Annotated in this window: 48 protein-coding genes (1 of these 48 running past the window's edge); 33 read left to right on the top strand and 15 right to left on the bottom strand. The window is 67.8% G+C overall.

Going from position 1 to position 57,344, the window contains the following annotated elements; genetic code table 11:
- Positions 1-70: 70 nt before the first annotated feature.
- The 8 genes from GVY41_RS10160 to GVY41_RS10125 all read right to left on the bottom strand — a co-directional run bounded on the left by GVY41_RS10160 (position 71) and on the right by GVY41_RS10125 (position 8,360).
- The gene (locus GVY41_RS10160) at positions 71-1,480 is read right to left on the bottom strand and encodes an amidase (RefSeq protein ID WP_161346003.1); all 1,410 of its coding nucleotides are present in this window, start codon (positions 1,478-1,480) and stop codon (positions 71-73) included.
- 50 nt (positions 1,481-1,530) lie between these two features.
- Positions 1,531-2,550, bottom strand: a complete 1,020-nt coding sequence (locus tag GVY41_RS10155; protein ID WP_161346001.1) for an extracellular solute-binding protein — start codon at positions 2,548-2,550, stop codon at positions 1,531-1,533.
- Positions 2,551-2,582: 32 nt separating this feature from the next.
- Positions 2,583-3,395, bottom strand: coding sequence for an ABC transporter permease (locus GVY41_RS10150; protein ID WP_161345999.1), 813 nt, complete (start codon positions 3,393-3,395; stop codon positions 2,583-2,585).
- Positions 3,395-4,312 (bottom strand): ABC transporter permease, encoded by a 918-nt coding sequence (locus GVY41_RS10145; RefSeq protein ID WP_161345997.1) that lies wholly within the window; start codon positions 4,310-4,312, stop codon positions 3,395-3,397. Before GVY41_RS10145 ends, GVY41_RS10150 begins: the two co-directional genes overlap by 1 nt.
- On the bottom strand, positions 4,309-5,388 hold the full coding sequence (locus GVY41_RS10140; RefSeq protein ID WP_161345995.1) for an ABC transporter ATP-binding protein: 1,080 nt from the start codon (positions 5,386-5,388) through the stop codon (positions 4,309-4,311). Before GVY41_RS10140 ends, GVY41_RS10145 begins: the two co-directional genes overlap by 4 nt.
- Before the next feature lie 84 nt (positions 5,389-5,472).
- A complete protein-coding gene (locus GVY41_RS10135) occupies positions 5,473-6,318 on the bottom strand; it encodes an NAD-dependent epimerase/dehydratase family protein (protein ID WP_161345993.1) in 846 nt (281 codons plus the stop codon).
- Positions 6,315-7,145, bottom strand: a complete 831-nt coding sequence (locus GVY41_RS10130; RefSeq protein WP_161345991.1) for a glycosyltransferase — start codon at positions 7,143-7,145, stop codon at positions 6,315-6,317. The genes GVY41_RS10135 and GVY41_RS10130 overlap by 4 nt, the downstream gene beginning before the upstream one ends.
- On the bottom strand, positions 7,146-8,360 hold the full coding sequence (locus tag GVY41_RS10125) for an NAD-dependent epimerase/dehydratase family protein (RefSeq protein ID WP_161345989.1): 1,215 nt from the start codon (positions 8,358-8,360) through the stop codon (positions 7,146-7,148).
- Between the two features lie 191 nt (positions 8,361-8,551).
- Here GVY41_RS10125 and GVY41_RS10120 point away from each other — a divergent pair, with 191 nt between their 5' ends.
- From GVY41_RS10120 to GVY41_RS10080, 9 genes are all read left to right on the top strand, one after another.
- Positions 8,552-9,229, top strand: coding sequence for an HAD family hydrolase (locus GVY41_RS10120; RefSeq protein WP_161345987.1), 678 nt, complete (start codon positions 8,552-8,554; stop codon positions 9,227-9,229).
- Positions 9,226-10,176 carry a sugar-binding transcriptional regulator gene (locus tag GVY41_RS10115; protein ID WP_161345985.1) on the top strand — a complete coding sequence of 317 codons (951 nt, stop codon included), beginning with the start codon at positions 9,226-9,228 and terminating at the stop codon, positions 10,174-10,176. The genes GVY41_RS10120 and GVY41_RS10115 overlap by 4 nt, the downstream gene beginning before the upstream one ends.
- A gap of 132 nt (positions 10,177-10,308) precedes the next feature.
- A complete protein-coding gene (locus GVY41_RS10110; RefSeq protein WP_161345983.1) occupies positions 10,309-11,619 on the top strand; it encodes an ABC transporter substrate-binding protein in 1,311 nt (436 codons plus the stop codon).
- A gap of 63 nt (positions 11,620-11,682) precedes the next feature.
- On the top strand, positions 11,683-12,555 hold the full coding sequence (locus GVY41_RS10105; RefSeq protein ID WP_161345981.1) for a carbohydrate ABC transporter permease: 873 nt from the start codon (positions 11,683-11,685) through the stop codon (positions 12,553-12,555).
- 3 nt (positions 12,556-12,558) lie between these two features.
- On the top strand, positions 12,559-13,389 hold the full coding sequence (locus GVY41_RS10100; protein WP_161345979.1) for a carbohydrate ABC transporter permease: 831 nt from the start codon (positions 12,559-12,561) through the stop codon (positions 13,387-13,389).
- Between the two features lie 10 nt (positions 13,390-13,399).
- On the top strand, positions 13,400-14,395 hold the full coding sequence (locus GVY41_RS10095) for an ABC transporter ATP-binding protein (protein WP_161345977.1): 996 nt from the start codon (positions 13,400-13,402) through the stop codon (positions 14,393-14,395).
- On the top strand, positions 14,395-15,165 hold the full coding sequence (locus tag GVY41_RS10090; protein WP_161345975.1) for an L-iditol 2-dehydrogenase: 771 nt from the start codon (positions 14,395-14,397) through the stop codon (positions 15,163-15,165). Before GVY41_RS10095 ends, GVY41_RS10090 begins: the two co-directional genes overlap by 1 nt.
- A gap of 1 nt (position 15,166) precedes the next feature.
- Complete coding sequence (locus tag GVY41_RS10085; protein WP_161345973.1) at positions 15,167-16,639, top strand: mannitol dehydrogenase family protein; 1,473 nt, start codon at positions 15,167-15,169, stop codon at positions 16,637-16,639.
- Between the two features lie 407 nt (positions 16,640-17,046).
- Complete coding sequence (locus GVY41_RS10080) at positions 17,047-20,262, top strand: hypothetical protein (RefSeq protein WP_161345971.1); 3,216 nt, start codon at positions 17,047-17,049, stop codon at positions 20,260-20,262.
- 9 nt (positions 20,263-20,271) lie between these two features.
- Here the strand turns inward: GVY41_RS10080 and GVY41_RS10075 are convergent, their stop codons facing one another.
- The gene (locus tag GVY41_RS10075) at positions 20,272-21,063 is read right to left on the bottom strand and encodes an ABC transporter permease (RefSeq protein WP_161345970.1); all 792 of its coding nucleotides are present in this window, start codon (positions 21,061-21,063) and stop codon (positions 20,272-20,274) included.
- 105 nt (positions 21,064-21,168) lie between these two features.
- Here GVY41_RS10075 and GVY41_RS10070 point away from each other — a divergent pair, with 105 nt between their 5' ends.
- From GVY41_RS10070 to GVY41_RS10025, 10 genes are all read left to right on the top strand, one after another.
- A complete protein-coding gene (locus GVY41_RS10070; protein WP_229726021.1) occupies positions 21,169-22,599 on the top strand; it encodes a KpsE/RkpR family capsule polysaccharide export protein in 1,431 nt (476 codons plus the stop codon).
- A gap of 2 nt (positions 22,600-22,601) precedes the next feature.
- Positions 22,602-23,282, top strand: a complete 681-nt coding sequence (locus tag GVY41_RS10065; protein WP_161345969.1) for an ABC transporter ATP-binding protein — start codon at positions 22,602-22,604, stop codon at positions 23,280-23,282.
- On the top strand, positions 23,279-24,214 hold the full coding sequence (locus GVY41_RS10060) for an NAD-dependent epimerase/dehydratase family protein (RefSeq protein ID WP_161345968.1): 936 nt from the start codon (positions 23,279-23,281) through the stop codon (positions 24,212-24,214). The genes GVY41_RS10065 and GVY41_RS10060 overlap by 4 nt, the downstream gene beginning before the upstream one ends.
- Positions 24,211-24,858, top strand: a complete 648-nt coding sequence (locus GVY41_RS10055) for a sugar transferase (RefSeq protein WP_161345967.1) — start codon at positions 24,211-24,213, stop codon at positions 24,856-24,858. The genes GVY41_RS10060 and GVY41_RS10055 overlap by 4 nt, the downstream gene beginning before the upstream one ends.
- A 295-nt stretch (positions 24,859-25,153) precedes the next feature.
- Positions 25,154-27,079 carry a polysaccharide biosynthesis protein gene (locus GVY41_RS10050; protein WP_161656889.1) on the top strand — a complete coding sequence of 642 codons (1,926 nt, stop codon included), beginning with the start codon at positions 25,154-25,156 and terminating at the stop codon, positions 27,077-27,079.
- 151 nt (positions 27,080-27,230) lie between these two features.
- Positions 27,231-28,385 (top strand): UDP-galactopyranose/dTDP-fucopyranose mutase family protein, encoded by a 1,155-nt coding sequence (locus tag GVY41_RS10045; RefSeq protein ID WP_161345966.1) that lies wholly within the window; start codon positions 27,231-27,233, stop codon positions 28,383-28,385.
- Positions 28,386-28,476: 91 nt separating this feature from the next.
- Complete coding sequence (locus tag GVY41_RS10040) at positions 28,477-29,502, top strand: glycosyltransferase (RefSeq protein ID WP_229726020.1); 1,026 nt, start codon at positions 28,477-28,479, stop codon at positions 29,500-29,502.
- Complete coding sequence (locus GVY41_RS10035; RefSeq protein ID WP_161345964.1) at positions 29,499-30,644, top strand: hypothetical protein; 1,146 nt, start codon at positions 29,499-29,501, stop codon at positions 30,642-30,644. The genes GVY41_RS10040 and GVY41_RS10035 overlap by 4 nt, the downstream gene beginning before the upstream one ends.
- Positions 30,644-32,698 carry a glycosyltransferase family protein gene (locus GVY41_RS10030; protein WP_161345963.1) on the top strand — a complete coding sequence of 685 codons (2,055 nt, stop codon included), beginning with the start codon at positions 30,644-30,646 and terminating at the stop codon, positions 32,696-32,698. The genes GVY41_RS10035 and GVY41_RS10030 overlap by 1 nt, the downstream gene beginning before the upstream one ends.
- Positions 32,699-32,873: 175 nt before the next feature.
- On the top strand, positions 32,874-33,410 hold the full coding sequence (locus tag GVY41_RS10025) for a PhnA domain-containing protein (protein WP_161345962.1): 537 nt from the start codon (positions 32,874-32,876) through the stop codon (positions 33,408-33,410).
- 156 nt (positions 33,411-33,566) lie between these two features.
- Here GVY41_RS10025 and GVY41_RS10020 read toward each other — a convergent pair whose 3' ends face one another.
- Both GVY41_RS10020 and ettA read right to left on the bottom strand, forming a co-directional pair.
- Positions 33,567-33,725, bottom strand: coding sequence for a DUF3309 family protein (locus tag GVY41_RS10020; protein WP_161345961.1), 159 nt, complete (start codon positions 33,723-33,725; stop codon positions 33,567-33,569).
- A gap of 150 nt (positions 33,726-33,875) precedes the next feature.
- Positions 33,876-35,531, bottom strand: a complete 1,656-nt coding sequence (ettA, locus tag GVY41_RS10015; protein ID WP_161345960.1) for an energy-dependent translational throttle protein EttA — start codon at positions 35,529-35,531, stop codon at positions 33,876-33,878.
- 128 nt (positions 35,532-35,659) lie between these two features.
- Between ettA and GVY41_RS10010 the strand changes: the two genes are divergently transcribed.
- Positions 35,660-36,289: a nicotinate-nucleotide adenylyltransferase gene (locus GVY41_RS10010; protein WP_268234504.1), complete on the top strand. Its 630-nt coding sequence runs from the start codon at positions 35,660-35,662 to the stop codon at positions 36,287-36,289.
- A gap of 58 nt (positions 36,290-36,347) precedes the next feature.
- A complete protein-coding gene (dacB, locus tag GVY41_RS10005; RefSeq protein ID WP_161345958.1) occupies positions 36,348-37,856 on the top strand; it encodes a D-alanyl-D-alanine carboxypeptidase/D-alanyl-D-alanine endopeptidase in 1,509 nt (502 codons plus the stop codon).
- Here the strand turns inward: dacB and GVY41_RS20605 are convergent.
- A complete protein-coding gene (locus GVY41_RS20605; protein ID WP_161345957.1) occupies positions 37,844-39,469 on the bottom strand; it encodes a glycosyl transferase family 90 in 1,626 nt (541 codons plus the stop codon). The genes dacB and GVY41_RS20605 overlap by 13 nt on opposite strands.
- 90 nt (positions 39,470-39,559) lie before the next feature.
- Complete coding sequence (locus GVY41_RS09995) at positions 39,560-39,931, bottom strand: tellurite resistance TerB family protein (RefSeq protein ID WP_170301172.1); 372 nt, start codon at positions 39,929-39,931, stop codon at positions 39,560-39,562.
- Between the two features lie 195 nt (positions 39,932-40,126).
- Here GVY41_RS09995 and GVY41_RS09990 point away from each other — a divergent pair, with 195 nt between their 5' ends.
- The gene (locus GVY41_RS09990) at positions 40,127-41,704 is read left to right on the top strand and encodes a lysine--tRNA ligase (RefSeq protein ID WP_161345955.1); all 1,578 of its coding nucleotides are present in this window, start codon (positions 40,127-40,129) and stop codon (positions 41,702-41,704) included.
- Here GVY41_RS09990 and GVY41_RS09985 read toward each other — a convergent pair.
- Positions 41,701-42,588 (bottom strand): CHAD domain-containing protein, encoded by an 888-nt coding sequence (locus GVY41_RS09985; RefSeq protein ID WP_161345954.1) that lies wholly within the window; start codon positions 42,586-42,588, stop codon positions 41,701-41,703. The two genes, GVY41_RS09990 and GVY41_RS09985, sit on opposite strands and share 4 nt — an antisense overlap.
- 152 nt (positions 42,589-42,740) lie before the next feature.
- Here GVY41_RS09985 and GVY41_RS09980 point away from each other — a divergent pair, with 152 nt between their 5' ends.
- Together GVY41_RS09980 and GVY41_RS09975 are read left to right on the top strand one after the other, a co-directional pair.
- Entirely contained in the window at positions 42,741-43,157 is a 417-nt protein-coding gene (locus GVY41_RS09980) for a DUF4864 domain-containing protein (RefSeq protein WP_161345953.1), read from the top strand.
- Between the two features lie 185 nt (positions 43,158-43,342).
- On the top strand, positions 43,343-45,637 hold the full coding sequence (locus GVY41_RS09975) for a glycosyl hydrolase family 28-related protein (RefSeq protein WP_161345951.1): 2,295 nt from the start codon (positions 43,343-43,345) through the stop codon (positions 45,635-45,637).
- 53 nt (positions 45,638-45,690) lie between these two features.
- Here GVY41_RS09975 and GVY41_RS09970 read toward each other — a convergent pair whose 3' ends face one another.
- The gene (locus GVY41_RS09970) at positions 45,691-46,176 is read right to left on the bottom strand and encodes a HugZ family pyridoxamine 5'-phosphate oxidase (RefSeq protein ID WP_161345949.1); all 486 of its coding nucleotides are present in this window, start codon (positions 46,174-46,176) and stop codon (positions 45,691-45,693) included.
- 102 nt (positions 46,177-46,278) lie between these two features.
- Here GVY41_RS09970 and GVY41_RS09965 point away from each other — a divergent pair, with 102 nt between their 5' ends.
- The 9 genes from GVY41_RS09965 to GVY41_RS09925 form a co-directional block, all read left to right on the top strand.
- Entirely contained in the window at positions 46,279-47,931 is a 1,653-nt protein-coding gene (locus tag GVY41_RS09965) for a SulP family inorganic anion transporter (RefSeq protein ID WP_161345947.1), read from the top strand.
- 373 nt (positions 47,932-48,304) lie between these two features.
- Positions 48,305-50,242, top strand: coding sequence for an acetate--CoA ligase (gene acs / locus GVY41_RS09960; RefSeq protein ID WP_229726024.1), 1,938 nt, complete (start codon positions 48,305-48,307; stop codon positions 50,240-50,242).
- A 15-nt stretch (positions 50,243-50,257) separates the two neighbouring features.
- The gene (locus GVY41_RS09955) at positions 50,258-50,950 is read left to right on the top strand and encodes an adenylate kinase (RefSeq protein ID WP_229726019.1); all 693 of its coding nucleotides are present in this window, start codon (positions 50,258-50,260) and stop codon (positions 50,948-50,950) included.
- A 66-nt stretch (positions 50,951-51,016) separates the two neighbouring features.
- A complete protein-coding gene (locus GVY41_RS09950) occupies positions 51,017-51,274 on the top strand; it encodes a DUF4212 domain-containing protein (protein WP_161345945.1) in 258 nt (85 codons plus the stop codon).
- A 13-nt stretch (positions 51,275-51,287) separates the two neighbouring features.
- Positions 51,288-53,228, top strand: a complete 1,941-nt coding sequence (locus GVY41_RS09945; RefSeq protein ID WP_161345943.1) for a sodium:solute symporter family protein — start codon at positions 51,288-51,290, stop codon at positions 53,226-53,228.
- Between the two features lie 78 nt (positions 53,229-53,306).
- The gene (locus GVY41_RS09940) at positions 53,307-55,145 is read left to right on the top strand and encodes a DUF294 nucleotidyltransferase-like domain-containing protein (RefSeq protein ID WP_161345941.1); all 1,839 of its coding nucleotides are present in this window, start codon (positions 53,307-53,309) and stop codon (positions 55,143-55,145) included.
- 10 nt (positions 55,146-55,155) lie between these two features.
- Complete coding sequence (locus GVY41_RS09935; protein WP_161345939.1) at positions 55,156-55,677, top strand: hypothetical protein; 522 nt, start codon at positions 55,156-55,158, stop codon at positions 55,675-55,677.
- Between the two features lie 2 nt (positions 55,678-55,679).
- Positions 55,680-56,072 carry a response regulator transcription factor gene (locus GVY41_RS09930; RefSeq protein WP_161345937.1) on the top strand — a complete coding sequence of 131 codons (393 nt, stop codon included), beginning with the start codon at positions 55,680-55,682 and terminating at the stop codon, positions 56,070-56,072.
- Positions 56,072-57,344, top strand: partial view of a 3'-5' exonuclease gene (locus GVY41_RS09925; RefSeq protein WP_170301162.1) — the 5' portion only. It continues 809 nt past the right edge of the window; 1,273 of the gene's 2,082 nt are visible here — the first part of the coding sequence; it begins with the start codon at positions 56,072-56,074; the stop codon falls past the right edge of the window. The genes GVY41_RS09930 and GVY41_RS09925 overlap by 1 nt, the downstream gene beginning before the upstream one ends.

The following is a 57,344-nucleotide window of genomic DNA, read 5'->3' as shown; positions in this document are numbered from 1 at the left end:
GGCTTGCCACTGGCAAGCCGCCTGATCGCGCCGGGGCGCCTCTCCGGCAAGTGCCGGGACTTGGACGCCCCTAAATCACCGGCGGCCTTGCCCCCGGCCAGTCCGTCGCCCGGTGCCAGGCCTGCCCCAGTTGCAGCACCCGCAGGTCGGCGCCCACCGGCCCGGCCAGCTGCATCCCCATCGGCAGCCCCTCGGCGCCAAAGCCCACCGGCACCGACAGGCAGGGCAGGCCGGCAAGGCTGACCGGCACCACCACCTCCATCCAGCGGTGATAGGTGTCCATCGCTCGGCCCGCGATTTCCGTCGGGTGCCGCCATTCGGCGGGGAAGGGCCAGACCTGCGCCGAGGGCAGGGCGATGATATCCACGCTGGCAAACATCCGTGCCGCCTGCACATACCAGCGCGACCGCAGCAGGCTGGCGGCATGGACGGCCTCGGCACTCAGGTCCAGCCCCTGCTCGATCTCCCACACCGCCTCGGGCTTCAGCAGCGCGCGTTTCTCGCGGTCCTCGTACAGCGCGCGGCGCTTGCCGGCGTTCAGGAAGGCGCGCAGCGTCATCCACGAATGCCACAGCTTCTCGGCCGGGTAGGGCGGGGCCAGCGGCACCACGGTGCAGCCCATCGCCTCGAACTGCGCCAGCGCCGCCTCGCACAGCTCCAGAATCCCCGGCTCCATCGCATAGGCGCCGCCCCAATCGCCCAGCCAGCCGATGCGCAGGCCCTTCACGTCGGCATCCAGCCGTTCCGCGAACGGCTCCGCTGCGCGGCAGAAGGGCACGGCAGGGTCGGGGCCGGCGATCACCTCCAGAAGCCGCGCCAGATCCTCGACGCTGCGCGCCATCGGCCCCTCGGTCGCCAGCGTCGCCATGAACTGCTCGCCCTCGGGGCTGCCGGGCACGAGGCCATAGCTGGGGCGGAAACCGTAGACGTTGCAGAAGGCGGCGGGGTTGCGCAGGCTCCCCATCATGTCGGACCCGTCGGCGACCGACACCAGCCGCGCCGCCAGCGCCGCCGCCGCCCCGCCAGATGACCCGCCCGCGGTGCGGCTGGGGTCATAAGGGTTGCGGGTGGTGCCGTAGACCTCGTTGAAACTGTGGCTGCCAAGGCCCCATTCGGGGGTGTTGGTCTTGCCGATGAAGATCGCGCCCGCGGCGCGCAACCGGGCGGCCAGCAGGTCATCGGTCGCGGGGACATGGCCCGCGTAGAGCGGTGAGCCCCAGGTCGTCGTCAGACCCGCGGTTGCCACCAGATCCTTCACCGCAAAGGGAATGCCATGCAGCCAGCCCTTGCGCGGCGCGGTGTCCGCCGCCGCCGCCTCGGCCATCAGCAATGCGCGCGGCGGCATGGCGACGATTGCGTTGAAGCCGGGGTCGATGCCCTCGATCCGGTCCAGTGTTGCCGCCATCACCTCCACCGCCGACACTTCGCGCGCGGCCAGCTTGGCGGAGAGGTCGGTGGCGGAAAGGTCGGTCAGGGTCATGGCGCGGTCCGGGTCAAGGGGCGGAGCCTGAAAGCCCCGCCCTGTCTCGCCTACTTCTGCAGCTCGGTCCAGATCGCGGTCAGGTATTCGCGCGCCTTGGGCCCGCAGGTCGGCAGGAACCGGCCCGCCGCCATATGCTCCTCGGGGATCACCACCTCGGGCGCGGTCTTCATGTCTTCGGGCATGAACTCTTCCGACCCGGCGATGCCGTTCGCATAGCGCGCGAAGCTGGAGATCATCGCGGCATTCTCGGGCACCATGATGAAGTCGAGGAACAGGTAGGCGTTGTCCACGTTCTGCGCATCCGTCACGATGCCGACCGAGTCCATGAACAGCGGATAGCCTTCCTTCGGGTAGCCATAGGCCACATCCGGGTTCGCCAGCCGCGCCCGCATCGACGAGCCGTTCCAGTTGACCGAGGCCGCCCAGTCGTTGTTCGTCAGCTTCTCGGTCGCGCCATAGTCCATCGACAGCCAGCTCGGCTTGGCCGCCATCAGCATGTCGCGGGCCTTCTTCAGCACCTCGGTATCCTCGGTGCAGGCCTCGCCGCCGGCCGCAAAGATCGCCAGGTTGACGATGTCGTTCATCTCGGGGACGACATTGACCTTGCCCACCAGCTCGGGTGGCGGATCGAGGAAGATCATCGAGGTGTTGATGTCGCCCGAATAGACCGAGGTGTTCACCGCGACCCCGGTCGAGCCCCATTGCCAGGGGATCGTATGGGCGCGGCCCATGTCCCAGGGCACATCCACCCATTCGGGGGCGATATTGCCGATATTGGCCAGCCGCGAGTGATCGAGCTCTGCCAGCAGGCCCTTTTCCACGAAGATCGGCACATAGTTGGCCGAGGGCACCACCAGGTCGAAGCCGTGGCCGCCAGCCTCGATCTTGGCCAGCGCGGTGTCGTTGCTGTCATAGTCGGTGACGGTGACCGTCACGCCGTGTTCTTCCTCGAATTTCTCCAGCAGCTCAGGGCTGGTATAGTTGCCCCAGTTGAACAGGTTCAGCTCGCCTTCCGCCAGCGCGGGGCCGGCGGCGACAAGCAATGTCGTGATCAGCAGCTTTTTCATGGTGGTCCTCTCCGGTTGGGGCTTGCGCGGGTTCAGTCCCGCTTTCGTGTCAAAAGGAAGAATGCGGTCAGCAGCAGCACCGTCAGCGCCAGCAGCGCGGTCGAGATCGCGTTGGTCTCGGGCGTGATCGCGCGGCGCATCTGGCCCAGCATGTAGGTCGGCAGCGTGTCCTGCCCCGCCGATTTCACGAATTCGGTGATGACCACATCGTCGAGCGAGATCACGAAGGCCAGCATCGCCCCCGCCGCGATCCCCGGCGCCAGCAGCGGCAGCGTCACATAGCGGAAGGTGCGCCAGCGGCTGGCATAGAGATCGGCGGCCGCGGTCTCGAGGCTGAGGTCCATCCCCTCCAGCCGCGCCCGGATCGGCAGATAGGCGAAGGGGATGCAGAAGGCGGTATGCGCCATCACCAGATAGGCAAGGCCGGTATAGCCCGTCGCCACCTTGATCGCGGCAAAGAAGATCAGCAGCGCCACGGCGGTCACGATTTCCGGCACCATCAGCGGCTGGTTGATCGCCACATAGATCGCCGTCTGCCCGCGGAAGGGGGCGGTGCGGGTGGTGCCAAGCGCGGCCATCGTCGCCACCGTCGTCGCCAGCACCGAGGCGCAGGCGGCAATGCCGAGCGAGCGCATCGCGGCGGCCTGCACGACCGTGTTGTCCCAGGCCGCGACATACCATTGCAGCGAGAAGCCGCCCCAGACCGCCACCGACGTCGCCCCGTTGAAACTGTAGGCGACCAGCGTCAGGATCGGCACATAGAGCGCAACAAACGCCATTATGGCGATGGTGGCAAAGCCCGGCAGGTCGGTCACGGAAAACGGGCGCGCGGATCTTTTTGCCATCAATGCCCGCCCTGCGGCGCCCCCTTGGTCGCGGCGCGCACATAGACCAGCAGCGCCACCATCACGATCAGCAGCAGCAGCATCGCCAGCGCCGATCCCAGCGGCCAGTTGCGGCCCTGCCCGAATTGCAGCTCGATGAAATTGCCGATCATCATGTTCTTGCCGCCGCCCAGAACCCGCGGCGTGACATAGGCCCCGAGCGAGGGCACGAACACCAGGATCGACCCCGCCACGATGCCCGGCTTGACGATCGGCAGCACCACCCGGCGCAGCACCTGCCAGCGGCTGGCGTAAAGGTCATAGCCCGCCTCCAGCAGCTTCATGTCGAAACGGTCGATGGCGGCAAAGAGCGGCAGCACCATCAGCGGCAGGTAGACATAGGTCATCCCGATCAGCACGGCGGTATCGGTGTAGATCACCCGGATCGGCTCTGCGATGACCCCCAGCTTGATCAGCACGGTGTTCATCAGCCCCTCATTCCGGATCACCTCGTTGATGGCGAAGGTGCGGATCAGCAGGTTGGTCCAGAACGGAATGGTGATCAGGAACAGCCAGAAGGCCCGCGCCCGCGCCGGACGGGTGGCGATGAACCAGGCGGTGGGAAAGCCGAAGGCGAAGGTCAGGATGGTGGTGGTCAGCGACAGTTTCACCGACCGCCAGAAGATGCTCAGGTGGGCATCGGCCCAGCCAAGCGTGCCGTCGAAGATGTCGCGCGTCAGGAAGATGCCCTGCCAGGCCTCGGTGCTGAACTCCCATTCTACACCAGAGTATGAGCCGGGGCGCAGGAAGGAATAGACCAGCACGATCAGCAGCGGGCCAGAGGCAAACAGCGCCAGAACCAGCAGCGCGGGGGCCGACAGCGCCCAGTTGCGGCGGGTGGTGGCGGCCCTTTGCTGCTGTTCGGCGGTCTTGGTCATTCCTGCAGCACCTGCACCGCGCCCTCGGCGATCAGCACGCCCACCTCTGTGCCGGGCTCCGGCCCCGCGGCACCATCGGCGGAGGTCTGTTGCCGGGCCACCAGCTCGGCACCGTCCGCTAGCCGCAAATGCAGGTGGCTGTCGGTGCCGAAATAGACCGAATGCGCCACGGTCGCCGGAAGGGCTCCGGGGGTGCCGGGCGGGGCAAGGCGCAGGTGTTCGGGGCGGATGGCCAGTGTGGCGCTCGCGGTGTCGGCGGTGCCCGCAGGCAGGGCGATCACGCCGCCCGCCAGATGCGCTGCGCCGCCTGAAATCCGGGCGGTCAGGAAATTCGTCTCGCCGATGAAGCTGGCGACGAAGCGGTTCGCCGGGCGGGTGTAGATCTGCCGCGGGCTGCCGGTCTGCAGGATCTGCCCCGCCGACATCACCGCCACGCGGTCCGACATCGTCAGCGCCTCTTCCTGGTCATGGGTGACGAAGACGAAAGTGATCCCGGTCTCTGTCTGCAACCGCTTCAGCTCTGTCTGCATTTCCTTGCGCAGCTTCAGGTCCAGTGCGCTGAGGGGCTCATCCAGCAACAGCACCTGCGGCGCGGGGGCCAGCGCCCGGGCCAGCGCCACCCGCTGCTGCTGCCCGCCCGACAGCTGGCTGGTGCGGCGCGCGGCAAAGGCCTCCAGCTTCACCAGCGCCAGCATCCGGTCCACGGTCGCGGCAACCTCCGCTTTGGGTTTGCCCAACATCTGCAGGCCAAAGGCGACGTTCTGGGCAACGGTCAGATGCGGGAACAGCGCATAGCTTTGGAACACCGTGTTCACCGGGCGGCGATTCGGCGGCAGGGCGGTGATGTCGCGCCCGTCCAGCAGGATCGCGCCGCTGGTTGGGCTTTCGAACCCCGCGATCAGCCGCAGCAGCGTGGTCTTGCCGCAGCCCGAGGGGCCAAGCAGGGTGAAGAACTCGCCCTTGGCAATGGTGACCGACACATCATCGAGCGCGCGGACGGCGGCGTTGCCTTGGCCGAAGGCCTTGACCAGGTTCCGGCCCTCGACGGCAACAGCGGCGGTTGCGGCTTCGCTCACCCTTGGTCCCCCATGCGCTTTGTTCGTATGCACATGCTGCGCCGGATTCGGCTCGCTTGGCAAGCGTGGCGGACGTTGTGGCGGTCAGTCCAGCATGGCGGGCAGACTGGCCCGCAGCAGCGGCCAACCGCCCGGCCGCCAGCCAAGCGCGCGCAGCCGCGTGCAGTCCATGGCACTGACCTGTGCCGCATCGGCGCGCGGCGGCAGCGGCGCGGCGCAGCCGGTCAGCTGCGCGACTTCGGCCAGCAGATCGTGCAGGTCGAGCGTGAGGTCGGAGACGTTGAAGGCATGGGGGGCGAGGGCTTGTGCTGGGGCGTTCAGCAGCAGCAGCGCGGCCGCGGCAAGGTCATCGCCATGCACTTCGGTCGCCACGCGCGGGGCGATCGGGCGGCCGGCGCGGAAGTCGTTGAACAGGGTGATCCACTTGTGATCGGCGCCGGGGCCGTAGACTCCGGTGGCGCGGAGGCTGGCAGTTGAGAAATCAGGTGAGGAAAGGGCGGCAAGGCCTTGTTCCACATCGGCTTTCATCTGGCCGTAGAGCGTGTCTGGCCGCAACGGGGTGTCTTCGATCAGGACCGTCCCCGCAGGATGCCTGCCATAGACCGCGCGGGTCGACAGGAACAGCGCGCGCCCCACGCCGGCCTTGCGCGCGGCGGCGAACAGGCGCAGCGAGCCGTCGCGGTTGGCGGCAAGAAACCCTGCCGGATCAGTGCCTTCGCCGCCGCGATAGCGGCCGGGTGCATGCTGGAACGCGGCATGGATCAGCGCGTCATAGCCCGCGAGGTCGGGCACCTCACCCGCAAGGTCATAGCGCAGCCCCCCCGGTGCAGGGTTGCGCGACAGCAGCGTCACCTCATGCCCCGCCGCCCGCGCGGCATCGGCCAGGAACCGGCCGACCAATCCGGTGCCGCCGGTCAGAGCGATTTTCACAGGGGCCCCGGAAGGCTGGCGATGTCGGGCACGGGGCCGTCGCCGGCATAGGCGCGCCAGAGGTCGATCAGGGGGCGCAATTGTTCAGCCTTGTCATGGTCTTGCCAGGGCTTTTCATACTGGAAATGCAGGATGCGGATCGCCTTCCAGTCCCAGAGCTGCGGCATCGCAAACCACACATATTGCAGCATGTTGCAAAACACCGGCAGGCCGTGCCAATCCGGGAAATAGCTTTCCAGAAAGGTCTGGTCCGTCCGCCGCCAGAACGCGCCCGGCACATCGAGCCGCGCCATCATCGCCTGATACGTCGCCGCAGACGGGCGGGCGGTGAAGACGCCGGAGTTCATGCGGTGAAAATCGGCCACGCTTTCATAGACATTGGGCGCGGCGCAGAATTCGGGGTAGTCGAACAGCACATCCGAATTGCGCAGCACCAGCGCGTCGGCATCGACGAAGACCACCGCCTCGTAGTCCAGCTGCCACAGCCGCAGCTTGGCGAAGTTGTCGAGCGGCGTGTGGAAGGGCGGCTTGGTGCCCTTGGTAAAGGCAGCGCGGGCGTGGAGCACGTCGCGGGCATGGGCGGCGTTGAACTCGGGGCTGGTGGGCAGCAGGTCCACCTGCACCAGCCGCGCGCCAAGCGCCTTCAGCAGGGCGAGGTCAGCCGCCGCCACATCGGTGTGCAGCACCACGAGGTCGGCCGACGTGCCGGTCAGCGCCAGCGAGCGCAACAGCGCCCGCGCCCCAAGCGCGTAGTCGGCATTGGTCACCAGCGTGACCCAGGCCCGGCGGCTCTGCGCCGGGCCATCGGGCAACAGTCCCTCAGTCATTCACGAAACCGACCGCAGCCGCTTTCCCTCGGGGTCATGCTCCACCCGCTTGGCGATGTCCTTGGTCCAGGCGGACACGGCCGGAACGCGCGAACGGTCGATGCGGTGGGCGTATTTCTTGGCCACATCCACCACCTCGGACAGCAGCCCCTCGGCCAGCGTGATCGGGTTCAGGCCAAGCGCCAGGAACTGGTCGTTCTTCACGATCAGCTCGTTCTCATCGGCTTCCTTACGCGGGTTCGGCAGGTAGGCGACCTTGGCGCCGGACATCCTGGCGATCATCTCGGCCAGATCGCGGACGCGGTGGGTTTCGGTCATCTGGTTGAAGATCCGCACCCGCTCACCGGATTTCGGCGAATCCGACAGCGCCAGCTCGACGCAGCGCACGGAGTCCTGGATGTGGATGAAGGCGCGGGTCTGCCCGCCGGTGCCATGCACCGTCAGCGGATAGCCGATGGCGGCCTGAATGAGGAAGCGGTTCAGCACGGTGCCATAGTCGCCGTCATAGTCGAAGCGGTTGATCAGCTGGTCATGGCGGCGGGTCTGGTCGGTATGCGTGCCCCAGACGATGCCCTGATGCAGGTCGGTGATCCGCAGCCCGTCATTCTGGGCGTAGAACTGGAACAGGATCTGATCGAGGCTTTTCGTCATGTGATAGACCGAGCCGGGACGGGTGGGATACAGGATCTCCAGCCCCTTCTTGCCGTTCGGGGTGTCGATCTCGACGTCCAGATAGCCTTCCGGGATCGGCGCGCCGACGCTGGAATAGCCATAGACGCCCATGGTGCCGAGATGGACCAGATGCGCATCGACACCGGTTTCCACCATTGCCGCCAGCAGGTTATGCGTGGCCGAGACGTTGTTGTTGACGGTGTAGACCTTGTGGCGGTCGGTCTTCATCGAATAGGGCGCGGCGCGCTGTTCGGCGAAGTGGATGATCGCCTCGGGGCGGACCTCTTCCAGCCAGGATTTGATCCGGTCGTATTCGCGCAGGTCGAGGAAGTGGAAATGCAGCTTCTCGCCGGTTTCCTGTTGCCAGATCCGGCAGCGTTCCTGGATGCTGTCCATCGGGGTCAGCGACTGGACGCCAAGCTCTGTGTCGATCCAGCGGCGCGACAGGTTGTCAACGATGTGAACCTCGTGCCCGAGATTCGACAGGTGCAAGGATGTGGGCCAACCCACGAAGCCGTCGCCGCCAAGAACCGCAATCCGCATTTGCCTTCTCCTTACCAAACCCGGTAACCCGAACGTTCCAGTCTCGGGCGGTTTTGTGCCTGTTTGCCCTTTGCTCGTGTGACAGTGCAATGAACTATTTAAGACAGACGCCCGCCATCGGTTCCGCATCGGCAGGGTTCCGCCCGCGCGGCGGCCGGTCCATAAGGGCCTTGGGCGGACGGGGGAACAGCATGACCGGCGGGATTGATCTGGTGATCTTCGATTGCGACGGCGTGCTGATCGACAGCGAGATCATCAGCGCGCAGATGCTGGTGGCCGAGCTGGCGGGGCTGGGGGTGGCGATAGATCTGCCCTATGTGGCGCGGCATTTTCTGGGCCGCAGCTATCCCACGGTGATGAAGGTGATCCGGGCCGAGTTCGGGGTGGAGCTTTCGGCGGCCTTCGAGGACCAGTATCGCCAGCGGCTGCTGGCCGCGTTCGAGGCACGGCTGGCGGTGATGCCGGGGGCCGCCGCGGTGCTGGCGGGGATGGCGCGGCCGTGGTGCGTGGCGACCTCCTCCAGCCAGGCGCGGGCCGAGCGGTCGCTGGCGATTGCCGGGCTGGCAGGGCTGGTGGGGGAGCGGCTGTTCACCGCAGGCATGGTCGCCAACGGCAAGCCGGCGCCGGACCTGTTCCTGCTGGCGGCGACGCGGATGGGGGCCGATCCTGCGCGCTGTCTGGTGATCGAGGACAGCCTGAACGGCATCCGCGCCGCCCATGCCGCCGGGATGCGGGTCTGGCGCTTTACCGGCGGCAGCCATATGGGGCCTGATCTGGAAGACGAGCCCGAGGATGCGCGCCCCGAACGGCGGTTTGCGTCCTTTGCGGATTTCTTCCAGATTGATCCGCGACTGGGGGGCGAGACATGAGCCGGGCAGAGACCGAGATCACCACGCTGGATGAGGCCGCGCGCGCGGGCTGGCTGTCCTATGTCGGCGGGCTGACGCAGGACCAGATCGCGGCAGAGCTTGGCGTGTCGCGGCAGCGGGTGCAGCGGCTGGTCAGCCGGGCGCTGGCCGAGGGGCTGATCCGGGTGCGGCTCGATCATCGGATGGGATCGTGCCTGCGGCTGGAGGCGGAACTGGCGCGGCGGTTCCGGCTGCTGGAATGCCGGGTGGCGCCGTCGCTGGGCGCCTCGGGCGATCCGGCGCGGGCGATTGCGGGGGTTGCGGCCGACCTCTTCGAGCGGATGCTGACCCGGCCAGAGCCGCTGGTGATTGCGGTCGGCACCGGCCGGGCGCTGCGCGGGATGGCGGATGAGTTGCAGCCGCAGCTGTGCGACCGGCACCGGATCGTCTCGCTGATCGGGAATATCGCGCCGGACGGGTCTGCCAGCTTCTTCGACGTGCTGATGCGGATCGCCGACAAGCTGCAGGCACCGCATTACCCGATGGCGGTGCCGGTGATTTCCGACTCTGCCGAGGAGCGGGCGGCCTTTCACCAGCTGCGCCCGGTGCAGGCGGTGGTGGCGTTGGCGCGGCAGGCGGATGCGACCTTCGTCGGCGTTGGCCAGATGGGCAACGATGCGCCCTTGCACAAGGACGGGTTCATCACCGCCGCCGAACTGGCCGAGGTTCAGGCGCAGGGCGCAGTGGGCGAGGTGGCGGGGAACATCTTCGACGCCTCGGGCCGCTATATCGACAGCGGTATCTCTGCCCGGATGGGTGGGGTGCGGATTGCCCCGGCGCGGGAAGAGCCGATCATCGGCATCGCCGCCGGCCCGACCAAGGTGCAGGCGATCCGCGCGGCGCTGGCGGGGCGGATCATCAACGGGCTCGTCACCGATGAGGCCACGGCACAGGCACTTCTGGACTGACACTGCTGCCATCATGGGCGCCCGCAGAATCTGCGTTGACTTTGGCGTGACTGTGAATGAATATTTACTCAGCAGCCGGGCAAATGCTCACGCAACGCATTGCCCATAAAACCTGCCAAGGGAGGACTACCAATGACATTGACGCTTCGCGCCCTGCTGGGCGCGTGTGCCGTTGGCGCGCTTGCCACTGCCGCCACAGCCGAAACGATCACCGTCGCCACCGTGAACAACGGCGACATGATCCGCATGCAGGCCCTGATGGCCGACTTCAACGAAAAGCACCCGGATATCGAGGTGGAATGGGTGACGCTGGAGGAGAACGTCCTGCGCCAGCGCGTCACCACCGACATCGCCACCCAGGGCGGCCAGTTCGACGTGATGACCATCGGCACCTACGAGGCGCCGATCTGGGGCAAGCAGGGCTGGCTGGTCAGCCTGAACGACCTGCCCGCCGAATACGACGTCGATGACCTGCTGCCCGCCATCCGGAACGGCCTGACCGTCGAGGGTGAGCTGATCGCGGCACCGTTCTATGGCGAATCGTCGATGGTGATGTACCGCACAGACCTGATGGAAGCCGCCGGGCTGGACATGCCCGAGGCCCCGACCTGGGAGTTCATCAAGGAAGCCGCGGCGGCGATGACCGACAAGGATGCCGAGATCTATGGCATCTGCCTGCGCGGCAAGGCCGGCTGGGGCGAGAACATGGCCTTCCTGTCGGCGATGGCCAACAGCTATGGCGCCAAGTGGTTCGACATGGACTGGCAGCCGCAGTTCGACAGCCCGGAATGGAAAGCCACGCTGACCGACTATCTGATGCTGATGACCGAGTACGGCCCGCCCGGCGGCCCGAACAACGGCTTCAACGAGAACCTCGCGCTGTTCCAGCAGGGCAAGTGCGGCATGTGGATCGATGCCACCGTGGCCGCGTCCTTCGTGACCAACCCGGCGGAATCGACCGTGGCCGACAAGGTGGGCTTCGCGCTTGCGCCCGATAACGGCCTTGGCAAGCGCGGCAACTGGCTGTGGGCGTGGAACCTGGCGATCCCCGCCGGCTCTCAGAAGGTCGATGCGGCCAAGACCTTCATCGCCTGGGCGACCTCGAAGGACTATCTGGAAGTTGTCGCGGCCGAGGAAGGCTGGGCGAACGTGCCCCCGGGCACCCGCACCTCGCTGTATGAGAACCCCGAATACCAGAAGGTGCCCTTCGCAGCGATGACGCTGGAGAGCATCAACGCCGCCGATCCGACCAAGCCGACCGTGGACGAGGTCCCCTATGTGGGCGTGCAGTTCGTGGCGATCCCTGAATTCCAGGGCATCGGCACCGCGGTGGGCCAGCAGTTCTCGGCGGCGCTTGCCGGCACTTCCTCGGCGGATGACGCGCTGGCCGCGGCGCAGGCCCTGACCACGCGCGAGATGACGCGGGCCGGCTACATCAAGTAATGCGCCACGGGGCAGAGGCGGCGCAATCCGCCTCTGCCCTTTGCTTTTCCAAAGGACATTCCGATGGCTACTCAGGCTTCGCGCCTTGCCGGCCGGCTGATGATCTCGCCCGCAGTGATCTTGCTGCTGCTGTGGATGATCGTGCCGCTGGGAATGACGCTGTATTTCTCATTCCTGCGCTACAACCTTCTGATGCCGGGCATGGAGTCCTTCGCGGGCTTTGACAACTATCGCTACTTCCTGACCGACCCGGCCTTCTTCACCGCGCTGACCAATACGCTGCTGCTGGTGGGGGGCGTGCTGCTGATCACCACCGTCGGCGGGGTGCTGCTGGCGCTGCTGCTCGACCAGCCGTTCTGGGGGCAGGGCATCGTGCGGGTGCTGGTGATCGCGCCGTTCTTCGTGATGCCCACCGTGTCGGCGCTGGTCTGGAAGAACATGTTCATGAACCCGGTCAACGGGCTGTTTGCACATTTGGCGAAGGCACTGGGGCTGCAGCCCTTCGATTTCCTGTCGGTCGCGCCGCTGTTTTCCATCACGCTGATCGTGGCATGGCAATGGCTGCCCTTCGCCACGCTGATCCTGCTGACCGCGCTGCAAAGCCTCGACAGCGAGCAGCTGGAGGCGGCCGAGATGGACGGCGCCCCGCCGCTGAGCCGGTTCCGCCACATCATGCTGCCGCATCTGGCGCGCGCGGCGACGGTGGTGATCCTGATCCAGACCATCTTCCTGCTGTCCACCTTTGCCGAAATTCTGGTGACCACCAATGGCGGGCCCGGCACGGCCTCCACCACGCTCACCTACCTCGTCTACGTGCAGTCCTTGCTGCAGTTCGACGTGGGCAGCGGGGCTGCGGGCGGCATCGTCGCGGTCATCCTGGCCAATATCGTTGCGATCTTCCTGATGCGGATGATCGGCAAGAACCTGGAGACCTGAGCAATGGCCCGAGCAACCTCCACCCGCCGCAAGGCCATTGTCACGGTGATCGCCTGGACCATCGGGATCGCCATCTTCTTCCCGATCCTGTGGACGATCCTGACCAGCTTCAAATCCGAGGGCGATGCGATTGCCAGCCCGCCGAAGTTCCTGGTCTTCGACTGGACGCTGGAGAACTATTTCGCGGTGCAGGAACGGTCGGACTACTTCCGCCACTTCTGGAACTCGGTGGTGATCTCTGTCGGATCGACGGTATGTGCGCTCATCATCGGCATTCCGGCGGCGTGGTCGATGGCCTTCGTGCCGGGCCGGCGCACCAAGGACGTGCTGATGTGGATGCTGTCCACCAAGATGATGCCGGCGGTGGGGGTGCTGGTGCCGATCTACCTGATCTTCCGGGATTTCGGGCTGCTGGATACCCGCACCGGTCTGGTGATCGTGCTGACGCTGATGAACCTGCCGATCGTGGTGTGGATGCTTTACACCTACTTCAAGGAAATCCCGTCCGAGATCCTTGAGGCGGCGCGGATGGACGGCGCCGGCCTGCGGTCCGAGATCCTCTATGTGCTGACGCCGATGGCGGTGCCGGGCATCGCCTCGACCATGCTGCTGAACATCATCTTGGCGTGGAACGAGGCGTTCTGGTCGCTGCAGCTTGCCACCTCCAAGGCGGCGCCGCTGACCACGTTCATTGCCGGGTATTCCAGCCCCGAAGGGCTGTTCTACGCCAAACTCTCTGCCGCCTCGACGCTGGCCATCGCACCGATCCTGATCCTGGGCTGGTTCAGCCAGAAGCAGCTGGTGCGCGGGCTGACCTTCGGCGCCGTGAAATAAGGGGACCAGAATGGGCCATATCGAACTGAAGGGCGTGACCAAGCGCTTTGGCGACGCCGAAGTGATCCCGCCGCTGGACCTGACCATCGGCAAGGGCGAATTCGTGGTGTTCGTCGGGCCCTCGGGCTGCGGCAAGTCCACGCTGCTGCGGCTGATCGCCGGGCTGGAGGATACCAGCGGCGGGCGGATCGAGATCGACGGCAAGGATGCGACCGGGCTGCCCCCCGCCAAGCGCGGGCTGGCGATGGTGTTTCAAAGCTATGCGCTCTACCCGCATATGTCGGTGCGCAAGAACATCGGCTTCCCGCTGAAGATGGCGGGGCTGGACAGGGCGGCCATCGACGCCAAGGTCGAGGCGGCGGCGAAGGTGCTGAACCTTGGCGCCTATCTGGACCGGCGCCCGGGCCAGCTGTCGGGCGGGCAGCGCCAGCGGGTGGCCATCGGGCGGGCCATCGTGCGCAGCCCCTCGGCCTTCCTGTTCGACGAGCCGCTGTCGAACCTCGACGCCGCGCTGCGGGTGAACATGCGGCTGGAGATTTCCGAGCTGCACCAGACGCTGAAGACCACGATGATCTACGTGACCCATGACCAGGTCGAGGCGATGACCATGGCCGACAAGATCGTGGTGCTTCAGGCCGGGAAGATCGAGCAGGTGGGCAGCCCGCTGGAGCTTTACCGCGCGCCCGCGAACCGCTTCGTGGCGGGGTTCATCGGCAGCCCGCGGATGAACTTCATCGGCGCCGCCGAGGCGGCCAAGCATGGCGCGCATGAGATCGGCATCCGCCCCGAGCATATCGCCGTCAGCCGCGAGGCGGGGGACTGGGCCGGGACGGTCGGGGTTTCCGAGCACCTCGGCTCCGACACCTTCCTGCATGTGCATACCGAGCATGGCACCCTCAACCTGCGGGCGGGGGGCGACGTGGGCCTCTACCACGGCGACAAGGTGTTCCTGACGCCGGATGCCACGCAGATCCACCGCTTCGATGCCGCGGGGCTGGCGATCTGATGCGGCTGAAGGGGAAATCCGCGCTGATCACCGGATCGGCGCGCGGGATCGGGAAAGCGTTTGCGGCGGCCTATGTGGCCGAGGGCGCGGTGGTGGCGATTGCCGACATCAACCTGCAAGCGGCAGAGGCGGCGGCGGCGGAGATCGGCCCCGGCGCCTATGCGCTGCATCTCGATGTGACGCAGCAGGCCAGCATCGACGCCGCGGTGACGGCGGTGGAGGAGCGGACGGGCGGGCTGGACATCCTGATCAACAACGCGGCGCTGTTCGATCTGGCGCCCATCGTGGACATTACCCGCGAAAGCTATGACCGGCTGTTCCAGATCAACGTCGCGGGGACGCTGTTCATGATGCAGGCCGCGGCGCGGTCGATGATCGCGCGCGGCAAGGGCGGCAAGATCATCAACATGGCCAGCCAGGCTGGGCGCCGCGGCGAGGCGCTGGTGGGCGTCTATTGCGCGACCAAGGCCGCCGTCATCAGCCTGACCCAATCGGCAGGCCTGAACCTGATCGCGCATGGCATCAACGTCAACGCCATCGCGCCCGGGGTGGTGGATGGCGAGCATTGGGACGGCGTCGACGCGCTGTTCGCCAAATACGAGAACCGCCCGCTGGGGGAAAAGAAGCGCCTTGTCGGCGCCGAGGTTCCCCTTGGCCGGATGGCCACCGCTGCCGATCTGACCGGCATGGCCATCTTCCTTGCCTCGCCCGAGGCCGACTACATCGTCGCCCAGACATACAATGTCGATGGCGGCAACTGGATGAGCTGACATGACCCTTTCCAACGCCACCCTTTCCGCGCTTCCCGCAGCCACCCTGCGCCCCGGCTATGACCGCGCAGGCTTGACCCCCGGCATCGTGCATGTCGGCTGCGGCAACTTCCACCGCGCGCATATGGCGGTGTATCTCGACGACCTGTTCGCGTTGGGCGAGGGCCATGACTGGGCGATCCTTGGCGCCGGTGTGCGCGAGGGCGATGCGCGGATGCGCGAGGTGCTGGCGGCGCAGGACTACCTGTCGAGCGTGATCGAGCTGGCGCCGGGTGCCCATTCGGCGCGGGTGATCGGCGCGATGACCGGCTTTGTTCCGGTGGAGCCGGGCAACCCCAGCCTGATCGCGGCAATGGCGGACCCCGCCATCCGCATCGTCAGCCTGACGGTGACGGAGGGCGGCTATTACATTGATCCCAAGACCAATACCTTCAGCCCGGACCATCCCGACATTTTGCACGACGCGGCGAACCCGGACCGTCCGGGCACCGTTTTCGGCGCCATCGTGGCGGCGCTGCGGGCGCGGCGCGCGGCGGGGGTGCAGCCCTTCACCGTGATGTGCTGCGACAATGTCCCCCATAACGGCCATGTCACCCGCGACGCGGTGGTGGGGCTGGCAACCCTGCAGGACGGGGAGCTTGCCGGCTGGATCGCCGAGGCGGTGGCCTTTCCCAACTCGATGGTGGATCGCATCACCCCGGCCACCGGCCCGCGCGAGCGCGAGATGGCGGCGGAATTGGGCCTCGACGATGCCGCCCCCGTCACCTGCGAGCCGTTCCGGCAATGGGTGATGGAGGACAACTTCCCCGCCGGCCGCCCGGCGCTGGAAAAGGTCGGCGTGACCTTCACCCCGCATGTGGACCGCTTCGAGACGATGAAGATCCGCATCCTGAACGGCGGGCACGCGATCATCGCTTATCCCGCCGGGCTGATGGACATCCATTTCGTGCATGAGGCGATGGAAGAGCCGCTGGTCAGTGCCTTCCTCAGCCGGATCCTGTCGTCCGAGGTGATCCCGGTGGTGCCGCCGGTGCCGGGGCAGGACCTGGCAGATTACAAGGCACTGATCGTGGAACGCTTTGCCAACCCCGAGGTGGCGGACACGGTGCGGCGGCTGTGCCTCGACGGCTCGAACCGGCAGCCGAAGTTCATCATCCCGACCATCCGCGACGTGCTGGCGGCGGGGGGAGAGCCGACCGGGCTGATCCTGCTCTCGGCGCTGTGGTGCCGCTATTGCTTTGGCACGACGGAAAGCGGGGCCGAGATCGCGCCGAACGATCCGAACTGGGAGATGCTGACGGCCCGGGCGGCGCGGGCCAAGGATGATCCCGCCGAATGGCTGGCGATGCGCGAGGTTTATGGCGATCTGGGCGAGAACCCGGAGGTGGCCGAAACCTTCGCCACCCTGCTGCGCGCGGTCTGGGCCGAGGGCTGCCGGCCGGTGATGCTGCGGTATCTGGCGGGAGCTCTCTGACACCAGTTACTTCTTTTGCCTTCTCTTCCTTGCCCGGAACAAGGCGCTTCAGCGCCGCCGGGCAGCGCCCGTCCGCCCCCTCGGGCGGGCGCTTCTCAACCGTTGCGCCTAGAACGCCGGTGGAGGTGCGCCGCACCATAAAGCGCCTAGAACCACCGTTGCAGCGCCCACCCGGCGGACGGGCGCTGCCCTCTGACGGTGACGTCTGCAGCCTCTTCTGCGCCTGCGCACCCTGACCTGTTCCCCTCCCCCCTGCCGACAATTGCCCCCAAAGGCCACATTTCCGCCCCGGTTCCGAAAGGCCCTGTCAACCACGCCGCGGCAAGGTCGGCCGTGGTGGATTGGCCTGCGTTCAGGGGTGGACAGTGGCACAAATGGTGTATGGGGGCTCCGCCGGTGGCGGGGCGATGAGCTATCTTTCGGGGGTGCAGGATCTTGAGGTCGTCACGACGGCCCAGGGCACCTTCCTTGTGGCGACCAGCGGCGCGGGGGGCGGGGTTACCACTTTCGCGTTGTCGCCGGGCAAGGCGCCCAAGCTGGTGGACCAGCAGGGGCTGCCCGGGTCTGGCGCGACCGTGCCCGTGGCCGAGATCGGGGTGGTGCAGGTCGGCAATCAGGTGCTGCTGCTGTCGCCCAATGGCGGCGGGCTGAGCGGGGTCAGCCTGTCGGGGACCGGGATGCTGGATCCCGGCACCGGCGTGGCGGGGCCGGGCAGTGCGAGTGCCTTCGTCTCGGTCAGCATCGGCGGCGCGACCTATGTCTATGCGGCCGAGGGCGCGGGGGGCGGCATCGCCGGCTATGCGGTTGCACCCGATCTTGCGCTGACGGCGGCGGGTGGAGCGCAGGCGACAGGCGGCTATGGCGGCGACGTGTCGGCGATGGCAACGGCGACGGTGGGTGGCACAGCCTATGTGCTGGCCGCCTCGGCCAGCGGCGACGGCGTTGCCAGCTACAGCGTCGATCCGGCGACCGGGGCGCTGACGCTGGTGGGCGGCATCGGCGCGCAGGAGGGGCTGGGGGTCAACACGCCCACGGGAATCCAGACGGTGACCATCGGTGGCGCGACCTATGCGATCATGGCCTCGGCCGGCTCCTCCTCGATCAGCGTGGTGGCGGTCGGCGCGGATGGCAGCCTGACCGCCACCGACCACGTGATCGACACGCTGGACACCCGCTTTGACGGCGTGACCGCGCTGGAGGCGATCACCGTCGGCGACCGCGCCTTCATCATTGTGGGCGGCGCCGATGACGGGCTGACGCTGTTCACGCTGCTGCCCGATGGCACGCTGGTCTATCTGCAGACGATCAGCGACAGCGCCGCCACCACCCTCGACAATGTCGCTGCGATCACCGCGGTGCAGGTCGGCTCTGACATCCAGGTCTTCGTGTCCTCGCAATCCGAGCCGGGGATCAGCCAGTTCGTGCTGCCGGTCGCCGCGCTTGGGGTCACGCTGACCGCGCCCGGTTCGGGCGGGACGCTTGCAGGGGGCGCGGGCGAGGATCTGCTGATGGGCGGCGCCGGCAATGATACGCTGACCGGCGGAGCGGGGGCGGATATCCTGGTGGACGGCGCCGGCAGCGACCGGATGACCGGGGGCAGCGGCGCCGACATTTTCGTGCTGAGCTTTGATGGCGTGCTGGACACGATCACCGATTTCGAGGCGGGGGTGGACCGGCTGGACCTGTCGGCCTGGCCGATGCTCTATGACCCTTCGCAGCTGACCTTCCAGTCCACCAGCTACGGCGCGATCATCAGCTATCGCGGCGAGGTGCTGGAGATCTATTCCGCCGACGGCCGCTCGCTGACGCTGGCACAGGTGTTCCCCGGGGGCTTCATCGGCCCCGACAGGCCGCCGTTGGTGCTGACGACGCCGGACATCGTCGCCACGCCGGGGCCGGACCATCTGGTGGGCACCGAGTGGGACGACGAGATCTTCGGGCTGGCCGGCAACGACACCATACTGGGCGGCGCCGGCAATGACCTGCTGGATGGCGGCGAGGGCGACGACTACATCGAAGGCGGCGACGGCAATGACCGGATCCATGGCGGTCCGGGCAATGACACGATCCGCGCCGGCAATGGCGACGATCAGGTCTGGGGCGGACCGGGCAGCGATACGGTGATGCTGGGCGAGGGCGATGATGTCTTCGACGACAGCGCCCAGACCGCGCCGGGGCCGGGCGATACTGTCTGGGGCTGGACGGGGAATGACATCATCAGGGGCGGCGCCGGGGATGACGTCTTCTACGGCGAGGATGGCGAGGACATCCTGGAAGGCGGCGGGGGCGACGACAAGCTTTATGGCGGCAACGGCTATGACACGATCCGCGGCGGCGATGGCGATGACCAGATCTGGGGCGGCAACGGCCGCGACCTGATCTACATGGGCAATGGCGACGATATTTTCTACGACAATGACCAGACCGGCGAGAAGGGCGGCGACACCGTCTATGCCGGGCCCGGCAATGACACGATCTATGGCCGGGGCGGCGATGACGTGCTGCATGGCGAGGAGGGGGACGACTACATCGAGGGCGGCGAAGGCAATGACATGATCCATGGCGGTCCGGGCAATGACACGATCCGGGCCGGGACCGGCAACGATCAGGTCTGGGGCGGGGCGGGCAGCGATACGGTGATGCTGGGCGAGGGCGATGATGTCTTCGACGACAGCGCCCAGACCGCGCCGGGGCCGGGCGATACCGTCTGGGGCTGGACGGGGAATGACATCATCAAGGGCGGCGCCGGGGATGACGTCTTCTACGGCGAGGACGGCAATGACACGCTGATCGGCAATGGCGGGGACGATCAGCTCTATGGCGGCAACGGCGATGACCTGATCCGCGGCGGCGATGGCGACGATCAGGTCTGGGGCGGCAACGGCCGCGACCTGGTCTATCTGGGCAATGGCGACGACATTTTCTACGACAATGACCAGACCGGGCCGCAAGGGGCCGACACCGTCTATGCCGGGCCGGGCAATGACACGATCTACGGGCGGGGCGGCGACGATCTGCTCTATGGCGAGGAAGGGGACGACTACATCGAGGGCGGCGACGGCAATGACCGGATCCATGGCGGTCCGGGCAATGACACGATCCGCGCCGGCAATGGCGACGATCAGGTCTGGGGCGGGCCGGGCAGCGATACGGTGATGCTGGGCGCGGGCAATGACCTCTTCGATGACAGCGCCCAGACCGCGCCGGGGAAGGGCGATACCGTCTGGGGCTGGACCGGCGATGACATCATCAAGGGCGGCGCGGGCGATGACGTCTTCTATGGCGAGGACGGGAATGACCGGCTGGAGGGCGGCGGTGGCAATGATCAGCTCTATGGCGGGGCGGGGGAGGACTGGATCATCGGGGGCACCGGCAATGACTTTCTGGTCGGCGGCACCGGGTCCGATACCTTCGTGTTCCGTCCCGGCGACGGCGCCGACCGGATCGCCGATTTCGAGGACGGCCTCGACGTGATCCGGCTGGAGGGCACAGGGCAGAGCTATTCCAGTCTGACCATCACCTACAGCGCGGGCAATGCGCTGATCGACTACGGCAGCGGCACCATCACGCTGGAGGGCGTGGCCGCGGGCAGCCTCGGGGCCGATGACTTCGTCTTTGCCTGAGGTCCCGGCTCACCCCTCGCCCAGAATGGCGCGGTGGTGCCGCCCCAGCAGCACAAGGCCAAGCGCGAGGCAGCCAAGGCCGAGACCATAGACATAGACATACGACACCCCCGGCGTCTCATACCCCGCATAGAGGCCCCGGCGCATCTCGCCCACCACATGCACCACCGGGTTCAGCGCCAGCCAGAAGTCGTAGGGCACCGGAATATCCTCGGGCAGGAAGAACACGCCCGACACGATGAACAGTGGCCGGGTGACGATCTGCCAGATCCGCTCCCACAGCGGCCAGGTGTTGAACAACAGGCAGTTCAGCGCGCCGATCCCCAGCCCCAAGACCGACGCCATGGCCATCGCCGACAGGATCCGCGGCAGATCTGGGGTGATGTCCGCCCCAAGCACCACAACAATCCCGGCGATGACCAGGCAGAAGACCAGCGCATGGGTCAGCAGGTTCAACGCGAACCGCGCCAGCAGCGCATCGAGGAAGGTCACCGCCGGATAGGTCAGCAGCGGGCGCGAGAAGCGGATGGCGTTCGCCACCTTGTTCGCGGTGTCGAGCACCATGGTGAAGGGCAAATAGCCGGTCGCGTAGAACAGCGCGAAGCTGGAGCCGAGCGCGGGCGCCCTGAGCGCGATCGAAAATGCCACAGACAGCAGCGCGATTGCCGCCACGGGTTCGGCCACCGCCCAGAGATAGCCGCCGGGCGAGCGGCCGAAGGTGGTTTCCATCTCGCGCAGGATCAGCGCCGCCACGGCGCGCACCGTTTTGCCCCGCCGGATTTTCCGGGCCGCCTTAAGCATCGGTTGACCATCCCTGCTGTATGCCGGGCCTTGCCGACCCGCGCTGCCATCTGGCGCGAGATTGGTTTCCGAAACGCAAACGGGCGCCGGGCGCCGGGGGGCGATGTGACAGAAGGCACGCTGAACAGGCCCGCGGTCGCGGGAGAGAGCGCCGCGCAGGGGGCCACTCCGCACCCCGCCGCGCAGAATGTGGTGCAGATCGGCGGGCCAAAGCCCGCGCCGCACTGGCCTGACACTGGACGGCCCGAGGCAGTTCAGCCGCAGCGCCCGGCCCCGCCCCGCGGCGGGCCGGCGGTGGGCCATCGCGGCAATGCGCTGGTGGCGCAGGCGCTGCACAAGCCGCAAAACGCCCTGCAGACCGCACAGCACATGCTGCCCGCGCCGCGCCCCGCTGCCCCGCTGCCGCGCGCCCCTCAGCCTGCCGCCACGCCCGGCTCTGCCCGGCTGAGGCCGCGGCACCGCGGCGCCATGTGGGCCTTTGCGCTGCTGGTGCTGCTACCCTTCGCAGCGCTGGTCTGGTATCTGTGGGCCGTGGCAGAGGATCAATATGCCTCGGTCACCTCCTTCTCGGTCCGGCGCGAGGATCAGGCCTCGCCGATGGAGATGCTGGGCGGCTTTGCCGGGCTCTCGACCGGCAGTTCCTCGGATACCGACATCCTTTATGAATTCATCCGCAGCCAGGACATGGTGGCGCGCATCGACGCGAAGCTGGACCTGCGCGCCATGTATGGCCGCCCGGGGCCCGACCCGGTCTTCACCCTGCCCGCCGATGCCACGGTCGAGGATCTGCGCGACCATTGGCAGCGGATGGTGCGAATCTCCTACGATCAGGGCGACGGCATCCTCGAGCTGACGGCGCTGGCCTTCACGCCGCAGGGCGCGCAGCAGCTGGCAACGGCGATCCTTGAGGAAAGCACGGCGATGATCAACGATCTCTCTGCCGCCGCCCGCGCCGATGCCACCCGCCACGCGCAGGACGAGCTGGACCGGGCGATGGCGCGGCTGCAATCGGCGCGCGCGGCGCTGACCGGCTTTCGCAGCACCCATCAGATCGTCGATCCCGAGGCGGATCTGCAAAGCCAGATGGGGGTGATCGACACGCTCAACACCCAGCTGGCCGAGGCGCTGATCGAACTCGACATGCTGCTGCAGGCGACGACTGCCGCGGACCCCCGGGCGCGACTGCGACAGGACAAGATCGCGGTGATCGAGGCGCGGATCGCGGCAGAGCGTGGCAAGTTCGGTGCCGGCAGCGGCGGCGAGGCCTATGCCACGGTGGTGGGCGAGTTCGAGCGGCTGACGGTGGAGCGGGAGTTTGCCGAGCAGAGCTACCTCTCGGCCCTTGCCGCGCATGACCTCGCCCGGGCCGAGGCGCAGCGCCAGAACCGCTATCTGGCCGCGCATGTGCGCCCGACGCTGGCGCAGACGGCGGAATACCCGCAGCGGCTGCGGATCGCGGCGCTCGCGGGGCTGTTCCTGCTGCTGGGCTGGTCGGTGCTGACCCTGATCGCCTGGTCGATCCGCGACCGGAGGTAGGGATGATCCGGCTGCAGGACCTGTCCAAGACCTACCGGCTGAACGGCGCCCGCAAGCTGGTCGCGGACCGGCTGACGGCGGAGTTTCCCACGGGGCGCTCCGTCGCGCTGCTGGGGCGCAACGGCGCCGGGAAGTCGAGCCTGCTGCGCATGATCGCCGGCACGATGGACCCCGATGCCGGCGAGGTGCTGACCGATGGCACCATTTCCTGGCCGGTTGGCTTTGCCGGCTCGCTCCACCCGGACCTGACCGGCGCGCAGAATGTCCGCTTCATCGCCCGGATCTACGGGGTCGATACCGGCGAGCTGTGCGATTTCGTCGAGGATTTCGCCGGGCTCGGCGACCATTTCCGCCTGCCGTTCCGCACCTATTCCTCGGGCATGCGCTCGCGCCTCGCCTTCGGGGCCTCGATGGGCATCCGGTTCGACACCTATCTGGTGGATGAGGTCACCTCGGTCGGCGATGCCGCCTTCAAGGCCCGCAGCGAGGCGTTGCTGATCGAGCGGCTGGGGCAATCCTCGGCCATCGTGGTGTCGCATTTCATGGGGATGATCCGGCGGATCTGCGATGCGGGGGCGGTGCTGGAGAACGGCCGGCTGACCTTTTACGACGATGTCGAGGAGGCGATCCGCCACCACGAGCGCAACATGCGCGAGACGGTGGCGATGGAGCGGCTGGCATGACCGGCGCCGCGCCACGGATCGCCGTTCTGGGCGCAGGGGGGCGGGTCGGCAGCTTGCTGCAGCGGTCCGGCGCGATGCCGGGCGCGCTGTGGCTCTCGCGCCGGGGCGGCGAGGGAGTGGAGCCCTGGGATCCGCTGGCGGAGCCTGCCCCCAAGACGCTGCAGGGCGTCGAGGTGATGATCTGCCTTGCTGGAGCCACCGTGGGGCCCGATCTTTCGGCCAACACCCGGCTGGCGCTGGTTGCGGTTGACGCCGCCGCGGCGGCCGGGATCGGTCATGTGTTCATCGCCTCCAGCATCGCCGTCTATGGCTCCGAGGGCACGCCCTGGCGCGAGGATGCGCCACTGCGCCCGCAGTCGGGCTATGGTCGCGCCAAGGTGGACATGGAGGCGGCGCTGCGGGCCGCACCGGCCAAGGGCGCAGAGTGGAAGGGGGCCGGGGCTGCGGCTTCGCTGGCATTGGGGGGCGCGCAGGGCGCTGCCAAGGGCCGCGTTGCGTTGCAGGTCCGGCCTGGCAGCGGCGTGCCGCAGGTCAGCGTGCTGCGGATGGGCAATGTGGTCGGCGCGGATGCGCTCTCGGCGGCCATCGCGGGGGGGCAGCCGGTCATGCTCGACCTCTGCCCGGGCGGCGGCAGCCCGATGCGCTCGGTGATCGGGCCGGTGACGCTTGGCCGGGCGCTGATGTCGCTGGCGGCCCGGGCAGGGTCCGGCGCGGGGCTGGCATCGGTGCTCAATCTGGCGCAGCCCGGTCCGGTGGCGATGGCGGCACTCTGCGTGGCGGCGGGACGCGAGTTTGGCTGGCGGGCCGCGACTCCGCAGACCCTCGCGCTGGCCGCGCTCGATACCGGGGCGGTGGAGGCAATCGTGCCGCTGCCCGCCGCGGACCCCGCCGCGCTGATCGCCGAGTGGCGCGCCGCAGGGGGCCTGCCATGACCGCTGGCCGCCGCGCCTTCGACCTCGGCCTTGCCGCGCTGCTGGCGCTGCTGCTGTCGCCGCTGATCCTGGGGGTGGCGCTGCTTGCATTGGCCCTGCAGGGCCGGCCGGTCTTCTACCTGTCAGAGCGGATGCGGGCCCCGGACCGGGCTTTCCGGCTGGTCAAGTTCCGCACGATGGCCCCCGATCCGGCGGATTGCGGTGTATCGGGCGGCGACAAGGAAGCGCGGATCACCCGGCTCGGCGCAGTGCTGCGCCGCAGCCGGCTTGATGAGTTGCCGCAGCTGTGGAACATCCTGCGCGGCGACATGAGCTTGGTCGGCCCCCGCCCGCCGTTGCGCCGCTATGTCGAGGCCTTTCCAGACCTTTATGCGCAAGTGCTGCAAACCCGCCCCGGGGTGACCGGCCTCGCCACGCTGGTCTTTCACCGGCATGAGGAGCGGATCCTGGCCGCCTGTCGCACGCGGGCCGAGACGGAGGCCGCCTATACGCGCCGCTGCGTGCCGCGCAAGGCGCGGATCGACCTGATCCACCAGGCCCGGCGCACCCCCTGCGCCGATCTGGCAATTCTGGCGCGCACCTTGGCCAGTGCTGCCGGCCGGCTGCGCGATCGGCCGCGGGCGCGGCGGCGCGGGCGGGCCTAGCCGGGGCGCATCCGGACCGCGGCGCTGGCCACCTGCCACGCCCCGATCTGTCGCGGCGGCAGTCGGGCTTGTCATTCTGTCGCGGATCGCCGGCGACATTGCGGCGCATCCTTGCCCGTGCCTCGCGCCCCAAAGCGGCGCCCGATCGAGGTGCTGCGGCGCCGCCTTGCGCGAGGCGACCCCGCCTGCACGCCGGATTCCATCCCCCAAGAACGCGCCGGCCCGCGGAAGTGCCATCCCGCCTTGCCGCGATCATCACAACGCGCCGTTAACCCCCTTCGTGCAAGGCTTGGCCATGGTCTTCGCTTCGGTCCTTCCCCCGCTGCTGCATCTGGCCCGGTCGCTTGGCCGGGCGGAAAAGATGGCGGTTCTGGTCTTCATGGACGGGGCGCTGGCACCGCTCGCCCTGTGGCTGGCGCTGATCGCGCAGGATAGCAGCCTGCGCGGGCCCGCCGCGCTGCAGGGTCTGTGGCTGTTCGCGCCGGCGCTGTCGCTGGCTGCGGCGGCGCTGGCGCTGGCGCTTGGCATTCCGCGCGCCCGGCTGAAATCCTATGACGGGGCCGGCCTCGCGCGCACCGCCCTGCACGGCACGGCACTGGCCGGCCTTGGCGCGGCGCTGGCGCTGCTCGCGGGGCTGGCGCTGCCGCCCGGGCTCTGGGCGGTGTTCGCGCTGCTGTTCGTGCTGCTGGCGGCAGGGATGCGGCTGGGGATGCTGCAGGCGCTTGAGGCGCTCTATCGCTCCGAGGCGCCGGTGACGCGGGTGCTGATCTACGGCGCAGGGATGACCGGGATCCAGTTGGTCTCGGCGCTCAAGCGCCATGCCGCGATACGGCCCGTGGCCTTCGTCGATGACAATCCCGGCCTGCAGGGGCTGACGGTGGCGGGCCTGCCGGTGCATCGCCCCGCCCGGCTGGCCGAGATTGTCGCCCGCCAGCGCATCGGCCGCGTGGTGCTGGCGATGCCGGCGCTGCCGCGGGCGCGGCAGGCGGTGATCGCGCGCGCCCTGCAGCCATTGGGGGTGGAGGTGCAATCGGTGCCCTCCTTCGCGCAGATGATCGGCACCGAGGCCGCGCCGGACAGGCTGCAGCCCGTGCTGCCGGGCGCCTTTCTGGGCCGTGCTGCCGTCGCGGATGCGCTGGAGGGGCTGGCGGCGGTTTACGCCGGGCGCACGGTGCTGGTCACCGGCGCTGGCGGCACCATCGGGGCAGAGCTGTGCCGGCAGATCCTGTCGCTGCGGCCTCGGCGGCTGGTGCTGCTCGACCATGCCGAATACGCGCTCTACGCCATCGAGCGCGAGCTGCGGCCGCTGGCCGAGGAGGCGGGCGTCGCGCTGGTGGCGGTGCTTGGCTCTGTGGGCCAGGCCGGCCTGCTGCGCCGCCTGTTCGCGGCGCAGCGCGTCGACATCGTGCTGCACGCTGCCGCCTACAAGCATGTGCCGCTGGTCGAGGCCAATCCGCTGGCGGGGCTGGCGAACAATGTGCTGGGGACCGAGGTTCTGGCCCGCGCCGCGCGGGCGGCAGGCGTCCGGCGCTTCGTGATGATCTCGTCGGACAAGGCGGTGCGCCCGACCAATATCATGGGCGCCTCGAAGCGGCTGGCCGAGATCGTGATTCAGGACATGGCGGCGCGAAGTGGGGGGCGAACGCTGTTCTCGATGGTGCGTTTTGGCAATGTGCTCGGCAGTTCCGGCTCGGTGATCCCGCTGTTTCAGGAACAGGTGGCCCGCGGCGGCCCGGTCACCGTGACCGGGCATGACGTGACCCGCTTCTTCATGACGGTGGAAGAGGCGGTGGCGCTGGTACTGCGTGCCGGTTCGCTGGCCAGGGGCGGCGAGGTCTTCCTGCTGGACATGGGCGCGCCGGTGCGGATCGGCGATCTGGCGCGGCAGGTGATCGAGGCGATGGGCGGCACCCCCCGGGATGCCGCGAACCCGGACGGGGAAATCGAGATCCTCGAAATCGGCCTGCGCCCCGGCGAGAAGCGCCATGAGGAGTTGCTGATCGGCGGCAATGCGCGCCCGGCGGGACATCCCAAGATCTATGCCGCGCAAGAGGCCTTCCCCTCCGAGGTGGAGGTGGCGGCCCTGCTGCGCGACCTGCGCGAGGCGGTGGAGGAGGAGGCACTGCCGCGGGCGCTGCAGGCGATCAGCCGCTGGGTCGAGGGCTATGAAGACACCGCCGCGCCGCCGCCGGACCTGCGCCTCAGCGGGACGAGGCTGTGAGGTCGTGGTGGTGCCGTCGGTCCGTACGCGGCCTTCGGTGCGGAAAAGAACAAAACGGGTAAGTCGCCATTAACCCTGCCATGGGAAGGATTCGATCCATGGGACGCGCCGGCAGACTCGCCGGTGCCGGGTCGGCCAGAAAGGGACCGGGATGAGATCTGAAAAACTTCTGCTGGTGGGGGCCGGGCTGTCGGGCGCGGTGATCGGGCGGACGCTGGCCGAGGCCGGGCACCGCGTCACCGTGATCGACCAGCGCAGCCATGTCGGCGGCAACTGCCATACCGAGCGGGACCCGGAAACCGGGGTCATGCTGCATGTCTATGGCCCGCATATCTTCCACACCGATGATGCCGGCGTCTGGGACTATGTGAACCATTTCGCCCGGTTCCTGCCCTACAAGAACCAGGTCAAGACCACGACCGGCGGTTCGGTCTATTCGCTGCCGATCAACCTGCACACGATCAACCAGTTCTTCGGCCGCACCCTGCGCCCCGAGGAGGCCGCCGCCTTCATCGAGGATCAGGCCGATACCAGTATCGAGGACCCGGCGAGCTTTGAGGAACAGGCGCTGCGCTTTGTCGGGCGCGATCTCTACGAGGCGTTCCTGAAGGGCTACACGATGAAGCAATGGGGCTGCGCGCCCTCGGAACTGCCCGCCTCGATCCTCAAGCGGCTGCCGGTGCGCTTTACCTATGACGACAACTATTTCTTCCATCGGTTCCAGGGGATGCCCGAGGACGGCTATACCGCGATGATCACCCGGATCCTCGACCATCCGGGGATCTGCGTGCTGCTCGACACGCCCTTCGAACCGGGCATGGCGCAGGATTTCGACCATGTCTTCTATGCGGGCCCGCTGGATGGCTGGTTCGGCTACGACGCCGGCCGCCTCGGCTATCGCACGCTGGATTTCGAGCGATTCTGTGAGCGGGGTGACTGGCAGGGCTGCGCGGTGATGAACTATGGCGATGTCACCGTGCCCTGGACCCGCATCACCGAGCACAAGTATTTCGCCCCCTGGGAGCGGCATGATGCGACCATCTGCTACCGCGAATACAGCCGTGCCGCGGACCCGGGCGACGTGCCCTATTACCCCGTGCGGCTGGTCGCGGAAAAGGCGCTGCTGGGGGACTACGCTGCCCGCGCGGCCGGGGCCGAGCGGGTGACCTTCGTCGGCCGGCTGGGCACCTACCGCTATCTCGACATGGATGTGACGATCCGCGAGGCGATGGATACCGCCGCGGCGTTTCTGGCGAGCCGCACGGCGCGCAAGCCGGTGCCTGCCTTCGTCCACGCCCCGCTGTGAGGGTGCAATGACCTCCGATGCAGTCCGCTGCCGCACCCCCGATCCTGCCCTCTGTCCAGAGTCGGATTGGGCGACCGATCGGCCTCCGTCCATGGCGGCGGTCGTCGTCACCTGCAACCGCCCGGCGCAGCTGCGCGCCACGGTCGAGGCTCTGCTGGCCGCGCCGCTGGACCGGATCTGCATCGTCGACAACGGCGCCTGCGGCGATGCCCCGGATGGCACCGCGGCCTGGCTCGCCGGCCTCCACGATCCGCGGCTGGTCCTGCTGTCGCCGCCGCGCAACCTCGGCGGAGCCGGCGGCTTCGCGCTGGGGCTGGCAGAGCTGGAGGCGCGGGCAGACCCCGACTGGATCGTGGTGATGGATGATGACGCCCGCCCGGCGCCCGGCGCCATCGCCCGGTTCCGCGCCGCGCCCCCGGCCGGATGGGATGCGGTGGCGGCCGCAGTGCGCGACCCCGCCGGCCGGATCGCCGAGATGAACCGGCCGGCGCGCAATCCCTTTGCCAGCCTCCGGCGCTTTGCGGCGACGCTGGTCCGCGGGCGGCCTGCCTTCCACCTGACCGATGCCGACTATCTGGCCGAGACCCCGACCGAGATCGACATCGCCTCTTTCGTCGGCCTGTTCCTGTCGCGGCGGGCGCGGCAAATGGGTGGTCTCCCTGATGCGCGGCTGTTCATCTATGGCGATGATGTGCTGCATTCGCTGCATATGCGGGCGCTGGGGCTGCGGATCGGCTTCGATCCCCGGATCCGGTTCGAGCATGATTGCCGTACCCTCCAAGGCAGCGCCTGGATCTACCGGCCGCTGTGGAAGGCCTATTATCACCACCGCAATCTGCTGCAGGTGTTCCGTGCCGCGGCAGGGCGCTGGCTGTTCGGGCCGGTGGCGCTGGTGCGTCTTGCGCGATGGGCCCTGCGGGCGCGCCATTACCGCGGCCCCGAGCGAAAGGTCTATCTGCGGCTGTTGAGCCTCGCGGTGCTGGACGGGGTTCGGGGGCACCTTGGCCGCCCGCATGAGGAGGTGCTGGCGCTGGCCGCAAGTGCCCGCCGCCCTGTGCCGCCGCAAGCCTCGGCCCGCGGCGCTCCGAAGACCGCGGCGCAGGAGGATGCCGCATGAAGCTGCTGCTGTTCATCGGTCATCACAAGGTCGGTTCGACCTCGTTGCAGGATTTCCTGTGGCGCAACGCGGCGGCCCTGCTGCGCGCCGGCATCCTCTACCCGCCGGTGGAAAGCGACGGCCATGCCCGGCTGCTGCGTCAGGCGCTGGTCGGCCCTGACCCCGAGCCGCAGCCGTGGAATGCGCGCGAATCGCACAATGCCCTCGCCTTCCGGATGCTGTTCGAGGCGGTTCAGTATCCGGTGCCGCCCTGGCACCCGGATCTGCCCTCGGTGCATCAGATGGAAACCGCGATCCGCAACCAGATCCGGGTGCATCAGCCGCGTGCGGTGATCCTGTGCTCCGAGGTGTTCGCCAATTTCGGGGCCTGGGCGCCGGGGCTGATCGGCCAGCTGGGCCGGCTGTTCGAGGGGGCGGAGGTGTCGCTGCATTGCACGCTGCGCCGGCCGGACCAGTATCTTGCCGCCTGGCATGCGCAGCGCATCCGCTTTGGCGACCGGGTGGATCCGCTGCGCGCGCAGGGGCTGGAGGAGTATCGCGGCACCATCCATCTCGATTACGCGCTGCTGCTGGCACCCTGGCTGACCGCCTTCCCCGAGGCGCGGCTTTCGCTGCGCAACTATGCCGATGTGGTGGCGGCCGGCGGCTCGGTCGCGGATTTCGTCGCGCAATCGGGGCTGGCCTTCCCGCCGGGGCTGGCGCCGGAGCGGCGGGTCAACCTCTCGATCCATCCGGCGCTACTCGAATATGCCCGCTGCGCTGCCACGCAGTTCCCTCAGCCCGAGGTCGAACGCTTCTGCGATTTCCTGATCGCGGTCTCGGACCGGGTCGGCGCGCCGCCCCGCGAGGATGTCGAGATGTTCGGCGCCGCCAACCGCGCCGCCCTGCTCGATGCCTTCGCGCCGTCGGAGGCCTTCCTGACCACGCTGTCCGGCAAGCCCTTCTTCGCGCAGATGAACCGCGCCGCCCTGCCGCGTCCGGTGCCCGAGGTCGAGGCGGCGCGCGCCGTGCGCACGCCGCTGCTGGCGCGGCTGCGGGGGGCTGGCCGCAGCCTGCCGCGCCTCTGCGGCGGCTCACCCACGCTCGAGCCCGGCCTTGCCGAAACCTTCCTCCCCTTTGTCCGAAGCCTGGAGTTTTCCTGATGCCGACCACCCCGACCCCCCCGCTGACACTCCAGCACATGATCCTGCCAGAGCAGGGGATCTGCACGGAAATGGAGCTTTACGTGCATCTGCACGGGGCCTCTGGCGTCAATCTCGGCGACGGCACGATCTGGCTGGGCGGTGGCGGCGTCGCCTGTTTCGACACCTATTTCAACCTGCTCTCGATCGGGAAATGGCACGGCGCCGCCCCGTTTTCCTCGCTCTCGCTCGAGGTGCAGGCGCAGGGCCGGTTCGAGCTGCGCGTCTATCACGCCATCCCCGGCCGCTCGTGGGAACTGCTGGCCTGCGCCCTGCATGAACTGCCCGAGCAGGGCCGGCTCTCTCTCGACCTGTCGCATTTCGCCGTCAACGCCACCGCTGGGGTGATCTTCTTCGAGCTGCGGGCGATCTGGGATACCGTGCTGCGGGGCGCGCGCTTCGTCACCGATGACCCGCCCCTGCGCCAGCCGCGTCTTGGCATCTGCATCACCACCTTCCGGCGCGAGGCCGAGGTGGCGCGCACGGCCGGCCGGCTCGATACCTTCATCGCCGGGTCCGAGTTTGCGGGGCAGATGCATGCCTTTGTCGTGGACAATGGCGGCACCGCCGAGCTTGGCGACCTGGCGCATGTCGACCGGGTGGCGAACCGCAATCTGGGCGGCGCCGGCGGCTTTGCCCGCGGCATGGCCGAGGCCGAGGCCTGGGGGTTTGATCACTGCCTGTTCATGGATGACGACGCCGCCTTCCACATGGAAAGCATCCACCGCACGCTCGCCTTCCTGTCGCGGGCGCAGGATCCGCGCACGGCGGTGGCGGGGGCGATGATCTCCAACACCCATAAATGGGCGATGTGGGAAGCGGGCGCGACCTTCGACCAGCATTGCCGCCCGCAGCAGGGCGGGCGCGACCTGCGCCGCCGAGACGAGGTTCTGGAGATGGAATTCCAGACCTCTGCCCCGGCAGATCCCAACTTCTATGGGGGGTTCTGGTTTTTCGCCTTCCCGGTCGCGGCTGTCCGCGCCCGGCCCTTCCCCTTCTTCGTGCGCGGCGACGATGTCAGCTTCTCGCTGGCGAATAGCTTCCGGTCCGTCACGCTCAACGGCGTTGTGTCCTTCCAGGACGATTTCACCGAGAAGGAGTCGGTGACAACCCATTACCTCGACCTGCGCAGCCACATGGTCCATCACCTGGCGGTGGAGCGGCTGGGGCAGGGGGCTTGGGCTACCGCGATGATTCCGCTACGATTTTTGGCGCGCAGCCTCGCCCGCTTTCACTATGAGACGGCCGCCGCAGAGCTGCTGGCCTGGCGCGACGTGATGCAGGGGCCGGAGTTCTTTGCCGCGAATGCCGATATGTCGGTGCGGCGGCTGACGCTTGGCGCCATTGCCAGCGCCGAAGTCTGGGGTCCGCGGTCGGGCGCACAGCTGGAGCCGCGCCGGCCGAGGCTGCGGGGCCGGGTCGCAGCGGCCCTGCTGTGGATCACGATGAACGGCCACCTGCTGCCGCTGCCCCGGCTCTGGGCCGGCAAGGCGGTGCTGCCGGGCGGCGCGCGGGCAGATCTGGCGGCAGTGCGCGGCTGCCGGCGGATCAGCTATCACCGGCCCGGCGAGGACAAGGCCTATACCGTGCGCCGGTCCGACGCGCGGTTCCTGGCCCTGATCTGGCAGATCGGCTTGACATTGCTGGCCTTTTTGCATGGTCATGCCGCGCTGCGCCGGCGCTACCTTGTGGCCTACCCGGCGATGACCTCGGCAGAGTTCTGGCAGCAGAGCTTCCCTCCGCTGGCAGAGGCGGGTCAGGCGGCCCCGGCCCCCCGCGCCACGCGCGCAACTGGCCAAGGCACTCTCGCGCCCGCCTCGGGTCGGACGGAGGGGCGCGGGTCAGAAAATATCAGCCAGATACAGCAAGATGATGATCGGGATCGGGATGCCGATAGCCCAGGCCAGAATACCCTTCATGCCATGTCTCCAGTGGCCCCGCGGTCCGGTCCGCGCCGCGGGGCAAACGCCGGGGACGCGGCCGAGGTTCCCCGCCGTTCCCGCGCCGCACATTGAGCGATCCGGCGCGGAACTTGCCTGTGGAGGCTGCCCGTGCCGATGCGGCGCCGGAGGATCCAAGGTGCGGCAACGAAACGTGGCCACCCCCGGGGCAGGCGTAGCCAAAGCGCCCATGTTCATTCCGACGGCGGGCGCCTAGGGTCATGCGGCGGGGATGCGCGGAAGGTGGAGCATGGCACAGATCGACGAGTTGAGGGCCCGCGCTGGCGGGGTTTGCGAAATCTGCGGGGCGGCAGGAGACCTGGCCGCGGTGGAGGTTCCGCCCTCCGGGGAGGAGGCGCTGCTCTGCGCCATCTGCCGCGGCGAGGCCGAGGCGCCGTCCGGGCATTGGCGCTGCCTTGAGGGCGCGATGTGGTCGGGCGTTCCGGCGGTTCAGGTGCTGGTCCACCGCCGCCTCTCGGGCATGGACGAGCCTTGGGCCCGCGAGGCGCTGGAGGGGATGATGCTGGACGCCGCGACCCTTGCCTGGGCCGAGACGGGGAAACCTCTGGCCGGGATCGAGCACCGCGACGCCAACGGCGCGTTGCTGGCGCAGGGCGATACCGTGGTGCTGATCAAGGACCTGCAGGTCAAGGGCGCCGGCTTCACGGCCAAGCGTGGCACGGCGGTGCGCGGCATCAGCCTTGTGACCGAGAACGCCGCCCAGATCGAGGGCCGCGTTGAAGGCCAGCGGATCGTGATCCTGACCGAGTTCGTGAAGAAGAAGTAGCAGCGCCCGAGTCTGGTCCGGGTCCCGCGGCTAGTCCGGCGGCCGGGACAGCGGCACTGCGGGGCGGCAGGTGGTCTGGCCGGGGGATGCCTTGCGGGGAGGATTGCGCGGAAGGCCGGATGGCCTTCCGCGCGTGATCCGGTCAGATGCGTCCGGTCAGATCCGGCCCATCAGGACCAGGATCAGCAGGACCACCACGATCAGGCCGAGGCCGCCGGAGGGGCCATAGCCCCAGGCGCGCGAATGGCCCCAGGTGGGCAGCGCGCCGACAAGCGCCAGGATCAGGATGATGAGGAGAATGGTGCCGATTGTCATCGAAGAGCCCTTTCAAGGATGGGCCAGAAGTGGCCGTCCTGTCACAAGCCCGTGTGCGGGCGAAAGGTTCCATCGCACGGCCCCGTGAGGCCGCCACAGATGCACCGCCGTTGCCAACGGGGCGCCGCTTTCCGGCAGCGCCCCCTGCGCTCAGCGCGTGAACTTCTTGTACTTCACCCGCTTCGGCTCTACCGAATCCGGCCCAAGCCGGCGGATCTTGTCCTGCTCGTAATCCTCGAAGTTGCCCTCGAAGAACTCCACATGCGCATCGCCCTCGAAGGCGAGGATGTGCGTGCAAAGCCGGTCAAGGAAGAAGCGGTCGTGCGAGATGATCACCGCGCAGCCCGCGAAATCCTCGATCGCCGCTTCCAGCGCCTGCAGGGTTTCGACGTCGAGGTCGTTGGTCGGCTCGTCAAGCAGCAGAAGGTTCCCGCCCTCTTTCAGCAGCTTGGCCATGTGGACGCGGTTACGCTCGCCGCCCGACAGCAGGCCGACCTTCTTTTGCTGGTCCGAGCCCTTGAAGTTGAAGGCGCCGACATAGCTGCGGCTGGCAATCGCGGCATCGCCCAGCTGGATCATCTCTGCCCCGCCAGACACCTCTTCCCACACGGTCGCATTCGGATCGAGCGCATCGCGCGACTGGTCCACGAAGGACATCTTCACGGTATCGCCGATCACCACGCTGCCCTCGTCGGGCTGCTCGTCGCCGGTCAGCATCCGGAACAGCGTCGACTTGCCGGCGCCGTTCGGGCCGATCACGCCGATGATCCCGCCCGGCGGCAGGGTGAAGCTGAGGTTCTCGATCAGAAGCTTGTCGCCCATCGCCTTCTTCAGGCCCTCGACCTCGATCACCTTGTTGCCAAGACGCGGGCCGTTCGGGATGACGATCTGGGCCTTGCCGACACGGTCCTTGACCGACTCGTCCGCCATCTTGTTATAGGCGGCGATCCGGGCCTTGGACTTGGTCTGCCGGGCCTTGGCGCCGGAACGGATCCACTCCAGCTCCTTCTCCAGCACCTTTTGCTTGGCCTTGTCCTCGCGCGCGTCCTGCGACATGCGCTTGGCCTTCTGCTCCAGCCAGCTGGAATAGTTGCCCTCCCACGGGATGCCGCGCCCGCGCTCCAGCTCGAGGATCCACGAGGTGATGTCGTCGAGGAAGTAGCGGTCGTGGGTAACGCACAGGATGGTGCCGCGATATTCGATCAGGTGCTTTTGCAGCCAGGCGATGGTCTCGGCATCGAGGTGGTTGGTCGGTTCGTCCAGGAGCAGCATGTCGGGCGCTTCCAGCAGCAGCTTGCACAGCGCCACCCGGCGCCGCTCGCCGCCCGAAAGCGTGCTGACCGCGGCCTCGTCCGGCGGGCAACGCAGGGCTTCCAGCGCCACGTCGACCTGGCTGTCGAGGTCCCACAGGTTCTGCGCGTCGATGATGTCCTGAAGCGAGGCCATCTCGTCCGCCGTTTCGTCGGAATAGTTCATGGCGAGTTCGTTGTAGCGGTCGAGGATCGCCTGCTTGGCGGCCACGCCCAGCATCACGTTGCCGCGCACGTCCAGCGTTTCGTCCAGCTGCGGCTCTTGCGGCAGGTAGCCGACCTTGGCGCCCTTGGCATGCCAGGCCTCGCCCTGGAAATCCTTGTCCATGCCGGCCATGATCCGCAGCAGCGTGGATTTGCCCGAGCCGTTGACGCCGACCACACCGATCTTCACGCCGGGCAGGAAGTTCAGGTGGATGTTCTCGAAACACTTCTTGCCGCCCGGATAGGTCTTGGACACGCCTTCCATGTGATAGACATACTGATAGGACGCCATAAGACATCTCCTTGCGAGGGAATTGGTTGCCCTTCATCTAGTGAATGAAGGCCGAAAGGGCAATCCGTGCTTGGAGCCGGCGAAGTGCAACGTATATGACGGCCGGGTGACGGCGCGGGGGACGCAGGGTGGATCGCAGGGAACGGGCCGGACTTGTCCGTGCGGGGCTGCCGGTGGCACGGGCGGGCATGACGATCGGCCTGCTGGGCGGGTCGTTCGACCCCGCGCATGACGGCCACGCCCATATCACCCGCGAGGCGCTGAAGCGGTTCGGGCTGGACCGGGTCTGGTGGCTGGTCAGCCCCGGCAACCCGCTGAAATCCGAAGGCCCCGCGCCGTTGGCCCGGCGGATGGCGCAGGCGCGGCAGGTGATGCAACACCCGCGGGTCGTGGTCACGGACATCGAGGCGCGCCTTGGCACCCGCTACACCGCAGAAACGCTGGAACGGCTGATCGCGCTGTATCCAGGGGTGCGCTTCGTGTGGCTGATGGGCGCCGACAATCTGGCGCAGTTCGACCGCTGGCAGCGGTGGGAATGGATCATGCAGCATGTGGCGGTCGGGGTGATCGCCCGCCCCGCCAGCCGGCTGACCGCGCGGGTGTCGAAGGCCGCCGAGCGGTTCGAGCGCGCGCGGATCCCGGCCGAGTCGGCCGGGCTGCTGGCCCGCCTGCCGCCGCCGGTCTGGTGCCTGGTGAACGTGCCGATGGTCAACATCTCGTCAAGTGCCATCCGCGCCAGTGGTGCATGGCGCCGCTAGGGTTGCCCGCGGGCCTTTGGCCGGGTTAAATCTCCCGCATGTGGGAAGGGGCTTCAGCATGACCGGATTTTCGCGGCGTTTCGTTCTGGGCGGGCTGCTGTCCGGTGCGGCAAGCGCCGCGCTGGCCGAGGCACCGCTGACCTCGCTGCGCCCGATGCCGCGGGCGGGTGGCGCCGTCGCCGTTCCCTCAGCGCCGACCGCGACCCGCACGGCCGCCTCGGCCGAGGCGCTGGTGGCCGCAGCGCAGCTTGGCGGCAAGGTCGGTTTTGTCGTCGCCGATGCCCGCACGGGCCTCGTGCTCGAGGCGATGAACGGCGCCGAGCCGATGCCGCCCGCCAGCGTGTCGAAGGCGATCACCGCGCTTTACGCGCTGGAGCATCTGGGCGCCGGCCACCGCTTTGCCACGCGGCTGATCGCCACCGGCCCGGTGCAGGGCGGGCGGCTGGCGGGCGATCTGGTGCTGGCGGGGGGTGGCGATCCGACGCTGTCCACCGACACGCTTGGCGACATGGCCGCGGCCCTGCGCGCGGCGGGGATCTCCTCTGTCGCCGGGCGCTTCGTGGTCTGGGGCGGGGCGCTGCCCTTCGTGCGCGCCATCGACACCACGCAGCCCGACTATCTGGGCTACAACCCCGCCGTGTCCGGCCTGAACCTCAATTTCAACCGCGTGCATTTCGAGTGGAAGCGGGCGCAGAGCGGCTATCAGGTGTCGATGGACGCGCGGGCCGAACGCTTCGTGCCGAAGGTCTACACCACACGCATCGCCGTCGCCGACCGCGACCGCCCGGTCTATACCTATTCCGACCGCGGCGAGGTCGAGGAATGGACCGTGGCCCGCACCGCGCTTGGCAAGGGTGGCAGCCGCTGGCTGCCCGTGCGCCGGCCCGAGCTCTATGCCGCCGACGTGTTCCAGACCCTTGCCCGCGCGCAAGGGATCACGCTGCCCACGCCGCAGGTCGCCAAGTCGGCGCCGCGCGGCACGGTGATCGTGGAACGCGCCAGCGACACCCTGCGCCCGGTACTGCATGACATGCTGCGCTTTTCCAACAACCTGACGGCCGAGGCGGTGGGCATGTCCGCCTCGATGCAGCGCGGCGGGGTCCGGGGCCATGCGCAATCGGGCCCGGCGATGTCAGACTGGCTGAAGGCCCGCGCCGGGGCCGGCACGGCGCGGTTCGTGGACCATTCGGGGCTTGGCGGCGCCTCGCGAATCTCTGCGATGGACATGGTCACGGCACTGGCGCGGCTGGGGCCGGGGCAGGCACTGCGCGGCATCCTCAAGGAGTTCACCCTGCGCGACGCCAATGGCAAGGTGATGCAGAACCACCCGGTGCAGGTGGATGCCAAGACCGGCACGCTCAACTTTGTCTCGACCCTCGCGGGCTGGATGACGGCGCCCGATGGCACCGATCTGGTCTTCGCCATCTTCACCGGCGATGTGGCCCGCCGCGATGCGATTCCCGATGCGCAGAAGGAGCAGCCACCCGGAGCGCCGGAATGGGTGCGCCGGTCCAAACGCCTGCAACAGCAGCTGATCGAACGGTGGGCGGCGGTTTACGGCGCCTGAACCGAGGCGGCCTCGGCCACCATCCGCAGCCAGGCGCGGCGGGTCTCGGCATTGGCGATCCGGGCACAGACATCGCGGGCGGCCTTGGACATCTGCTGGCAAGCCGCGGGGTTGCCCCGCGCCCACTCCAACCGCTCCTCCAGATCGACAGCCCCCGGCGCCAGCGGAATGAAATGCTCCCAGGGGTGGAACGCGCCGGAATAGAACAGCTCCCAGCCATCCTCCTCCTTCAGCACCACGCCTTGGGTCTGCGCCGCGGGCAGGAAGTTCGACCCGCCATCGCGGCCCGACAGGCTCAGCAGATAGCGGAAGCCGTGGAACCACGCGGGCGGCATCCGCGGCCCGCAATAGGGCGCCAGCAGTGGATGCCGCGCCGCGCCCGCGTGATGGGGTGGCAGGGCCACGCCCAGGTCGAAGCCCGCCCGCCCGGCAAACCGCCGCACCACGCTGTAGCGCGTCGTCGCCAGCAGCTCCCGCTCCAGCGCCGCATCTGCTGCCCCCGGCCCGCGCGCCAGATCGGCCAGCACCAGATGCGCCCCGCGCCCCGGGCCGGCGCCAGCATCCAGCACCGCGACCGGCCGCCCCGACAGGTTGCCCCGCCACGCCGCTACATCGGCCTTGTCGGCCCAAGCCACCCTATCGGCCTCCTGCGCCGTCACATGGGACGGCGCCCCCGGCGTGTGATAGCCCGGCAGCGGCCAGAGCAGCATGTTGCCGGTGCCCCCCGCCGGCCGGTTATAGACCAGCAGCGGCTGGCGAGGCGCGCCGGTCGCCGCGGTGCCAAAGCCGCGCCGGTCCTCAAGGTCCATCCGCAGCGCCCGGCGATGGCCAAGCGCCCATAGCTCGTTCACCGCGCCCTCCACCCGCTCCAGCTTGGGGATGCCCGGCTGCGCCAGATAGCGCCGCGTGCCGGAAGGCAGATCCTCGGCCACGATCGGCAGCGGCAGCTTCTGGCTGCCCAGGATGCGCCCCGCGCCGTCCCAGCGGGCAAAGAGCGCGCTGAAACGCTGCGGGCCGAGCCGCTGCGGGATCGCCGGGTCTGACCGGGTGCAGAAATCGGCGATGGCTTGGGCAAAACCGAGATCCGGCGCGGGGGCGACAATCTGCGCAGGGGCCGCCAAGGGCGCAGGCTTCGGCGCGGGAGGACGCGGTGCCGCCCCTGCCAGCCCCAGATCCGGCATGGCCGTCGCCAAAGCCCCCGCCCAATCCCCGTCCATATCCAGCACCCGGAACCGCGGGTCGCCCGCAAACAGCCGGTTGCACAGCGCGTGATGCTCGTCCCAGTCGCGCCGCCAGATGCCGGGCAGCGCGGCCTCGGCGCAGCCCAGATGCAGCGCCCACAACCGCCGGCTCTGGCCGCCATCATGGTGCCAGCGCGAGGCCACCCAAGCCTCGCGGTCGCGCCGGGGCAGCAGCAGCCAGCAGTCCGGGAAATGCCGGCGCAGGAAGGCGGGGTCGCGGAACGGCTGCAACGGCGGCAGGTGCGGCTTGTGCAGCCGGTTCATCGCGCCGAACAGCACCCCGCGCGGCCATGTTGCCAGCGGCACAGCCCCAGTGGCGCGGGCATAGGCCAGATCCTCGGCCAGCCGGCCCCCCACCCAGATCCGCGTCACATGGCCCGCGTCCTCGAACAGCCGGGCGATGGCACCGGTGCCGCAGCGGTCGAACCCGATGACGAAGACGCGCGGCGGGATGATCGCCGCCTACAGCGTCATGTGGCGGGCGCGAGAGCCGCGCTCGATGGCGGCGGCGTGCAGGCGGTCGATGTTCAGCTCGTGCCGCAGCTCCTCCAGCAACCGCAACTCGGCCTGTCCAATCTTCACGTCCGAGGCCGCGACATCGCAGGCCAGTGCATAGGCGGTCTCATGTAGCCGCTCCGTCAGCCCGTCGCGGACAAGGCCGAACAGCGCATCGAGCCCGTCCTCCTCTTCCATCAGCGTATAGACCGTCTCTGCGATTACGCGGATGCGGTCGGGGTCGTAATTGCCGAAGACCGGCAGGCTGTCCACCATGCGCTCGATGGCCAGCAGCTCGGCGGTGCGGATGGTTTCGTCCGACACCGACACCGCCACCATGACGGCGATCAGCGCGTCCTGGGGGGAAAACGAGGGCAGGGGTTTGCTCACTGGGATGGTCCTGTGATGGGTGGCCCATATAGGGGGCACTTGTGCAGATTATTGACGATGGCGGGGCCGTTCAATAGGTGGGGCAGGTCGAAGTCCCGATTGCGGCGCAAGGGGTGCCGCGCCTTTGACGAAGGTATACCGAAAATGACGACGTTGCGCGATGCCGCCATGAACTCCAAAGCCTGGCCTTTCGAGGAAGCGCGCCGCGTGCTGAAACGGTATGAAAAGAAGGCACCGGAAAAGGGCCATGTGCTGTTCGAGACCGGCTATGGCCCCTCGGGCCTGCCGCATATCGGCACCTTCGGCGAGGTTCAGCGCACGACGATGATCCGCCGCGCGTTCGAGATCATTTCCGACATCCCGACGCGGCTGCTGTGTTTCTCCGACGATATGGACGGAATGCGCAAGGTGCCGGAGAACGTGCCGGACGGCGACATGCTGCGCGAGCATCTGCAGCGCCCGCTGACCGCGGTGCCGGACCCGTTTGGCGAGTATCCGAGCTTTGGCGACCATAACAACGCCATGCTGCGGCGGTTCCTCGACACGTTCGGGTTCGACTACGAGTTCGCCAGCGCGACCGAGTATTACAAGGCCGGCAAGTTCGACCACATGCTGCAGATGTGCTGCGAGCGCTATGACGCGATCATGGAGATCATGCTGGCCAGCTTGCGCGAAGAACGCCAGCAGACCTATTCGTGCTTCCTGCCGATCCATCCCGAGACGGGCCGGGTGCTCTATGTGCCGATGAAGAACGTCGATGCGCGCGAGGGCACGATCACCTTCGATGATGAGACCGGGCGTGAATGGACGCTGCCGGTGACGGGCGGCAACGTCAAATTGCAGTGGAAGCCCGATTTCGGAATGCGCTGGGCGGCGTTGGATGTCGATTTCGAGATGTATGGCAAGGATCACAGCACCAACACCCCGATCTATGACGGGATCTGCCGGGTGCTTGGGGGCCGCGCGCCGGAGCATTTCACCTATGAGCTGTTCCTTGATGAGAACGGCCAGAAGATTTCAAAATCCAAGGGCAACGGTCTGACCATCGACGAATGGCTGACCTATGCCGCGACCGAGAGCCTTGGCTACTACATGTACCAGAAGCCGAAGACGGCAAAGCGCATGTATTTCGACGTGATTCCGAAGGCGGTGGACGAGTATCACCAGCAGCTCAAGGCCTATCCGACGCAGGACGCCGCGGCGCAGCTGGCCAATCCGGTCTGGCATATCCACGGCGGCAACCCGCCCGAAAGCCATATGGTGGTGCCGTTCGCCATGCTGCTGAACCTGGCCAGCGTGGCGGGGGCGAAGGACAAGGCGGGGCTGTGGGGCTTCATCCAACGCTATGCGCCTGAGGCGTCGGCAGAGGCGAACCCCGATCTGGATGCGGCGGCGGGCTATGCGCTGAGCTACTTCCGCGACTTCGTGGCGCCGACGCGGGTGTTCCGCGCGCCGACGGAAGTGGAGCGGGCGGCGATGCAGGATCTGGCGGCGCGGCTGGGGGACTGGCAGGGCGGGCTGGACGCGGAAGCCTTGCAAAGCCTTGTTTTCGCTGTCGGAAAGGACCACGGGTTCGAGCCGCTGCGCGACTGGTTCACCGCGCTTTACGAGGTGCTTCTGGGCGCGAGCCAAGGGCCGCGCTTTGGCGGGTTCATCGCGCTCTATGGCGTTGAAGAAACCATCGCGCTGATCGGCAGGGGGCTGGCGGGCGAGCTGGGTTAACGACTGGCCTGCCAGACTTTCCACCAGCTGCCCCAGCGGTCGAGAAGGGCGCGGTCGGTACCGGCGAAGAGGCGCGTGGCGGCGGCATGCGCCTTTTTCTCCAGCTTTTCCTGACGCTTGCGGGCGAGGGCTGACAGCGTTTCATGGTCGGAGGTCGACAGCGCCTCGCCATCCAGCCGGTCAAGGAACACGGCGATGTCGTGATGCTCGCCCAGCCATTCGCCGATGTCGTCGGCGGTGGCGACATGCGGTTGCATCATCTCGGGCCAGATCGGGATCAGCAGACGTGATTGATACCAATGATCTTTTACCCGTTTGCGCCAATCGTGGATGGTTTCGGCGCCGGGGGCTCGAAGCGCCTGCTTCTGGCGTTTCTTGGCCTTTTCCCAAGTGGTTGCGAGGCCATCTTCAAGCAGATTGAGAGCTTTGCCCCGTAACTTCCAATCCGGTACCCGCAGCAGCGACTCCTGAACCGCCAACCGGAAGGCCGCCAGCGCCTCGGCGGCGCCATCGTCGCGGGTGTCTTCCTGGTGGCTGGCGAGGGCGGCGCGGAGGTGGTCCAGCGCGTCCGCGGCCTCGGGCGGGGCCTTGGCGGCGATGCGCTCGAGCGTGGCGCGCAGCACCTCGGCGTCGCGCAGGCCGGAAATGCCGCGGGCGGCGTCGCGCAGTGCGGCGTTTTCGAGGTCATAGCCGGGAAAGTTGGGGCGCACGAGGCGGATCAGCCCGCGGATCATCTTCACATGCTTGCGCAGGCCGTGGACCAGCTTTGCCTCGGGGATCGCGGGATCGTCCATTTCCGACAGCGCGGCCGTGAGTTCCTCGGCGGCGATGCGGCGCACGGCGGCGGCGGTGTCGAGATCGGCGAGGTCGAAGGCATAGGCCATGGCGGGTTCCTTTTGGCGGGCAGGCTAGCGCACCCGGCGCGGGAAGCATATCGGGCAAACGAGGGGCAGGCTGCGGGATTATTTGCCGCGTCGATGAACCAAACGCGGTCGATTTGCGTATCGTTCCCATTGCCCCGTGAAAGGACCGTGACATGCGCTGCACCGTTCTTGCCTTTGGACTTGCCTTGTTTTGCTGGGCGCCCGCCGCGGCGCAGGAAACCACCGTGACCGCCGATGCCGGCATCCGCGCCGTGATCGAGGCGCAGATGCAGGCGTTTCGGGCCGGGGATACCGGGGCGGCGTTCTCGCATGCCTCGCCGATGATCCAGCGGATGTTCGGCGGAGTGGACGGGTTCGAGCGGATGGTGTCGGGGCAATACCCGATGATCTGGCAACCCGGTGATGTGCGTTTCCTTGGGTTGCGGCAGGAGCGCGGGCTGCCCATGCAGCGGATATTGCTGAAGGATTCGGGCGGGGCGCTACATCTGTTCGATTACGAGATGACCGAGAGCGGCGGCGTCTGGCGGATCAACGGGGTGTTTCCGGTGGAAGGCGAGACTGGCGCCTGAGGCAGCGCGCGCTCCGGTTAACGGCCCTTAACCCTTTGCCCCTATCCCTGTCTGCGTCGGGGCGGATGAGCCCTGCGACTTTCCGAAAGTGAGTGCGGGTATGTGCGGCGACAGCCGCCAGCACCGGCTTGCCCGGAAGGTCGAAAGGGGTTCCCGGGCGCGGGGTCAAGGACAGGGGTTGTTGCATGAACAAGGCGATCACCGACGGGCTGCTGCTGATGCCGCCCGCATTCGAGGCGGGGCTGGGCGTCTGGTCGAGCGAGAATGGCACCGCCGGATCGGCCACCTATGCGGGGGCAAGCAATGCCGCCATCGTGCCGGCAGATCAGGATTTCGGGAATTGTCTGGAACTTCTGAAAACCGCGTCGACGCAGAAGCTGCGCTTCATGGGCCAGACGCCGCTGCTGCCGGGATGCTATCTTCGCATCACGGCGCGGGTGAAGGCGATCAGCGGCAACCTGCCTTCGATTCGCATTGCCGGCTGGGCGATGGGCGCGGGCGAGGTGCATGTGAACGGGCTGGTGGAGACGGCGCCCGCGGTGGCGCTGACGAGCTATGGCGAGGTGGTGACGGTGCAGGCCATCGTCGGGTCGGGCAGCCGGGGCGGGGTGGACATGGCCTGGGGCACGGCGCCGCTGTATGGCCATTTCGGGCTGGACCTGACCGGCAGCAATGGCGGTGTGGTGCGGATCGACGATCTCGAGATCGAGGACATCACCGGGGCCTTCCTGCGCGACATGATCGCGGTGATCGATGTGCGCGACTATGGCGCCAGGGGCGACGGGGTCAGCAATGACCAGCCGGCCTTTGCCGCGGCGGATGCGGCGGCAGCGGGGCGCACGGTGCTGGTGCCGGAGGGGACCTATTACCTCGCCTCGACGGTGACCATCAATTCGCCGATCCGCTTTGAGGGGCAAGTGACGATGCCGGACAATGCCCGGCTGCAGCTGGCCTACAACTTCGATCTGCCGACCTATATCGACGCCTTTGGCGGCGATGAGGTGCTGGGGTTCAAGAAGGCGTTTCAGGCGCTGCTGAACTTCACCGACCATGACTCGCTGGACATGCGCGGGCGGCGGGTCGAGGTTTCGGAGCCGATCGATATGGCGGCTGCGGTCGGCAACAAGGACAACTTCACCGTGCGCCGGGTGCTGCGCAACGGGCAGTTCAGCGTGGTGGAGGGGCCTGCCTGGGCGCCGACGGTGGTGACGAGCCAGGCGACCTATTCCAGCACCAATTCGAAGATGCTGACCGCGGTGGCCGATATCGCCAATGTGCCGGTGGGCGCGCGGGTCACCGGCAACGGGGTGGGGCGCGAGATCTATGTGGCGGCGAAGAATGTGGGCGCGGGCACGCTGACGCTGAGCCAGCCGCTGTATGGCGGGTCGGGGACGCAGGTCTTCACCTTCACCCGCTTCAAGTACATCCTCGATTTTTCGGGCTTCGCGCAGCTGAGCCGGTTCAACATCGATGACGTGGAGTTCCTGTGCAACGGCCATGCCAGCTGCATCATGCTGGCGCAGACCGGCGACACCTTCCAGCTGCGCGATTGTTCGGTGGCGCGGCCGCGGGACCGGGGCATCACCTCGATCGGGACGGCCTGCCAGTCGCTGTTCATCGACCGTTGCCAACTGCTTTCGAACGAGATGCCGCTGCGGGCGCAGGACCGCACCAGCATTGCCGTGAACGTCAATGCCAATGACTGCAAGATCCGCGACAACCGGGTGGTGCGGTTCCGGCATTTCCTGGTGGCGGCGGGCAATGGCCATATCCTGCAGGGCAACCACTGGTTCCAGGGCGACGAGGAGACGGCGGGGCTGCGGGTGGCCGGGCTGGTGCTGGCCGAGACCAACCTGAAGATGCTGATCGTGGGGAACTACATCGACAACTCGGTGATCGAATGGACCAACGAATACGAGGCGACGCCGAATTTCGCCAACCAGTATTCCTTCGGCGGGCTGACCATCACCGGCAACATCTTTACCGCCAATGATGTGGCGCCGTGGTTCAACTGGCTGGTGATCAAGCCCTATGGCACCGGGCATTTCGTGCAGGGCCTGACGATGACGGGCAATGTGTTCAAGACGCTGAACGGGCCGATCACCCGGGTGGAGGGGGTGGATACCACCTTTGGCGGGCTCGACATGGCGCGGATGCGCAACGTGATCATCGAGAACAACACCTTTACCGCGGTGGATCAGGTTACCGCCTCGCCGGTGTTCCTGCAGCACGATCAGGCGACCGAGGCCGCGACCTGGACGGTGACGCCGGGGGCGTTCCTGCCGTTCGGAGGCTGGGTGCGGAACGTCGAGAGCGTGGTGGCCGAGGGGATGATCACCACGGCGAGCGGGGCGCGGGTGAGCGAGATGCCCTTTGTGCAGGTGGAGCAGGGGAGCGCCAAGCAGGAGGTGCGGGTGAACTGGTCGACGGCCTGCAAGGGACGGATGCAGCTGAAGGTGCGGGTGGATAACCCGAACTGAAGGACGGCCGAACTGACGGGGGAAGGGCGGTGCTGCGGCGCCGCCCTTTGCCGTTAGGCGAGGTCTTCGGGCGCCAGCACGAAGGCCCGGCCGAAGCCGCCGTTGAGGGCGGCGCCGAGGGGGCGCAGGCGGACGAAGCTGAAATCGGCGAAGTCGATGTAGAGTTTGGATTTGGGGTGGCTGGCGAGCCAGAGGGTGCGCAGGGCGGCGTGGTCGGGGCTGGTACGGTCCACGAACTCGGCCAGCGTGTCGAGCGAGAGGCGCGGGTGGGTGAGGGGGTCGCCTTTCGGGCCGGGCTCGCCCACCAACAGGCCGGCGCGGGGGGAGGCTTGGAGCGCCTTGGTGTGGGCGGAGAGGGAGGAGATCAGCGTCAGCGGCAGGCCGGCGGCGTCGAGCCCGAGCGCGATGCGGGTGACGGCTGGGGCTCCGCTGCCGGGGGTCAGCACCGCGAGGGCGGCGAAGCGGGCGGTGGTGATGAGGCTGCGGGCGAGGGCGCGGGCCTCGTGATCGGTCGGGCGGATGGGGGAGGGCTCGTCCATGCTTTGTCCTTTGCGGGTGCGGCTTGACAAGTCACGGCGGCGGCGGACAGTCTGGCTTTGATTTCAACCGCATTTTGCGGCTTCTCTGGCTAGCGTGCATAGATGGACGAGGCAAGCCGGCGCAAAGCCGCATCCTTCAGCGAACAGTATCTGCCGAAACTGGTGACGGTGCTGCGCGAGGGCTATGGGCCCGGCGCGCTGAAGGCCGATGCGCTGGCGGGGCTGACGGTGGCGATCGTGGCGCTGCCGCTGTCGATGGCGATTGCGATTGCCAGCGGGGTCGGGCCGGAGCGGGGGCTTTATACCGCGATTGTCGGCGGGTTCCTGGTGTCGCTGCTGGGGGGCAGCCGGTTCCAGATCGGCGGGCCGGCGGGGGCATTCATCGTGCTGGTGGCGGCCTGCGTGGCCGATATCGGCGTGGGCGGGCTGCTGCTGGCGACGTTCCTTTCAGGGTTCGTGCTGATGGCGGCGGGGGCGCTGCGGCTGGGAAGCTACATCAAGTTCATCCCCTATCCGGTGACGGTGGGCTTTACCGCCGGGATTGCGGTGATCATCTTTGCCAGCCAGATCAAGGATCTGCTGGGGCTGACGCTTGGCGGGCCGGAGCCGGCGGAGATTGTCCACAAGATCGAGGCGCTGTGGGCGGCGCGGGGGACGTTCTCGGTTGCCGCGCTGGCGCTGGCGGCCGGGACCATCGCGCTGATCGAGACGGTCAAGCGCTGGCGGCCCCGCTGGCCGAGCCTGCTGATCGGGATCGTGGCGGCCTCGGTGCTGGCGGCGGTTATGGGGCTGCCGGTCGAGACCATCGGCAGCCGGTTTGGCGCGCTGCCGCGGGTGCTGCCGGTGCCAAGCTTGCCCGACCTGTCGGGCGATGCGTTGTTGGCGGCGCTGCCCTATGCGGCCAGCTTCGCGCTGCTGGGGGCGATCGAATCGCTGCTGTCGGCAGTGGTGGCCGACGGGATGAGCGGGCGCCAGCACCGCTCCAACGGCGAGCTGGTGGCGCAGGGCGTGGCCAATATCGGCTCGGCGCTGTTCGGCGGCTTCTGCGTGACCGGGACCATTGCACGCACCGCGACCAACGTGCGGTCGGGCAGCCGGGGGCCGGTGTCGGGGATGCTGCACGCACTGTTCCTTCTGGCCTTCATGATCGTGGCGGCGCCGCTGGCCGCCTATATCCCGCTGGCGGCACTGGCGGGGCTGCTGGCCATCGTCGCGTGGAACATGGCCGAGAAGGAAGAGTTTGCCGGGCTGGTCCGCGCCAGCCGCGGCGACGCGGCGGTGGTGATCGTGACCTTCCTGCTGGTGGTGTTCCGCGACCTGACCGAAGGCATCGTGGTGGGCTTTGCGCTTGGCGGCCTTGTCTTCATCCACCGCATGTCGGAGGCGGCGCGGATCGAGCCGCACGGGCCCGAGGCCGGAACGGAGAGCCATGACCCGGGCGTGGTGGTCTACCGGCTGCACGGGGCTTTCTTCTTTGGCGCGGCAGCAACGCTGGGATCGGTGCTGGACCGGATCGCGGCGCGCCCCCGGGCCTTTGTGGTGGATTTCACCGAGGTGCCGTTCCTGGACAGTTCCGGCGCCCATTCCTTCGAGACGCTGGCGCACAAGCTGCACCGGCGCGGGGCGGTGCTGTATCTGACCGGCACCAGCGCCGAGGTGCGGCGGGCACTGCTGGCGCAAGGCGTGCGCGAACCGCTGGCGCGCTACCTGCCGGATATCGACGCGGCGCTGGAGGCGGCGCAGGCGACGGGCTGAGCGCTGATTCGCGCGCCGAATCGCACACGCTTTGCGGGAAGTTTGCAAACTCGGCCAGTGCTGTGACGCAGCGTCACATGCTGCACCGCGGCTTCACCAGACCGTGAACGGGCAATCGGTTGTTTTCCCATACCAAACCGTGCGGCCCTGCGAAGAGTTTACAGTATTACCTATTTGCTTGTGAATACGTTTACAAAAAAACTATTCGAATAAAAGGGGTTACGCATTTTCGCCGCATTGGTTTACAATGCCCGCAATTGGACAGCCTGTGCCCGTTGTCGCGGGGAGGGCGCTGCCGCGAAGGTCTGCGGCGGACGAGTTAGGGGAGGATGCCGACGTGACCGTGCAAAACCAGATCCAGGGCGAGGCGGACGTGGTGCGCGAGGTGCCGGCGCACTTCACCGGCGCCCATGCCGATGCCGCGAAATACCAGAAGATGTACGCAGAATCGATCAGCGACCCGGATGCGTTCTGGGGCCGCGAGGGTCAGCGGCTGGAGTGGATCAAGCCCTATACCAAGGTGAAGGACACCGACTTCACCTTCGGCAAGGTCAATATCAAGTGGTACGAGGACGGGGTCCTGAACGCCTCGGTCAATTGCGTGGACCGGCACCTGAAGGACCGGGCGCTGCAGACCGCGATCATCTTCGAGCCCGATGATCCGAAGACCCCGGCGCAGCACATCACCTATCGCGAGCTGTCGCGGAAGGTGAACCAGATGGCAAACGTGCTGCTGAGCCAGGGCGTGATGCGCGGCGACCGGGTGGTGATCTACCTGCCGATGATCCCCGAGGCGGCCTATGCGATGCTGGCCTGTGCGCGGATCGGGGCGATCCACTCCATCGTCTTCGCGGGCTTCTCGCCCGATGCGCTGGCGAACCGGATCAACGATTGCGGCGCCAAGCTGGTGATCACCGCCGACACCGCCCCGCGCGGCGGCCGGCGCACCCCGCTGAAGGCCAATACCGATGCGGCGCTGCTGCATTGTTCCGACAAGGTGCGCTGCCTTGTGGTCAAGCATACCGGCGACCAGACCAGCTGGGTTCAGGGCCGCGATGTCGATGTGAAATCGCTGATGGATCAGGTGAGCCCGGAATGCCCGCCGCGCCCGATGGGCGCCGAGGATCCGCTGTTCATCCTCTATACCTCGGGTTCGACCGGCAAGCCGAAGGGCGTGGTGCATACCACCGGCGGCTATCTGGTCTATGCCGCGATGACCCACCAGTACACCTTCGACTATCAGGACGGCGACGTGTTCTGGTGCACGGCCGATGTGGGCTGGGTCACCGGGCACAGCTACATCATCTATGGCCCGCTGGCGAATGGCGCGACCACGATCATGTTCGAGGGCGTGCCGACCTTCCCGGATGCCGGGCGGTTCTGGGAGGTCTGCGAAAAGCACAAGGTCACCCAGTTCTACACCGCGCCGACGGCGATCCGCAGCCTGATGGGGCAGGGTCCGGAATGGGTGGAGAAGTATGACCTGTCGAGCCTGCGCGTGCTGGGATCGGTCGGCGAGCCGATCAACCCCGAGGCCTGGCACTGGTATGACAAGCTGGTCGGCAAGGGCAATTGCCCGATCGTCGACACGTTCTGGCAGACCGAGACCGGCGGCCACATGCTGACCCCGCTGCCGGGCGCGACGGCGACCAAGCCCGGATCGGCGACCAACCCGTTCTTCGGGGTGAAGCCGGTGGTGCTCGACCCGCAGACGGCGGTTCGGATCGGCGAGACGGAATGCGAGGGCGTGCTGTGCATCTCGGACAGCTGGCCGGGGCAGATGCGGACGCTGTGGGGCGACCATGAGCGGTTCCAGGAAGCCTATTTCGCCCAGTATCGCGGCTACTATTTCACCGGCGACGGCTGCCGGCGCGACAAGGACGGCTATTACTGGATCACCGGCCGCGTCGATGACGTGATCAACGTCTCGGGCCACCGGATGGGCACCGCCGAGGTGGAATCGGCGCTGGTGGCGCATCCGAAGGTCGCCGAGGCGGCGGTGGTCGGCTACCCGCACGAGATCAAGGGCCAGGGCATCTATGCCTACATCACCCTGATGAACAACGAGGAGCCGAGCGACGAGCTGCGCAAGGACCTGATCAAGTGGGTGCGCACCGAGATCGGCCCGATTGCCAGCCCGGACCTGATCCAGTGGGCGCCGGGCCTGCCGAAAACCCGGTCTGGCAAGATCATGCGCCGCATCCTGCGCAAGATCGCCGAGAACGATTTCGGCGCGCTTGGCGATATCTCGACGCTGGCCGATCCGGCGGTCGTCGAGGAGCTGATCGAAAACCGCATGAACCGGAGCTGAAGCGTGGAGGCGATGGTGAACAACGGGTCCCTGAGCAGCGAGACGTCGCCCGCAGTGCTGATCTTGCTGGGGCCCCCGGGCGCCGGCAAGGGCACGCAGGCGCGGATGCTGGAAGAGCGCTTCGGCATGGTGCAGCTGTCGACGGGCGACCTGCTGCGCGCCGCGGTGGGCGCGGGCACGCCCGCGGGCCTTGCTGCCAAGGCGGTGATGGAGGCGGGCGGCCTTGTCAGCGACGAGATCGTGCTGGCGATCCTGAAGGACCGGATGGCAGAGCCCGACGTGACCCGCGGCATCATCCTTGACGGGTTCCCGCGCACCGACGGGCAGGCGAGCGCACTCGATGCGCTGCTGGCCGAGGCGGGGCAGCGGGTGACCGCGGCGATCAGCCTGGAAGTCGATGACGCGGCGATGATCGCCCGCGTCGCCGGCCGCTACACCTGTGCAGGGTGCGGCGAAGGGTATCATGACGAGTTCAAGCAGCCCCATGCGGAGGGGGTCTGCGACAAATGCGGCGGGACGGCGTTCAAGCGCCGGTCCGACGACAATGCCGAAACGGCGAAGGCCCGGCTGGAGGCCTATCACGCCCAGACGGCACCGCTGATCGCACATTACGAGCGGGCCGGCGTTCTGGAACGGATCGACGCGATGGGTGACATCGACGCGATTGCCGGAGCGCTCGCCCAGGTCGTGGGGCGCGTCTCGGCGTAATCAAGGGAGGCCGCCGCCCCGAGCATCGGGACGGCGGGTGGAGAAAAAACTCAGGGAGTAACGCGAATGTCGGACAAATCATCGTCCAACGCCTACTGGGCAGCGAACCTGCGGATCATCGGCATCTCGCTGGCGGTCTGGTTCTTCTGTTCGTTCGGACTTGGCATCATCCTGCGCCCGGCCCTCATGGGCATCCATGTGGGCGGCGCCGACCTTGGTTTCTGGTTCGCCCAGAACGGGTCGATCTATGTGTTTCTGGTCCTGATCTTTGTTTACGCCTGGCGCATGAACAAGCTCGACCGTGAACACGGCGTAGAAGAATAAGGGACCGGGACAGATGGATCAGTTTACCCTCAACCTGATCGTGGTTGGCATCACCTTTGCCATCTACATCGGGATCGCGGTCTGGGCCCGTGCGGGCACCACCGCCGAATTCTACGCAGCCGGCCAGGGCGTACACCCTGTTCTGAACGGCATGGCGACCGGCGCGGACTGGATGTCTGCGGCGTCGTTCATCTCGATGGCGGGCATCATCGCGCTGGCTCCGGCCGGCGGGTATGAGCAGTCGGCCTACCTGATGGGCTGGACCGGCGGCTATGTGCTGCTGGCGCTGCTGCTTGCGCCCTACCTGCGCAAGTTCGGCAAGTTCACCGTGCCGGAGTTCATCGGCGACCGGTTCTACTCGGGCGGCGCACGTCTGCTGGCCGTTGTCTGCCTGATCGTCATCTCGGTCACCTATGTTATCGGCCAGATGCGCGGCGTGGGCGTGACGTTCTCGCGCTTCCTTGAAGTTTCGACCGACACCGGGCTTTATATCGGTGCGACCATCGTGTTCGCCTATGCGGTTCTGGGCGGTATGAAGGGCATCACCTACACTCAGGTGGCGCAGTATGTGGTTCTGATCATCGCCTATACCATTCCGGCGATCTTCATCTCGCTGCAGCTGACCGGCGCGTTCCTGCCGCAGCTGGGGCTTATCGGCACCCACACCGCTTCGGGCGTCGAATTCCTGACCAAGCTCGACCAGGTCGTGATGGAGCTGGGCTTCAAGGCCTACACCTCGGAAACCACCAACATGCTGAACATGTTCCTGTTCACCATGTCGCTGATGATCGGCACCGCGGGCCTGCCGCATGTCATCATCCGCTTCTTCACGGTGCCCAAAGTGTCCGACGCGCGGTCCTCCGCCGGTTGGGCGCTGGTGTTCATCGCGCTTCTCTATACCGTGGCTCCGGCCGTGGGTTCGATGGCGCGTCTGAACCTGACCACGACCATGTGGCCGAACGCCGAGACCGGCAACGCCCTTGATGGCGACGCGATCACCCGCGCCGACATCGACACCAACCCGGAGCTGAGCTGGATCCGCACCTGGGAGAAAACCGGGCTGCTGACCATGACCGACCTGAACGGTGACGGCCAGATCCAGTACTTCGCCGAACCGGCTGCCGTGACGGCTGCCAACAAGGCCCTTGCCGCCGCGACTGCCGCTCTGGCCGCTGCACCTGGAGACGCCGCGGCCACCGCCGCCGTGGCCGAAGCGACCGCCACCCGTGATGCCGCCCTCGCTGCCGCCATGATCGGTGATCAGTCGATGGCCGAACGCGGCTGGATCGGCAACGAAGTGACCAAGCTGGACAACGACATGATGGTTCTTGCGAACCCTGAAATCGCTGCCCTGCCGGGTTGGGTCATTGCCCTCGTGGCTGCCGGTGCGCTGGCTGCTGCCCTCTCTACCGCTGCCGGTCTGCTGCTGGCCATTTCCTCGGCCATCTCGCACGACCTGATCAAGGGTTCGATCAATCCGAACATCTCGGAGAAGGGCGAACTTCTGGCAGCGCGCGTTGCGATGGGCTTTGCCATCGTGGTCGCGACCTACCTTGGCCTCAACCCTCCGGGCTTTGCGGCGCAGGTTGTGGCGCTGGCCTTCGGTCTGGCGGCGGCGACGATCTTCCCGGTGCTGATGATGGGCATCTTCTCGAAGCGCGTGAACAAGGAAGGCGCCATCGCGGGGATGCTGGTCGGTCTGGTCTTCACGGCCGTCTACATCTTCATCTACAAGGGCTGGTTCTTCATCCCCGGCACCAACATGCTGGCCGACATCCCGGCGAACTACCTGTTCGGTATCTCGCCGCTGTCGATCGGTGCGGTCGGTGCGGTCCTGAACTTCGCCGCGGCCTACATCGTGTCGGGCATGACCAAGGAACCGCCGCAGCATGTGCAGGAGCTGGTCGAGTCGATCCGCATCCCGCGCGGTGCGGGCGTGGCCACCGGGCACTGAGCCCAACTGACACTTGCCGCGCCCCTTCAGGGGGGCGCGGCACCCCCTTAACGAGCACGGCCAGGGAACGAGGGCAGGATGGACGACCACGTTCAGGCGATTGTCAGCTTTCTGGAGACGGTGCATCCCTATGACAGCCTGCAGAGGGACGAACTGGTGCGTGTCGCCGGTTCCTTCATCCGCAGGGAATTCCCGGCCGAGACGCAGGTCTATGCCCTGGGCGACCCGCTGGACGGGCTCTACCTGGTGAAACGCGGCGCGGTCGAGGTGCTGGACCGCAATGGCGGGCTGGTGTCGCTGCTGACCGCGCGCAACAGCTTTGGCGAGCGCGGGCTGGTGCGCGACGGGTTGGCGGCCACCACCGTGCGCACGACAGAGCCAAGCGTGCTGCTGATGCTGCCGGCGGCGGAGTTCCGGCGGCTGGTGGCGCTGTCGCCGGCCTTCGAGCGGTTCTTCAACCGCAGCCGCGGGTCCGAGCCGCGCGGCGCCGATATCGCCACGATGAAGATTTCGGAACTGATCGCCCGGCGCCCGCTGTTCTGCGCGCCGGAGACTCCGGTGGCCGAGGCGGCGCGGATCATGCGCGATGCCCATGTCTCGAGCCTTGGCGTGACCGAGCCGCTGCCGGGCGGGGGCGAGCGGCTGCTGGGGATCGTGACCGTGCGCGACCTGTCCAACAAGGTGCTGGCCGAGGGGCGCGACCCTGCGGGGCCGGTGTCGGGGGTGATGACGGCGGACCCGATCTCGCTACCCTCCACCGCGCTTGGGTCTGATCTGCTGCATATCATGCTGGAGCGGCGGATCGGGCACCTGCCCATCGTCGATCAGGGCCGCTTTACCGGCATGATCACCCAGACCGACCTGACGCGGTTCCAGGCCGTCAGCTCTGCCGTGCTGATCCGCGATGTGGCCAATGCCGAGACAGTGGCCGATCTGGCGGCGGTGACGGCGCGGATCCCGCGGCTGCTGGTGCAGCTGGTGGGCGGGCATCACAGCCATGAGGTGGTGACGCGGCTGATCACCGACATTGCCGATGCCGTCACCCGCCGGCTGCTGGCGATGGCCGAGGCGGAACTGGGCACGCCGCCGGTGCCCTATCTCTGGCTCGCCTGCGGCAGCCAGGGCCGGCAGGAGCAGGCGGGCGTGTCCGATCAGGACAATTGCATGATGCTGAGCGATGCGGCGACCGAGGCCGACATGGCCTATTTCCGCGCGCTGGCGAAGATCGTCTGCGACGGGCTGAACGCCTGCGGATATGTCTATTGCCCTGGCGACATGATGGCGACGGCGGATCGCTGGTGCCAGCCGCTGCGGGTGTGGCGCGAGTATTTCCGCGGCTGGATCGCCCGCCCCGACCCGATGGCGCAGATGCTGTCGAGCGTGATGTTCGACCTGCGCCCCATCGGCGGCGCCGCCAGCCTGTTCCGGGAGCTGCAGGCAGAGACGCTGGCCGAGGCCGGCAAGAACTCGATCTTCGTGGCGCATATGGTGTCCAACAGCCTCAAGCACACGCCGCCTTTGGGGCTGATCCGCGGCTTTGCGACGATCCGGTCGGGCGAGCATCGCCACCATATCGACCTGAAGATGAACGGCGTGGTGCCAGTGGTCGATCTGGGGCGGATCTATGCGCTGATCGGCCACCTGACCGAGGTGAACACCCGCGCCCGGCTGATGGCGGCCGAGGATGCGGGCGTGATCTCGGCCAGCGGCGCACGCGATCTGGTCGAGGCCTATGACCTGATTGCCACGATGCGGCTGGAAAGCCAGGCGCTGCTGGTCAAATCGGGACGCAAGCCCGACAACTACCTCGCGCCGTCGGACCTGTCGGATTTCGAGCGCAGCCACCTGCGCGATGCCTTCGTCGTTGTGCGCACCATGCAATCTGCCATCGGGCACGGAAAAGGCGCGATGAGTTGAAGGAATACCCATGCTGATCGACATCGTCTCCCTGATCGCCATCGGCGCGGCCCTGGCCGGCACCTATGTGGCGGTGAACCGGATGACCGGACGGCGCCTGCCGCGCTGGCTGCTGCCCGCCTCGCTGGGATTCGCGATGATCACCTTTGCGGTGTGGAACGAATACACCTGGTTCAGCCGTGTGAAGGCGGCGCTGCCGGAGAGTGTGGAGGTGGTGCTGCCGGTGAAGGAAAGCAGCTTCTGGCGGCCCTGGTCCTATGCGCTGCCGATGGTTGCGCGGTTCATCGCGGTGGATACGGCCGCGGTGCAGCGCTCGGCCGAGGCGCCGGGGCTGGTGAGGACCGAGGCGATCCTGGTGCAGCGTTGGGCCAAGACGCAGCGGGTGCCGGTGGCGTTCGACTGCACGGACGGGCGCCGCGCCGATCTGGCGGGCGGCGCGCAGCTGGCGGCGGACGGAACCTTGACGGGCGGCGCCTGGATCGAGTTGCCGGCCGATGATCCATTCATGTTGGCGGCCTGCCAAGGGGGGTAGCGATGGCCGAAGCGGGGAGACAACCGCGGGTACTGGTGGTCGAGGACGAGGACAACATCGCCATCGCCCTCGACTATCTGATCACCCGCGAGGGCTATGCCCATGACCGGGTGTCGAGCGGCGCCGAGGCGATGGCCCGGATCCGCGCCACCCATCCCGACCTTGTGCTGCTGGACGTGATGCTGCCCGGCGTGTCGGGCTACGAGATCTGCCAGGATGTGCGGATGGATCCGGGGCTGGCGGATGTGAAGATCCTGATGATGACCGCCCGCGGATCGGCGATGGAGCGCAGGAAGGGGCTGGCGCTTGGCGCCGACGGGTTCATCGCCAAACCCTTCGAGCTGAAAGAGCTGCGGGCCGAGGTTCGGCGGCTTCTTGGCAGCGGGACCGCGTGATGGAACGCTGGAGCCTTCGCCTGCGGGTGTTCCTGCTGTTCGCGGGCCTCGCTGCGGCCAGCTGGGGCGCGCTTGGGGCAGGGCTTTGGGCCGGGTATCACCGGCTGGGCGATACCACCGTGCTGCCGGCCTTCGTGCAGGCCGGGGTGGTGGCGGGCTTTGCAATCCTGGGGCTGACGGCGGGGATCTGGTATCTGTTCGACGAGAACGTCGCCCGCGCCATCGAGCGGCTGGCGGGCGGGATGCGCGCCCGCACCCATGCCGCCGTGACCGGCGAGCTGGACGCCTCCCCCGCCCGCTATCTGGGCGACCTCGCCCCGGCCGCCGCCGCCGTGACCCTGACGCTGGCCGAGACCCGCAATGCGCTGGCCGAGGCGGTGGCGCGCGAGACGACGCGGCTGCAGGCCGAGAAGGACCGGCTGGAGGCGCTGCTGTCGGATGTGCCGGTGGGGGTGCTGCTGTGTACGGGGGACCATCAGCTGGTGTTCTACAATGGGCAGGCGGTGGATCTGCTGGGCGGCGGTGCGGCCCCGGGGCTTGACCGGCGGCTGTTCGATTACCTGCGGCAGGCGCCGGTGGCCCATGCCCATGCGCGGCTGCTGGAGGCGGGCGACCCCGATGCCGCGTCCGACCTGCTGGTCGCCACGGTGGCGGGGGCGCGGGTGCTGGCGGGGCGGATGCGGCTGCTGGACCAGGGCCGCGACGGCCCCGGCTATGTACTGACCCTGCGCGACGTGACTGCCGACCTTGCCGCCCATGCCGAGCGCGGCGCGTTGCTGGCCGAGGTGTTCGACCGGGTGCGCCGCCCCGCCGCCAACCTGCAGACGGTGATCGGCGTGCTGGCCGAGGATGAAGGCGCAGGCCCCGCCCTGACCCCCGCCCTGACTGGCGCGATGCTGGAGGAGGTCGGCAGTCTCGCCAGCGCGATCACCGAGCTTGGGGCGCGCTATGATGACAGCCGCAGCGACTGGTGGCCGCTGGCCTTCACCCGCGCCAGCGACCTTGCCGACGGCATCCGCGCCCGGATCGAGGCGGCGGGGCTGGAGGTGACGGCGGATCCGGCGCCGATCCTGCTGCGCTGCGACGGGTTCGAGATCGTAGCGCTGGTGTCGGTGTTGGCGGAACGGGTGGCGGCGGCGGGGCTGGCGCGCAGTTTTGCGCTGGAGATTGTCGAGGATGGCGCCGGGGCGATGGTGCGCCTTGGCTGGCAAGGCCCGGCGCTGCCTCTGGGGCAGCTCGACGGCTGGCTTGGCGAACCGCTGGAGGTGGGGC

The organism is Frigidibacter albus (assembly GCF_009908165.1).
Classification (GTDB): Bacteria; Pseudomonadota; Alphaproteobacteria; order Rhodobacterales; family Rhodobacteraceae; genus Frigidibacter; species Frigidibacter albus.
The sequence above is the reverse complement of the archived record's forward strand: the minus strand, read 5'-3'. Positions and strand labels throughout refer to the sequence as shown.

What these genes read in the sequence shown, in the direction of transcription:
- GVY41_RS10110 (WP_161345983.1), top strand. Translation starts at nt 10,309, where the DNA reads ATGACATTGACGCTTCGCGCCCTGCTGGGCGCGTGTGCCGTTGGCGCG.
- GVY41_RS10045 (WP_161345966.1), top strand. Translation starts at nt 27,231, where the DNA reads ATGAGATCTGAAAAACTTCTGCTGGTGGGGGCCGGGCTGTCGGGCGCG.
- GVY41_RS09935 (WP_161345939.1), top strand. Translation starts at nt 55,156, where the DNA reads ATGCTGATCGACATCGTCTCCCTGATCGCCATCGGCGCGGCCCTGGCC.
- GVY41_RS10145 (WP_161345997.1), bottom strand. Translation starts at nt 4,312, where the DNA reads ATGACCAAGACCGCCGAACAGCAGCAAAGGGCCGCCACCACCCGCCGC.
- dacB (WP_161345958.1), top strand. Translation starts at nt 36,348, where the DNA reads ATGACCGGATTTTCGCGGCGTTTCGTTCTGGGCGGGCTGCTGTCCGGT.
- GVY41_RS10060 (WP_161345968.1), top strand. Translation starts at nt 23,279, where the DNA reads ATGACCGGCGCCGCGCCACGGATCGCCGTTCTGGGCGCAGGGGGGCGG.
- GVY41_RS10075 (WP_161345970.1), bottom strand. Translation starts at nt 21,063, where the DNA reads ATGCTTAAGGCGGCCCGGAAAATCCGGCGGGGCAAAACGGTGCGCGCC.
- GVY41_RS10115 (WP_161345985.1), top strand. Translation starts at nt 9,226, where the DNA reads ATGAGCCGGGCAGAGACCGAGATCACCACGCTGGATGAGGCCGCGCGC.
- GVY41_RS09945 (WP_161345943.1), top strand. Translation starts at nt 51,288, where the DNA reads ATGGATCAGTTTACCCTCAACCTGATCGTGGTTGGCATCACCTTTGCC.
- GVY41_RS10130 (WP_161345991.1), bottom strand. Translation starts at nt 7,145, where the DNA reads ATGACTGAGGGACTGTTGCCCGATGGCCCGGCGCAGAGCCGCCGGGCC.
- GVY41_RS10150 (WP_161345999.1), bottom strand. Translation starts at nt 3,395, where the DNA reads ATGGCAAAAAGATCCGCGCGCCCGTTTTCCGTGACCGACCTGCCGGGC.
- GVY41_RS09970 (WP_161345949.1), bottom strand. Translation starts at nt 46,176, where the DNA reads ATGGACGAGCCCTCCCCCATCCGCCCGACCGATCACGAGGCCCGCGCC.
- GVY41_RS10155 (WP_161346001.1), bottom strand. Translation starts at nt 2,550, where the DNA reads ATGAAAAAGCTGCTGATCACGACATTGCTTGTCGCCGCCGGCCCCGCG.
- GVY41_RS10035 (WP_161345964.1), top strand. Translation starts at nt 29,499, where the DNA reads ATGAAGCTGCTGCTGTTCATCGGTCATCACAAGGTCGGTTCGACCTCG.
- GVY41_RS10020 (WP_161345961.1), bottom strand. Translation starts at nt 33,725, where the DNA reads ATGACAATCGGCACCATTCTCCTCATCATCCTGATCCTGGCGCTTGTC.
- GVY41_RS10100 (WP_161345979.1), top strand. Translation starts at nt 12,559, where the DNA reads ATGGCCCGAGCAACCTCCACCCGCCGCAAGGCCATTGTCACGGTGATC.
- GVY41_RS10065 (WP_161345969.1), top strand. Translation starts at nt 22,602, where the DNA reads ATGATCCGGCTGCAGGACCTGTCCAAGACCTACCGGCTGAACGGCGCC.
- GVY41_RS10050 (WP_161656889.1), top strand. Translation starts at nt 25,154, where the DNA reads ATGGTCTTCGCTTCGGTCCTTCCCCCGCTGCTGCATCTGGCCCGGTCG.
- GVY41_RS10105 (WP_161345981.1), top strand. Translation starts at nt 11,683, where the DNA reads ATGGCTACTCAGGCTTCGCGCCTTGCCGGCCGGCTGATGATCTCGCCC.
- GVY41_RS10120 (WP_161345987.1), top strand. Translation starts at nt 8,552, where the DNA reads ATGACCGGCGGGATTGATCTGGTGATCTTCGATTGCGACGGCGTGCTG.
- GVY41_RS09985 (WP_161345954.1), bottom strand. Translation starts at nt 42,588, where the DNA reads ATGGCCTATGCCTTCGACCTCGCCGATCTCGACACCGCCGCCGCCGTG.
- GVY41_RS09995 (WP_170301172.1), bottom strand. Translation starts at nt 39,931, where the DNA reads ATGGTGGCGGTGTCGGTGTCGGACGAAACCATCCGCACCGCCGAGCTG.
- GVY41_RS10025 (WP_161345962.1), top strand. Translation starts at nt 32,874, where the DNA reads ATGGCACAGATCGACGAGTTGAGGGCCCGCGCTGGCGGGGTTTGCGAA.
- GVY41_RS10090 (WP_161345975.1), top strand. Translation starts at nt 14,395, where the DNA reads ATGCGGCTGAAGGGGAAATCCGCGCTGATCACCGGATCGGCGCGCGGG.
- ettA (WP_161345960.1), bottom strand. Translation starts at nt 35,531, where the DNA reads ATGGCGTCCTATCAGTATGTCTATCACATGGAAGGCGTGTCCAAGACC.
- GVY41_RS09975 (WP_161345951.1), top strand. Translation starts at nt 43,343, where the DNA reads ATGAACAAGGCGATCACCGACGGGCTGCTGCTGATGCCGCCCGCATTC.
- GVY41_RS10055 (WP_161345967.1), top strand. Translation starts at nt 24,211, where the DNA reads ATGACCGCTGGCCGCCGCGCCTTCGACCTCGGCCTTGCCGCGCTGCTG.
- GVY41_RS09940 (WP_161345941.1), top strand. Translation starts at nt 53,307, where the DNA reads ATGGACGACCACGTTCAGGCGATTGTCAGCTTTCTGGAGACGGTGCAT.
- GVY41_RS10125 (WP_161345989.1), bottom strand. Translation starts at nt 8,360, where the DNA reads ATGCGGATTGCGGTTCTTGGCGGCGACGGCTTCGTGGGTTGGCCCACA.
- GVY41_RS09980 (WP_161345953.1), top strand. Translation starts at nt 42,741, where the DNA reads ATGCGCTGCACCGTTCTTGCCTTTGGACTTGCCTTGTTTTGCTGGGCG.
- GVY41_RS10080 (WP_161345971.1), top strand. Translation starts at nt 17,047, where the DNA reads ATGAGCTATCTTTCGGGGGTGCAGGATCTTGAGGTCGTCACGACGGCC.
- GVY41_RS10095 (WP_161345977.1), top strand. Translation starts at nt 13,400, where the DNA reads ATGGGCCATATCGAACTGAAGGGCGTGACCAAGCGCTTTGGCGACGCC.
- GVY41_RS10160 (WP_161346003.1), bottom strand. Translation starts at nt 1,480, where the DNA reads ATGACCCTGACCGACCTTTCCGCCACCGACCTCTCCGCCAAGCTGGCC.
- GVY41_RS09990 (WP_161345955.1), top strand. Translation starts at nt 40,127, where the DNA reads ATGACGACGTTGCGCGATGCCGCCATGAACTCCAAAGCCTGGCCTTTC.
- GVY41_RS10030 (WP_161345963.1), top strand. Translation starts at nt 30,644, where the DNA reads ATGCCGACCACCCCGACCCCCCCGCTGACACTCCAGCACATGATCCTG.
- GVY41_RS09930 (WP_161345937.1), top strand. Translation starts at nt 55,680, where the DNA reads ATGGCCGAAGCGGGGAGACAACCGCGGGTACTGGTGGTCGAGGACGAG.
- GVY41_RS10040 (WP_229726020.1), top strand. Translation starts at nt 28,477, where the DNA reads ATGGCGGCGGTCGTCGTCACCTGCAACCGCCCGGCGCAGCTGCGCGCC.
- GVY41_RS09965 (WP_161345947.1), top strand. Translation starts at nt 46,279, where the DNA reads ATGGACGAGGCAAGCCGGCGCAAAGCCGCATCCTTCAGCGAACAGTAT.
- GVY41_RS10085 (WP_161345973.1), top strand. Translation starts at nt 15,167, where the DNA reads ATGACCCTTTCCAACGCCACCCTTTCCGCGCTTCCCGCAGCCACCCTG.
- GVY41_RS09950 (WP_161345945.1), top strand. Translation starts at nt 51,017, where the DNA reads ATGTCGGACAAATCATCGTCCAACGCCTACTGGGCAGCGAACCTGCGG.